We start from the raw sequence: 57,283 nt of genomic DNA, 5'->3' as shown, positions 1-57,283 counted from the left end.
CTTCGGCAAAGGACTGTACCGGTATACGTTTGAAAATAAATGCCTGGAAACGGAGTTGTCTTTAGGTGATGAGGTGCAGAAAATCTTTCTGAACACAAAAGGGATACATACGGAAGGCGTTTCAGAAGAGCTGATACATTTACTGAAGTACATAGAAAACAGCACGGATACATGCGCAGCAGAGGCAAAAAATGCAACCATTCAGAAGATTCACAGCAGAATCAAGGAAATGAAAAAGAATCGGAATCTGGGGGTAAGGTATATGCAGATGGAAGAACTGCTGAAAAAGAGGGAGCAGGAAGGTGAGAGACGCTTTGGCGAATTAGCGCTTAAATTATTCGAGACCGGCAGAGAGAAAGAAATCATAGAAGCAGCCTCAAATCCAAAATTACGGCAGGCCTTATATCGGGAATTTGGCCTCTGATCTGAGCAATTCCAAACAAATCAAAATGTCTGCAGGCGAATGTCAATCATTCGCCTGTCAAAAAATTCTATTTATGTTCTATTAAAATTCTAATTAAAATCCAAAAAATCATGAATATGTCATGGAACCTGTCTGTATCAATCCAAGGTATAGAATAAAACCTTATATTTGCAAACTATATTTATAATTATGCAGATTAATCTTTTATAAAACATTTCGTATGCACATAAACCAAAAACAAAAGAATAAGCAGCGCAATAAAAGCCGCAAAAGCAGCCAGATGCGTGAGAATATCAAAAGCCAGATAAATGGTAGCAGCACCTGCAAGCAATACGCACAACCCACCAAACGCAATAGAACCCCCATCCCTGTGTTCCCGTCCCCATGATGCGTTTTTTTCTTCTCTCTAGAATTTCTCCAGTTGACACTATTTTTTCCACTCCCCCGTCTAGAATTCATCCAGGAAACCTACAATTTCTCAACTATAATTTTCCCTTCCCCCAATGTATAGTAAATATATACAAAACAGAACGCCAAAACCCCCGGCCGGCAGGGATTTTGACGGGATGAGAGGGAGGTATTCAATTGAAACAGAAGAAGAAAAAAGAAAAGATAAGCTTCTTCACCCGTGTCAAAACCAACAAAGAACTGTTGTTGCTCAGCCTTCCGGGAACCGCGTGGTTTTTCCTGTTTGCATATTTGCCGCTGTTTGGTATCCTGGTAGCTTTCAAGAAATTCCGTCTGACCGGAAGCAACTTTTTTACAAGTCTCTTAAGCAGTGAATTTGTAGGATTTGATAATTTCAAGTTCCTGTTTTCCAGCGGTGACGCCTGGATCATTTTGAGAAACACGGTTTTATACAATGCTGCATTCATCATCCTTGGTGTCGTGCTCCCTGTTATCGTGGCATTGATGTTAAATGAACTCCGCAACAAGGGCATGGCTAAAATCTATCAAAGCTCCATGTTTCTGCCCTACTTCCTGTCCTGGGTAGTTGTCAGCTACTGTGTATTCGCATTTTTAAACCCGGAAAAAGGTTATTTTAACTCTGTACTTGCACATTTTGGAATTGATGGAATCTCCTGGTATACCGAGAAATCCATGTGGCCTTTTATCATTATCTTCATGAGCCAGTGGAAGGGCGTCGGTTATAATACCGTCGTATACCTGGCATCCATCTGCGGCATCAACAAGACATACTATGAGGCAGCGGTCCTTGACGGAGCCAGCAAATGGCAGCAGATCAAATACATTACCCTGCCGCTGCTGAAACCGGTTATCACCATTCTGCTGATCATGGCAGTGGGTGGGATCTTCAAGTCGGATTTCGGTCTGTTCTATCAGCTTCCGCAGGATTCCGGTCCTTTATACCCGGTTACCAATGTACTTGACACTTATATTTTCCGTGCCCTGAAGACAAACGGAGAGCTGGGCATGAGTTCTGCGGCAGCGTTATTCCAGTCAACTGTGGGATTTATACTTATCATGATCGCCAACAAGCTTGTATCCAAGGTTGACAGCGAAAACGCACTATTTTAGGAAGGAGGTAAGGAGAATGTCTTCAAAAAGAGAAGAACGTAAAAAGGCAAAAATGATAGAGAAGATGGAGGCAGAGACTTGTGAATACAACAAGGTAAAAAAACCGACCAACGTAGTGCTGAATGTTTTACTTGCAGTTATGTCACTGATCAGTATTCTGCCGTTCATCTTTGTTGTCATCATATCACTGACAGATGAGCAGACCCTGGCAATGAACGGTTACCAGTTTGTACCGGAAAAGCTCAGTCTCTATGCATACCACTATATTATAAGCGCCGGAGAGAATATCCTGCGCAGTTACGGTGTCACAATTCTGGTCACAATTGCCGGAACCGTGATCGGCCTGTTCCTTACCGGAACCTATGCCTATGCGCTGTCCAGAAAAACCTATGCGTTTAAGAAATTTTTTACCACGGTCATCACCATACCCATGCTGTTTTCCGGTGGTATGGTAGCCAACTATCTGATTGTTACAAAGGTGCTGATGCTGAAGGATAGCATATGGGCGCTTATCCTGCCCCTGTGTCTGAACACCTTCAATGTCATTGTACTGAGAACCTTCTTTAAGACCACCATACCGGATTCTGTAGTGGAATCTGCCAAGATTGACGGTGCTTCTGAGTGGAGGCTGTTTTTCAAGATCGTCATCCCCATGGCAATGCCGGGACTGGCGACCATCGGGCTTTTCCTTACATTGGGCTACTGGAATGACTGGTTTAATGCTATGATGTATATAGACAGCCAGAACCTGATACCCCTTCAGTATCTGCTGATCAAGATTGAAAGTTCCATTGACTGGCTGGCCAGCAATAAGGCCATGATGGGCATCAATGGAATTCAGATAGCGCAGAACATGCCGAAAGAGACCATTAAAATGGCAATCGTTGTTATTTCAACCCTGCCAATCATCTTTGCTTACCCCTTCTTCCAGAGGTATTTTGTAAATGGTCTGACGATCGGTGCGGTGAAAGAGTAAGAAACGATGAAAGTGAAACATTTGAGGAGGAGAATAGAATGAAATATAGAATCGTAAAACGTGCCCTGGCAGTTTCCCTGGCAGCAGCAATGACAGCAGGAATGCTGTCCGGCTGCGGCAAGAAGACAGAGACAAATGAAAAGGGAGAGGAAGTTGTTGAACTTGTCTGGTATCAGGTGGGGGACGCACAGAAAGACGCACCTGACGTAATAGAAAAAGTCAATGAGTACACAGAGGAGAAAATCGGAGTCAAGATCCAAGTAAACAATGTGGCATGGGGCGATTACAACCAGAAAATGCAGGTGGTCATCAACACAGGTGATGACTGGGATATGTGCTTTACCTGTTCCTGGGCAAATGACTATCTGCAGAACGCCCAGAAGGGCGCCTTTCTGGAACTGGATGACCTTCTGAAAGAAGAAGGAAAAGAAATTTATGACACCATTGATGAGCGCTTCTGGGAAGCAGCAAAAGTAGGGGGCAAAACATACGGTGTGCCCAGCGAAAAAGAGATCGGAAGCTGCCCCATGTGGGTATTTACAAAAGAATACGTGGACAAATACAACATCCCGTATGAGGAGATCGAGACACTGGAGGATCTGGAACCATGGCTGAAGGTGATCAAAGAGAATGAGCCGGATGTGGTTCCGTTCTATCTCACAAAAGATTACTCAGCGCCTACCTACATGGATAAGATCCAGGACCCTGTCGGCATTGAATACGGCGATGATACCCTGACGGTTAAAAATGTATTTGAGACAGACAGGATGAAATCCACTCTGAAAACCATGAGAAAATATTATGAGGCAGGTTATATCAACAAGGACGCCGCAACCGCGACCGATGATAAATCCATCAAACGTTTTGTGACAAAAGGTGACGGACAGCCTTACGCAGAACTGACATGGGGCAAGGTTTTAGGTTATGAGGTGGTCGCCAGTCCCATCATGGATACCCAGGTAACCAACGCGTCTGCCCGCGGTGCTCTGACAGCCATCAACAAAAACTCTGCGCATCCGGAAAAGGCTATGGAATTCCTGAACCTGGTCAACACAGATGAATACCTGAGGAATCTCTTGAACTATGGTATTGAAGGCGTCCACTGGACAAAGGCAGAGCCCACAGCAGAAGAAAAGGCAGCGGCAGAGGGAAAAGATTATATTTATGACACAAAAGTAAAACTGGAACCGGCTGCAAACAAAGACTACGCAGTGCCGTATTGGGTACAGGGCGGATTATTTAACACTTATGTACTGGAGAATGAGCCCCTTGACAAATGGAACACATTTAAAGAATTCAATGATGCCTCCCAGGAAGCCCCGTCCTTTGGATTTGACTTCGATCTGGAATCGGTGAGCACCCAGGTGGCAGGCTTCAGAAATGTGCTGGATGAGTTTGGAAAATCCCTGTACACAGGAAGCGTGGACCCTGACGAATATCTGCCGAAACTCCAGGAAAAACTGGAGGCAACAGGTATCCAGGAAGTCATTGACGAGATGCAGAAACAGATTGACGAGTGGAAAGCCACAAAGTAAACAGACAGTCAGATTACCGGGTTACCTGATCATGCGGAAAGCTGTCAGGTGCCCGGAATCAGAAAGGGACAAAGTAGAGCGATGAAAAGATCCGAGATTAACGCGGCTTTAAAAGAGATGGAAGCCATGATCCAGAAACACGGTTTTGCCCTCCCTCCGTTCTGCGGTTTTACTCCAAAGGACTGGGAGCAGAAGGGCCATGCATACGACGAGATCCGTGACAATATGCTGGGGTGGGATATTACAGATTATGGACTGGGAAGATTTGATGAAGTGGGATTTTCCCTGATCACACTGCGAAACGGCAACCTGAAGAACAACAAATATACAAAGACATATGCGGAAAAGCTTCTCTATATCAGGGAAGGTCAGATGGCGCCCATGCATTTTCACTGGGATAAGATGGAGGATATTATCAACAGGGGCGGAGGAAATGTGCTGATTCGCGTCTACAACTCCACAGAGGACGGGCAGTTTGCGGATACGGATGTGACGGTAAACTGCGATGGCAGAGAATTTACGGTTCCTGCAGGGACACAGGTGAGGCTGCAGCCCGGGGAGAGCATTACGGTCTATCCCTATATGTACCATGATTTTGAGCTGGAGCCGGGAACTGGCCCTGTACTTTTGGGCGAAGTCTCCATGTGCAATGATGATGAGAACGACAACCGTTTCTATGAGCCCATCGGCAGATTCCCCGAGATTGAGGAGGATGAACCGCCGTACCGCCTGCTCTGCACGGAATATCCCAGAGCAGAAGGATGATCTGCAGGTAAAAAAGGAAAATAAGCGCCCGCTTACATTGAGCAGGGCGCTTATTTTGAAGCAATGGAAAAGACATAGTATCATATAAGGAGCAGGTTATGGAAATACAACATTTAGATACCCGTAACAAAATGCAGGAACACAGCAGAGCTGCGGAGCAAATGCAGGAACACAGCAGAGCTGCGGAGCAAATGCAGGAACACAGCAGAGCTGCGGAGCAAATGCAGAAATACAGCAGAGCTGTGGCGAGGATACAGAGCCCCTGCAGTACATCCGAAGAGCCAGACACACAACTCTGCACAGTATGGCAGATGCGTGAGCTTGGCAGCACTACCTGGCTGGATGCTGTTGTCCCGGGTACGGTATATACAGATTTACTTAGAAACGGCCGGATGGACAATCCGTTCTGGAAAGACAATGAGGACAGGATCTGTGCCCTCATGGAAAAAGATTATGAATACCGGTGCCGGTTTACTTTACTTCCGGGAATACTGGAAAATCACAGGGTTGTCCTTCATTTTGACGGTCTGGACACACTTGCAGACATTTATGTAAACCAGATACATACCGGTAAAGCTTTCAACATGCACCGAACCTGGGAATTTGATGTGAAGGGTATCCTGCAGGAAGGAGAAAATGAGATACGGGTGATCTTTCATTCCCCGCTGCAATACATTGCCAAAGCCCATAAAAAATACGGAAATATAGGAAATGACGATACATTTGAAGGTTTTATGCACCTCAGAAAAGCCCACTATATGTTTGGCTGGGACTGGGGCGCCCATCTTCCGGACGCAGGTATATTCCGCCCCGTCTCCCTTCTCGGCATCCGTGAAGCCAGAATCGACAGTGTATACATACAGCAGAATCATACACAGGGAAAGGTCCGCCTCTCCTTTCAGGTAGAAACCGAATGGTCTGCCGGAGTGATCTCAGAAGAATCACCACGCCCCTGCAGTCCCGAACTTACCTATACAGTCCACATGACAGAACCGGGCGGCAGGACCTGGATTCTGGAGGATTCCCCCCAAGAGCTGACCATTGACAACCCAAAACTATGGTGGGTCAACAACCTGGGCAGCCAGCCTCTCTACCACGTCTGCGTTACACTCCTGTATCAGGGACGTACACTGGATATATGGGAACAAAAAATCGGCCTTCGGCAGGTCACCATGCTGCGAAAGAAAGACCAGTGGGGCGAGAGCTTCGCTCATCAGTTAAACGGCAGGGCCATATTTGCCATGGGAGCAGATTATATCCCGGAGGACCATCTTCTGGGCAGGACCTGCAGGGAAAAGACAAGAAAACTGCTGGAAGCCTGCCGGGAGGCCAACTTCAACGTCATTCGTGTCTGGGGCGGAGGCTGCTACCCGGAAGACTGGTTCTATGAACTGTGCGATGAGATGGGATTTTTGGTCTGGCAGGATTTTATGTTTGCCTGTTCGGTCTATGAGCTGACCCCTGAGTTTGAGGAAAACATCCGGCGGGAATTTGCAGACAATATAAAGAGAATCCGGCATCACGCTTCCCTGGGTCTGTGGTGCGGCAACAATGAGATGGAAATGTTCGTGGATGAGAGGTGCTGGGTGACAAAACCGTCGGAGGTGAGAGATTACCTGTTCATGTATGAACGCATTCTCCCCGAAGTCCTGGCAAAATACGATCCCCAGACCTTTTACTGGCCGGCCAGCCCATCCTCGGGAGGTTCCTTTGACAATCCCAATGACCCGAACAGAGGCGATGTGCATTACTGGAAGGTCTGGCATGGCGGCCGTCCTTTCTCTGAGTACCGAAAACATTTTTTCCGTTATGCTTCTGAATTCGGTTTTCAGGCATTTCCCTTTAAAAAGACTCTGGAGCAGATCACGGACGATCCGGATGACTTTAACATTTTTTCCTATGTGATGGAAAAGCACCAAAGAAATTACGGTGCAAACGGAAAAATCATGAATTATCTGCAGCAGACCTACCGCTACCCCACAGAATTTACCACCCTTCTCTATGCCTCCCAGCTTCTCCAGGCAGATGCCATCCGCTATGGGGTGGAGCATTTTCGCAGAAACAGGGGAAGATGTATGGGAGCCGTGTACTGGCAGTTAAATGACTGCTGGCCTGTGGTATCCTGGTCCTCTGTTGATTACTGTGGCAGGTGGAAGGCACTTCACTATTATGCCAGGCGCTTTTTTGCCCCGGTGATGATCTCCTGCCGGGAGGAGGGCTGGATGACCCGGGAGGCCAATATGAACCGGCAGCATTTTACATTTGAAAAATCCATCCGTCTGAATGTGGTGAACGAGACCTTAAAAGACAGGCAGATCAAAGTCTGCTGGCAGCTCCGTGACAGTAAGGCAGCGGTTCTTCGCCGGGAGGAGCAGGTGATCACAGTGCCGGCTCTCACGGCAGTCTGGATGGATAAGACAGAGCTTCCGGATGTGGATGTCTTTGAACAATATGTCAGCTTCCAGGCTTTTGAAGTAAACTGCGGGACGCCGGAAAAAGAGGACAGCGCCGGGGCCCAAGCTCTGTCAGAGGGCACGGTTATCTTTTCCTATCCGAAATATTTCCGGTATGAGAATCCCCGTCTTACCTGGGAAATAGAGGGAAATAAGATCAGAGTCTCTGCGTCCGCCTATGCCAAGAGTGTGGAGATCCTCAATGAGACGGAAGACCTTATCCTCTCTGACAATTATTTTGATCTGAACGGAGATACCAAAGAGGTGGAGATCCTGTCCGGAAATGCAGATGCGCTCAGACTTCGCAGCGTATATGATATCCGTTAAGGCTTCTGCTTCACAAAATCTGTACCCGGCAGAGCGCTTCGTGATGCAGTACCTGGCGGGACAGCGGTGCGTAAACAGTAAGAGTTTATAAGCCTTTTAGAAAAAGTTCAGCCCAGCTTTATTTATGGATCAGCCGGTTTATGTTATAGTAAAGGGAGCGGGCAGACAGGGGGATGGTCTGCCTATATAAGGAGGACGGAGTATGACTAATGAACAATATTACGATTTAATTGTTCCCTATCAGGATGCGCTTAACCTTTTTAAGGCCAGGCTGGATGTGCTGAACCATTCCATGTATGGCAGTGCGTCTCATCCGATTCACAATATCCAGTCCAGAATCAAGCAGAAACAGAGTATTGAGGAGAAACTGGAGCGCATGGAACTGAGCGCCAGCTTTACAAATGCCAAGGAAAACCTTCAGGACATTGCAGGTGCCAGGGTAATCTGCTATTTTGAGAGAGACGTGGAGCTGCTGGCAGAGCAGTTAAAAAAACAGAGCGATCTCATATTGGTCAAAGAAAAAGATTACATTGCCAATCCGAAACAGAATGGTTACCGGAGCTATCACATGGTTCTGGGCATTCAGGTCTGCACCATTGACAGTACGGAATACTATCCGGTTGAAGTACAGATCAGAACCATTGGCATGGATTTCTGGGCCAGCATGGAGCACCGGGTGTGCTATAAACAGGAGCGTGAAGACAAAGAGGAGATTCAGAAGGAACTCCTCAGATATGCAAAAATTTTAAAAGAAATCGAAGAGGGATTTGAGCAGTACAATGACAGGCGCTGACGATTCTTCTGCTGAGGCAGATCTTAATATAAGCGGATCTGCCTCTTTTTTTATAATTTTTTCCAGCACATATTTTTCCCGTAACATTCTCATACTATCAGAAAGCTTCCAAATCAGGAAGCAGGAAAAAGGATGGTGAAAGTTATGGCAACTGCGGCGGAGCAGGAAAAACAGAAAAAAGCCAAAGAATATGAAAAATATGTAAAACAGGTGACACCCACCCACAGCCTGTTTAAAAACATGTGCCGTGCCTTTCTCTGCGGCGGCGCGATCTGTGTACTGGGGCAGGGAATCATGAACTTCTGCATGAGTCAGGGACTGGACAAGGAAATCAGCGGCGGCTGGACTTCCCTGATCCTGGTGCTTTTAAGTGTACTCTGTACAGGATTTAATATTTATCCGAAAATAGCCAAATGGGGCGGTGCCGGTACGCTGGTACCTATCACCGGTTTTGCCAATTCTGTGGCAGCACCGGCTATTGAATACCAGAAAGAGGGACAGGTATTTGGAATCGGATGCAAGATTTTTATCATAGCAGGTCCGGTTATCCTTTACGGTATACTGACCTCCGCGGCTTTGGGGGCTATCTATTACGTTCTTAAATTATGGGGGATTGTGGGATGACAGAAGTAAGAAAACAGACCATCGGCAAACAGAGCATTCAGTTTGAACATGCAGTTCATATTCTAAGCGGAGCCTCCATAGTGGGGAAAAAGGAAGGGGACGGCCCTCTGGGAAAATGTTTTGACGTGATAGGCGGGGAGGACGGTATGTTCGGGTGCCAGTCCTGGGAGGAGGCAGAGAGTGTCCTTCAAAAAGAAGCCGTCAGCATGGCAATCGGAAAGGCAGAGCTGGAGAACTGGCAGATCCGCACCATTTACGTGGGCGATCTTCTGGCACAGACCATTGCCTCCTCTTTTGGCATCATAGGGTTTGACACGCCTGTGTATGGGCTGTACGGCGCCTGCGCCACCATGGGGGAAGCGCTCTCTCTGTCCTCCATGTCCGTTGCCGCGGGATACGGTGACTATGTGGTGGCAGTGACATCCAGCCATTTCGGCAGCGCGGAGAAAGAATTCCGTTTTCCTCTCGGATACGGAAACCAGCGGCCTCTGTCCGCCACCTGGACAGTGACGGGAAGCGGAGCCTGCGTACTTGGAACAAAAGGCGGTAAGGCACGGATCACAGGGATCACTACAGGCAAGATCATTGATTTCGGACTTAAGGATTCTCTGAATATGGGGGCATGTATGGCTCCGGCTGCCTGTGATACCATTTACCAGAATATGATGGACTTTAACCGCATGCCTGAGGACTACGACAGGATCATCACAGGCGACCTGGGCGAGGTTGGGCAGCATATTCTCTTTGATATGATGAAAGAAAAGGGGTTTGATATTGAGAAACAGCATATGGACTGCGGCATTGAGATCTATGACAAGGAGTCCCAGGACACACATGCCGGTGGCAGCGGCTGTGGCTGTTCCGCTGTGACCTTTGCCTCCTATATCCTTCCCAAGATTGAGAAGGGGGAGTGGAAACGTGTTCTTTTTGTTCCCACAGGGGCATTATTGTCAAAGGTCAGCTACAACGAGGGGAAAAGTGTGCCCGGAATTGCGCAGGCTGTTGTGGTGGAGCATTGCTAAAACAGGATAACAGGAGGCAGTAAATATGGATTATATCAATGCATTTTGGGTAGGAGGGCTGATCTGTGCCCTGGTTCAGATACTTTTAGACAAGACAAAGCTGCTGCCGGGCCGTGTTATGGTGCTGCTGGTATGTACCGGAGCCGTACTGGGGTCTGTGGGCATTTACAACAAGCTCATGGATTTTGCCGGTGCAGGTGCCAGCGTCCCCCTTTTGGGATTCGGCAACCTGCTCTGGAAAGGTGTAAAAAAAGCCATCGGTGAGCAGGGCTTCATCGGCATCTTCATGGGAGGCTTCACATCCAGCGCCGTGGGAATCTCCGCAGCCCTCATTTTCGCCTATTTGGCCAGCCTTATTTTTAAACCAAAGATGAAAAACTAGTTCTATACAATTGATAGATTTAATAGTATAATGAAGAATAACGGCGAGCCCGGGAAGTAAGCCCGGGAAGCGAGCCGTTATTCGATACGGCTTGACTACAGTCAGGGCAGTACATTGAGAACTTTTTACTTAGGAGGAACCGCAAGTATGCTGCATGCATTTTCCCGTTCAGAAGGATTAATAGGAAAAGAGGGGCTGGAGATTCTTGCCGATTCCAAGGTCGCGGTGTTTGGCCTGGGCGGTGTGGGGTCTTATGTGGTTGAGGCGCTGGCAAGAGCCGGTGTGGGAAACCTGATTCTGGTGGACCACGATGAGGTTGCAGTGACCAACCTGAACAGACAGCTGGTGGCGCTGCGCTCTACGATCGGAAGGAAAAAGGTACAGGTTGCCAAAGAACGCATTGCAGATATCAATGAGGATGCAGTGGTCCATACCTATGAGACTTTTTTCTCAGCTGAGACAGCCGGTTTATTTGATTTTTCCAGCTATGACTATATTGTGGACGCAGTGGACACTGTCTCTGCCAAGATCCTTCTCATTGAGAAGGCAAAAGCCTGCAATAAGCCGGTCATATCCTGTATGGGAACCGGAAACAAACTGGACCCGTCCTGTTTTCAGATTGCGGATATTGCGAAGACCAGTGTGTGCCCTCTGGCAAAGGTCATGCGCACGGAATTGAAAAAGAGAAAAATAAAGAAGGTTAAGGTGCTTTTCTCCACGGAAATCGCGCCAAAAGAAAAAAAACGCCGGATGGGCCTGAAAGAAGAAAAGGTACAGACGGAAGAGACCAGGCCGTCCACAGGAAGGCCGGTGCCCTCCAGTATATCCTTTGTTCCGGGAGTTGCCGGACTGATGATCGCCGGAGAGGTGATAAAAGATTTAATCGGGATGAGACAGAAGACAGACAGAAAATAAAATGTTACTGTTCACTGCGTGCCCAGCAACACGCTTCGCGATGCACAGATATGGAGCATTCTGCTCCATATCGCGCTGGCTGCCTCGGGATTTTCATGCCTTCGGCCTGAAAACACCTCGGGGGATAGTGGCGTGTGAACAGTAACAATAAAATTTCTGTCTGAAACTGTTTTAGCTGTGTCATATTGGATTTCCATAATATTATCAAGCAAGAGGTAAGAAAGTGAATAAAAAAATAGAGAATGAGTTTTGTCAGTGTCTGGGCAGTGACAATGTCAATGTCTGTGAACCAATGAAAAAGCATACAACATTTCGCATTGGAGGGCCTGCGGAATACTACCTGCGTCCTCACAGCGTGGATGAACTGCGGAAGATTTTACATATCTGTAAAAGGGAGAATCTGCCGTTTTTCATTTTGGGCAATGGAAGTAATCTGCTTGTAAGTGATAAAGGGTACAATGGTGTTGTCATTCAGCTCTGGAAGAATATGAGTGACATAGAAGTGAACCACGACGTCATCAGGGCAAAGGCCGGAGCACTTCTCTCAAAAATCGCAGTGGTGGCTCTGGAGCACAGCCTGGCCGGATTTGCGTTTGCCAGCGGCATTCCCGGAACTCTGGGAGGCGCTGTAGTGATGAACGCAGGCGCTTACGGCGGGGAGATGAAGGATGTACTGGAGGAAGTCACCGTTATGGATGCGGACGGCAATGTGATCCGCCTGAAACGTGAGGAACTGAATCTGGGGTACCGGACAAGTATCGTAAAAGAAAAAGGATATATTGTGCTGGAGGCTGTCATCAGGCTGAACAAAGGTGAGGCATCCCATATTAAGGAGCAGATGGATGACTTCAAAGAGCGCCGTACCAGCAAACAGCCGCTGGATATGCCCAGTGCCGGAAGTACCTTCAAGCGGCCGGAGGGATATTTTGCAGGAAAACTGATCATGGATACAGGTCTGCGCGGCTTTCAGGTGGGCGGAGCGCAGATTTCCGAGAAGCACTGCGGTTTTGTTGTCAATACCGGAGATGCCACAGCGGAGGATGTGAAGAACCTGATAGAGGAAGTACAGAAGAGAGTCAGGGAGAAATTCGGCGTCACACTTGAGCCGGAAGTAAAATTCCTGGGTGAGTTTTGACATTAGCGGAGAGGATTCTATATGCGTTTTGTAATTGTGACAGGAATGTCAGGTGCCGGCAAGAGTACGGCCCTGAAAATGCTGGAAGACATGGAGTATTTTTGTGTGGATAATCTTCCCATACTCCTGATTGAGAAATTTGCACAGCTTGTGAAGGACGGAAGTTCCGGGGAGATAGAGCGTGTAGCCGTGGGTGTTGATATCAGGAGCGGCAAAGCTTTAAGTGAACTGGAACATGTTCTGGAGCGGCTGCGGCTGCCGGGATTCCAGCCGGAGATCCTCTTTTTGGATGCGGATGACAAGACACTGGTAAAGCGTTATAAGGAGACACGGCGCTCCCATCCCCTTTCCGGCAACGGAAGGGTGGATGAAGGGATTCAACTGGAACGCAGCAGGCTGGCTTTTTTGCGGGAATTTTCGGACTACATTCTGGATACCAGCCAGCTTCTCACCAGGGAGCTGAAAGAAGAACTGGAAAAGATCTTTGTGGAGAACCAGAAGTTCAAGAATCTGATGATCACAGTTCTGTCCTTTGGGTTCAAGTACGGAATCCCCGGTGATTCTGATCTGGTGTTTGACGTGAGGTTTCTGCCGAACCCTTATTATATAGAAGGAATGCGTTTTTTGAGCGGCAATGACAAGCCGGTCAGCGACTACGTCATGGGATTTGAGCTGGCACAGGAGTTCTCCGATAAACTGGAGGATATGCTGCGCTTTCTGATTCCCAACTACATATCCGAAGGCAAATCCCAGCTTGTGATCTCCATCGGATGTACAGGCGGCAAGCACCGCAGTGTGACGCTGGCCAATGAACTATACAGACGGCTGAAAAAGTCAGAAGAATACGGAATACGGATTGAACATAGAGATATAGAAAAGGATGCGAAGAAATGTCATTCTCCGGAAGCGTAAAACAGGAGCTGGAGCGCTGCATCAGCCCTGCCAGGCATTGCCAGATCGCAGAGCTTTCAGCTATTTTCAGCTTTTGCGGTGAGATACAGAGGACAGAGGAAGGCCAGACATTTCTCTGTTTTTCTACAGAAAATGAAAGTGTTATAAGAAAGTGCTTTACTTTATTGCAAAAAACATTTAAAATAGATAGAGAAATTTCTATAGATAAACGTTTAATAAAAAGAAACAACAGATTTGTGATTGAAGTACGAGGTCAGGAAGATACCGTAAGAATTCTGCAGGCAGCAAAGTATCTGACCGCAGACAGGCAGCCAATGCCCTGTGCCGCTCTTGTGAATCCTCTGGTTATTCAAAAGAACTGCTGCAGGAGGGCTTTTCTGCGGGGAGCATTTTTATGTGCAGGTTCTATCAGTGACCCGGAGAAATTTTATCATTTTGAAATCGTATGTTCCACATTGTCAAAAGCTCAGCAGCTTCAGGAACTGGTGCAATCCTTTGAGGTGGATGCTAAAGTTGTAAGCCGCAAGAAGCACGAAGTTGTTTATGTAAAAGAAGGCGCGCAGATCGTAGAAATTTTAGGCCTCATGGGGGCCAATGTATCTTTGATGAATCTTGAGAATGTCAGGATTCTGAAGGAAATGCGCAATAGCGTAAACCGCAAGGTTAACTGCGAAACGGCGAATATTAACAAGACTGTAAATGCTGCAGTAAAACAAATGGAGGATATAGCCTATATCCGTGATACCATTGGATTGGAGCGGCTTCCGGATAATTTGGAGGAGATTGCACAGATAAGGCTGGAATATCCACAGGCTTCTTTGAAAGAACTTGGCATGTTACTAGCACCGCCAGTGGGAAAGTCAGGAGTCAATCACAGACTGCGGAAAATCGGCAGCATAGCAGAGGAGCTCAGAGGGAACAAGGAGGAACAGATATGATCAGGAAACCAATTACCATCGGTATTTCAAACGGCCTGGAAGCAAGACCGATCGCATTACTCGTGCAGGTAGCCAGCCAGTATGCCAGCAATATCTATCTGGAGAGTCAGGAAAAGAAGGTAAATGCAAAGAGCATCATGGGTATGATGAGTTTGGGATTAGACGCTGGTGAGAGCGTGACTGTATCAGTTGAAGGCGAAGACGAAGTCGAAGCGATGAAAAGCATCGAAGAGTATTTGAGCAACAAATAAATATTGAACTTTTAAGGAAAAAGAGAGCAGATATGAAAGAGTGAGGCCGTCCTGGATGAGGGGCGGCCTTTTTAACGGCGCGCAGATTGCAGGAGATATAAAAAGATGGAGAGAGAAAAAAGTACCGGTATTATGAGGGTAAGGATGTTAGGGGGGTTTTCCATTACTTATGAGGGAGCGGCAGTGGTCTTTGACAGGAGGAGCCCGGCAAAATTTATCCAGTTATTTCAGCTTCTCATGCTGCACTTAAGGGAGGGGATAGATAAGGCGGAGCTGATCGATGCTCTTTACGGCAAGGATGGGGTGGAAAACGGGAACAGCAGTCTGAACAATACAATCTTCAGGCTCCGCAGACAGTTGAAAAAGGCAGGCATGCCGGAGGATGCGTACATTATTGTAAAGAAGGGGAAATGCCGGTGGAGTGAGAATATTAAGGCAGTGGTGGATATCCATCAAATGGAGGCAGCCATCGAGGAGGCCTGCATGGAAAGCGGGGAGAAGAAGGAAGAGCTTTTAAAGGAAGCCTGCAGTCTGTATAAAGGGGAATTTCTGCCATCCTCCGCAGCGGAAGCCTGGTCTGTCATAGCAGGCGTGAAGTACAGAGACTTATACTTTGACTGTATGCGGGAGTTGTTTTCCATTCTGAAAAACCGCGGAGCCTATGAGGATATACTTTACATCAGCTCCCATGCGGCCTCTATCTATCCCTATGAGGAGTGGCAGCTTTGGCGGATTGACAGCCTCCTTGCCCTGAACCGGCATAAAGAGGCACTGAAGGTCTATGAGGAGACCGCATCCCTGTATTTTAATGAGTTTGGCTTAAATCCGTCCGGGAAAATGCTGGAGCGCTTTCATGCCATGAGCAGTCAGATACAGGGGGTTCCCTCAGATATGTCGGAGATCCGCAGGGACTTAAGGGAGAAGACAAAGGGAAAAGGCGCTTATTTCTGCTCTCTGCCCAGTTTTATTGATACCTACAGGATTATGACGCGTATGATGGAGAGGACCGGGATGTCTGTATTTCTCATGCTGTGCACACTGACGGACAGTTTTGGAGTTCCCATTGAAAAAGAAGAGAAGATCAGTAAAGCAGCAGAAAAATTCCAGACAGCGGTGAAGCTGTCCCTGCGCCGCGGAGACTTATATACCAGATACAGCTCCTGTCAGTTTCTGGTCATGCTTCCGGGCATTACCCAGGAAAACTGTTTCCGTGTGGCGGAGCGCATCAGCCGTCTTTTTAAGGAGGCAGGGGGCGGCAGCAACAGAATCCGATGTTATATCAGTTCCCTGATCGATGTGACCGAGGACTTCGGGGGGCTTAAGCACGGGATCACCTTTCCGGACGGCTGGATGCGGCCATAAACATACAACTGAAAAACTTGTACCCTTCCTGTGAATACAACTTGTAAAGATAACCGTACAAGTTTTAAGATAAAGGAAACAGAAAACCTAACAGGAGGGCGATTTTAATGAAGACAGGCAGAAATTACAAGTTTTGGTTTGCAACAGGTTCTCAGGATCTGTACGGAGATGAGTGCCTCAGAAAAGTGGCTGAGCATTCCAGAATTATCGTAGAGGAATTAAATAAATCAGGAGTGCTTCCTTACGAAGTGGTTCTGAAACCAACTCTGATCACAAATGAGGTTATCAGAAAGACATTCAATGAGGCAAATGACGATGAGGACTGCGCAGGTGTCATCACATGGATGCACACCTTCTCACCGGCTAAGTCCTGGATTCTGGGACTGCAGGAGTACAGAAAACCCCTGATGCATCTGCATACACAGTTCAACCAGGAAATCCCATATGATACCATTGATATGGATTTTATGAATGAAAACCAGTCTGCCCACGGTGACAGAGAATATGGTCACATTGTGTCCCGCATGGGGATTGAGCGCAAAGTGGTAGTGGGCCATTGGAGCGATGAAAAAGTACAGAAAAAGATTGCGTCCTGGATGCGCACTGCAGTAGGTATTATGGAGAGCAGCCATATCCGTGTTATGAGAATTGCGGACAACATGAGAAATGTAGCTGTGACAGAAGGTGACAAGGTAGAGGCACAGATCAAGTTCGGATGGGAAATTGACGCTTATCCGGTAAATGAGATCGCAGAGGCAGTGGAAGCTGTGTCAAAGGGTGATACGGACGCTTTGGTGGAAGAGTATTACGATAAATATGAGATTCTTCTGGAAGGCAGAGATCCGGAAGAGTTCAAGCGTCACGTGGCAGTGCAGGCACAGATCGAAATCGGATTTGAGAGATTCCTGGAGGAGAAAAATTACCAGGCGATCGTAACACATTTCGGTGATCTGGGTTCCCTGAAACAGCTTCCGGGACTGGCTATTCAGAGGCTGATGGAAAAAGGTTACGGTTTCGGCGGAGAGGGTGACTGGAAGACTGCAGCTATGGTGCGTCTGATGAAGATCATGACAGCAGGTATGGAAGGTGCAAAGGGTACTTCCTTTATGGAGGATTATACATATAATCTGGTTCCGGGTAAGGAAGGAATTCTGCAGGCGCATATGCTGGAAGTGTGCCCGACTATTTCTGACGGTCCGATCAGCATTAAGGTGAATCCGCTGAGCATGGGAGACAGGGAAGACCCGGCGCGTCTTGTATTCACAGCTAAGACCGGTCCGGCCATCGCTGCATCTTTGATCGATCTGGGGAACAGGTTCCGTCTGATCATTAATGAGGTGGATTGTAAGAAGACAGAGAAGGCCATGCCGAAGCTGCCGGTGGCTACAGCGTTCTGGACACCGAAGCCGGATCTGGCTACAGGTGCGGAAGCCTGGATTCTGGCAGGAGGGGCGCATCATACGGCGTTCTCTTATGATATTACGGCTGAGCAGATGGGTGACTGGGCTGCGGCTATGGGGATTGAAGCGGTTTATATTGATGGGGATACGAAGATTCGCGGGTTTAAGAGGGATCTGCAGTTGGGAGAATTGGTGTTTAGGTAGGAATTTTGGTTAAGGGGGGACGGTGGATCTCCCGGGCGCTCCACTGAGACATCGCTCCCCCCCGAACCGGTTCCCCGCCTTCCCATCCACTGCTCCGCCTGGCGCTTTAGGACGGAAGCTTCTGTATGGAAAGTGGAAGAACAATGGTGAGTGGTTTTTTAAAAAAGAGATATGGCATTCGTCGGGTGATGGAATGCTGTATCTCTTTTTGCATGGGAGGAGAGAGGCATCAGGCGCGGGGGGTGAGTATTTTATGGGCGGTGATGATGAGGCCCAGGGAGGCCTCAGTCGCGGGGCGTGAGTATTTTACGGGCGGTGATGATGAGGCCCAGGGAGGCCTCAGTCGCGGGGCGTGAGTATTTTGCGGGCGGTGATGATGAGGCCAGGGGAGGCATCAGGCGCGGGAGCGTGAACGTTTTACGGCAGTGGTGATGAGGCCCAGTAGTAGGAAGAAAGCGGCGGCTGAGAAGTAGAAGATGGGGTAGTGGTCGGAGAGGCGCCAGGAGTCATTGGAGCCGATGAAGGCATCGATCCGGTTGTTGGTGCAGCGCTCTGCGGCGTAGAAGGCAAGGATGAAGTAGCCGGTTGTCAGGAATCCGTTAGCGTGTGTCAGGGTTTTGAGAAGGGCAGTGACTGCAAGTGCGGCCAGCCAGGCCAGGCTTACGGGGATGCCGAGTCTTGTTGTCCAGTATATGGGTTGGGGGAGGTAGAGATTGGCTGTGTATTCTATGATATAGAGGAAGGGAATCAGAAGTATGGCCAGGACCAGGTATGTGAAAAGGATACGGTGTTTCCCGCCGAATATGAGGGTATACAACATCAGATAGGCGTAGAGACAACTGGCTGCTGTCAGGAGGGACCAGCTAAACTGCCGGTCCAGGGCAAAGTTTACGATGAAACAGGTCAGGACAGCCAGGATAAACGGGGATGCCAGCAGGATGTTCCATAAATTTCTTTTTTTAGTCATTTGAGACCTCTTTTCTTGGTGTTGGGTGAATGGGGGTCAGGATACAATCCAATACGGAAAATAGGAGGAATCTGGGTACCTCCGGTTTTTCGGAGGAGACCAGCAGGTTCTGAAAGGCCAGTCCGTCAATGGCTCCTGTGATGAATTTAGCCAGCTCGGAAACCGGCAGGCAGGTCTGGAACTCCCCGTTTCGGATGCCTTCTTCCAGAACTGCAGTGATGAGGGCATTGTATTTTTCATAGCCGTTTTTGATCAGTGTCTTGACCATGTGGCTTTCGGAGTAGGATTCCAGATAGAATTTGATGGGAAAGACACACATCAGGGCAGCCTGTATGGTGTCCTCCTCCCCGAGAACGATCCTGCGGAGTTTTTCACAGGAACTCAGAGGGCTGCCGCTGATTTTTTCTATGTATCCGATATAGGTATCGTAAATGCTCCGGGCTATTTCATCGACCAGGGCATTTTTGTTTGGGAAATACCAGTAGATGGCAGCCTTTGTCAGACCAACTTTTTTCGCCACATCGGTCAGGCTGAACTCGGTCATGCTCCTCTTTACCATGATCTCGATGGCTGCCTGTATGATTCCCTGTTTCATTTTCTCATAGTTCTCCGGTACTTTTTTCCTTGCCATAAAACTGCCTTTCTGTAATTAATTAACCGTACGTTTAATTAATTATGGCACAGAATTTCTCCGGAGTCAAGTTTAGAATCCAAGTTCTCTGTGAAGACGTATTGCCATGAAGACAGTGATCACAGCAGAGATGACGTCTGCGGCCGGCTGTGCGTACAGGATTCCGCTGACACCTGCAAAGAGGGGAAGGAGCAGAATGAACGGCACAAAGCAGATGCCCTGTCTGCAGGCCCCCAGGATAAAGCCCTCTTTCCCTTTGCCAAGAGCCAGAAACAGTGAGGAGTACACCGTGTAGAAACCGAACAGCAGGAAGGACAGGCCGTTTGCGCTCAGGGCCCTGGCGCCGATTCTGACCATTTCCAGATCCCCCTTTGTAAACTGAGAGATGATATTCGCGGAGAACAGAGATGCCAATACCCCATAGATCACGCAGAAAACAGTGGACCAGATAATGGAGAGCCGTATGGCCTCGTGGAGACGCTCATATTTTTTTGCCCCGTAGCTGTATCCCGCAATGGGCTGGAAACCTTTCATAAAGCCAAAGACCATGAGGCTCCCCACAGAGATGATCCTTGTCACAGGCCCCATACCTGCAATGACAGAGTCCCCGTATTCCTTAGCCTGAAAATTAATGAGGGAGATGGAGAGACTTGTCAGAAGCTGGAATACCATAGTGGGAATACCGATCTTCAATATTTCAGACATGATCTCTTTGGAGAAACAGCACGCACGGATACGGAAACTGAAGATACTTTTTTTCCTGAGAATATAACCCAGGTATACCAGAGAAGAGACAATCTGGGAGATAGCCGTAGCAGCCGCAGCACCGGCCACACCAAAATCCAGAACATAGATAAAGACAGGGTCCAGAACAATATTCAGCACAGCGCCGGCAAGCAGCGTAAACATAGTGGTTTTCGCAGCCCCCTCACTGGTCACAAGATTATTCATTGTCACATTAAACACATTAAAAATGGAGAACACCACATAGATACGCGTATACTCCTCCGCATAAGGCAGAATACTTTCCGTTGCCCCCAGCATCTTCAAAAGGGGATGCAGAAAGACAACCGTACACAGAATCAACAGGGCACCAACCGCAATACTGCTGTACAGGGCCGTACTTGCCGCCTGATCTGCCGTTTTCCTGTCTCCCCTTCCCAAAAGCCGGGAGATATAAGAGGCAGCCCCGTTACCAAACAACAGCCCGAGACCCACCACAACCTGCCCAATGGGAAACGCCACAGAGATTGCCCCCATCTGACTCGTCCCCAGTCCGCCCACAAAATAAGCATCCACCAGATTATACAAGGCATTGATCATCATCCCGATCATTGTGGGAAGCCCCATTGCCAAAAGCGCCCTCCATACAGGTGCGCTGCCCAGCAGTTCCATTTTTTTATTTCCTTCACTCATAATCATGATTTCTGTAACGGTACCGTTACAAACTCCTTTCTTTTTGCTTGACAACAGTTATAAAATATAATACTATAAATTATAGTAAAAGCAAGTTGAGCTAAATAATACTATAATTTATAGTAACTGTCAAGAAAAATATAAAAAAGGAAGGTAACCACATGGCAACCATAGATTTAATCGTACTGGGAATTGTAAAAAAAGAGCCGCTAAGCGCATACGACATTCAAAAACTGGTAGAGTACCGAAACATATCCCGCTGGGTAAAGATCAGCACCCCCTCCATCTACAAGAAGGTGATTCAGCTTGAGAAAAAAGGCTACATCAGGAGCACCATGGTAAAAGAGGGAAACATGGCGGAAAAAGCCGTCTATTCCCTGACCGAAGCCGGCGAGCAGGAATTCAAAACCCTGATGCTGGGAATCTCCACCCAGCCCATCAACATCTTCCTGGACTTCAACGCTGTCATGGTAAACCTGGACAATCTCCCCCCCGAGACCCAGAAAATCTGCCTTGAAAACATTGCATCCGGCATAAAAACCCTAAAAACCAACCTGGAACAAAACATAACCGAAAAAACCTCCAACCCCCAAATTTCCGAAACCGCCAAAGCCGTCCTGCACCAGCAATACCTCCTGGCCCAATCCATAGAAACCTGGCTCTCCTCCGTAAAAACCAACCTGATCACAACAACCGCCCCCAGCCAAAACGATTCCATATAAATATTTTGCAAAGTTAAGGGAAAAAAGATGAAGTACCAAGAAAAGTAAGAATCCTAACAAAGTACGCGGTAAAACGCACCGAAGAAATGCATAAAAGACCCTAATTACTATAATAAACCCACACCCGCCCTCGCTCCCACGGCACGCTTCTCCGTCCCCTTTGAATCCCCCTGTCCGCCCTAATACTCCTGCCGAAACCAATACGTATAAAAATACCCAAACCCCAACCCCTCATACAACTTCCGTGCCCCCTCATTCCCTTCCACCACCTGAAGATACCCCTCCGTAGCCCCTTCATCAATCGCCGAATTCAATATAGACCTGCAAATAGACTCCCCCAAATGCTGCCTCCGATACCTTTCATCCACATGAATTGCATAAATCCCCACATAATCCCTGTCCAAAATCCCCAGCCCGGTCCCGATGATCCTCCCCCCATCATAAATAGACGCAAAGATAGTATCCTTAGGAATCGCCCGGTACATAGACGGCACAATCCTTCTGTGCACCTCATTCACAGTCCCCTTCAGTGAAAAAAGCCCATTCAGCCAATCCGGAGAAATCTCCCGGCTGAGAAACACCGGTCTTGCCGGCTTCTGCACCTTATACTTTTCCAGATCCATTGTCATCACCTCTGTGGTATGGGCAGTATGGTACCCCCGTTCCATAAGCTTCTGGTCAAAAGAGCTGTCCATCAGAGGATTGATCTTAAAGATGGTGGGAGTCCCCCATTTGGCATAAACCTCCTCACAGTACGCAATCTTATCCCTTAGTGGAATGGAAGAGAGACCAATCTGCTCCACACAGTTCGTCCTGTGGGTATAAAAATAAGAAAATCTGAGAATCCATCCGTCATAAATCTGCATCTGATGTGAGGGCCATGCATTCAGGGAAAGGTCCTCAATAATTTTAATCTTACTGTTCATCTGCGTTTCCGCCTTATCATAAAAGTTTTCTGTAGACAGCAGCCTGTATATCACTTCATTTATTATATATAGAATACACCCCAAAAGTCAAATATCTCCACCTTGGCACGGAAGAAAACATACTGTAAAATGAAGAAGTATCTCATAATGGGAAAATATCCCTAAAATCCGTACGGACATAAAACCACACATAAAAGCCAAAGGAGGAGAAGAGACCTATTTTGAATAAAAGACTGCAGAGACTGGGGATTGGCAGGCGTATGCTTGTGCTTCTTTTAGGTGTTTCCCTGGTCCCTATCATATTCGTTCTGCTGATTTCCTACAGACAGAGTGCCTCAACCATAACCAGGCAGACCGGGGAACTGATCGAAGCCAATCTGGAACAGTCATCCGGAAATGTGCAGAACTTTCTGGATACCTTTGAGAATCTCATACAGGACATCTACACAGACCAGACCTATGTGGACAATTTAAAGCCCATCAACATTTGGGACAGCAGCGGATTTTACCTGGCAAAACATAAGATAGAGGAAAATCTGCAGAACATTGTATACATAAACAAAAACATACTGGGCATTGCAGTCACCGGCATTTACGGTGATGTATGCTTCTACGACAGCATGACCCTGTCCGGCGCGGAGAGCTTCTGCTTTGACCTGGACAACATCAGAAACAATGAGATGGTAAAACAGGCCTATGCGGAGAAGCAGACCGTCTATTCCAGAACCTACCACAAGCTGGACACCAGATACGGGGAGAAAGACTATTTCTATGTGGCGCATCAGCTCACAGACTTCAACGATTATAAGGAGGGGCCTGTTGGGTGCATTTTATTGTGTGTGGATGAAAAAGCACTGTGTGATGTATATAAACAGGGCAGCACAAAATCCAATATTACATTTGTGGTGAACCGGTATGGTGATATTATCTCTTATCCGGAAGGCAATTACGGGGAAAGAAACATATTTGCCGGGGAGGAGAAAAAAGAGAGAAGCAAAGAAGAGATAGAGCAGGCAGCCCAGAAATTTGTGGAGAACAACCGGTACCCTCAGGGCGCAAGCCTGTCCGCCCGCAGCAAAGGGGTCCAGAACCAGACCTTTTATGTGGTAAATGTGCGGGACTTGAATTACGTGCTGAAGGACCTGCATAACCTGACCTTCCTGATTGTGCTGGTGGGGCTTTTGGCAGGGGTTATCTGCGTGCTTATTGCCGTCTCCTTCTCGAAAGACATGGACCGCTCTGTAAAGCCCATCTTAAATGCCATGGACAAGGCCAATGAGGGGAACATGGAGGTGCGCGTCCCGGAGGAGGGTATGGACGAGTTTGCCAGGATCGGCAGACACTTTAACAGTATGCTCAGCCAGATACGCACATCCAATGAGCAGGAAAAGGAGGCCCTGGTACGGGAAAAATACGCGGAGATAAAATCCCTGGAAGCCCAGATAAACCCACATTTTCTGTACAATACCCTGGATGCCATCAACTGGGTCGCCATCGACAGAAAAGAGTACAGCATCAGCAAAATGCTCACCAGCCTGGCACTGATCTTAAGATACAGCATTCACAAAAGCAATGAGATCGTGGAGATCCGGGATGAACTGGAATATCTGAAGCGGTATGTATACCTCCAGCAGCAGAGATTTGAATATTCCTTTATCTGTACTGTGGAGGCCGATGAGAATCTGATGAAGTGCAGAATCCACAAGCTGCTCATACAGCCTCTTCTGGAAAATACGCTGGTCCATGGTTTTCCGGGAAATACAGGTATGGATGAGATCAATATCCGCCTGACAAAGGCAGGAGAGCATAAAATATCCATAGTGGTGAAAGACAACGGAAAAGGCATGGAGGAGGGGCAGGCAGAATATTTCAATCATTTTGATTATAAGAAAGAGCGCATAGAATCCAGCATCGGTGTGCGCAATGTGATAACAAGGATCAAGCTTTATTACGGGGAGCAGGGGAGCTTTCACGTGGAGTCGAGCCAGGAAGGGACTGTTATAACCATTCTGATTCCCTATGAGTAGGAGGAACAATATGAAGATAATCGTAGTAGAGGATGAACCGAAGTCAAGAGAAGGGATCTTAAACATACTCGCCCGGGATACAGAGTATGAGGTGGCAGCAGTCTGCGGAAACGGAAAAGAAGGGCTGGAGGCAGTGAGAAAATACAGGCCGGACCTGGTCATCTCAGACATAAAGATGCCGGTCATGGGAGGTCTTGAGATGCTGGAAAAGATTCTGGAGGAAGGGATCGCGGTACAGGCTGTCCTTTTGACCGGATATTCGGAGTTTGAATACGCCAGGAGAGCACTGAAGCTGCAGGTGGTGGAGTATGTGCTGAAACCTCTGGAGGTGGATGATTTTCTGGAAGTGCTGCACAAGGCGGAGGGAAACATTGAGAAAAACCGGGTGGAAAAGGTCTCTGCGGAACAGCTTCTGTGGACCTATTTTACCGGAACGGATATAGACAGGCAGCAGGCAGAACCGATTCTCAGGGAAACTCTGCAGGTGGATGACCGAACACAGATTTCACTTTTTCTGATCTATCCGTGCAGTCTGGCAAATGAGACGGGGAGTGAACTCCAGAAGCACACCACAGAGCTTTTGGATTCCTTCTGCATGGAAAACTATTATGTAATGCCTCTGCCGAGACAGCAGGGGTTTTTAGTGATGCTGACAGATACGGAGAGAAATAAAAACCTGTTCAAGATCTTTAAGACCAGAATCTATCATTCTCTCTGCCAGATCACGGAATGCCACTGCAGCTACGGGACCCTTTACGGGCTTACCGGACTGGATGAGAAGCTTGAGGAGCTGAAAGACATGATGCAGTACGCATTTTCCCTGCCGGATGAAACCATACTGAGCAGGGAACTGGTGGAGTCCGCTGTGTACAGGGAACTGGAATATCCGGATTATCTGGAGCAGAGCATTTACCGGGAGATCCGCAGCGGGCGGTATGACAAGGTGCGCATGATCGGGGAGCAGTTCGCCAGGTATGTAATTGACAGCGAGGGAAGGCCTGCCTGCATCCGGGAGTATGTCCTCAGGTTTGCAGCCGGAATCCTCAGGGTGGCAGGGGAGACCAGAGGCAGCCTGGAAGCAGTGGATGATACCTCCTATATCATGGAGAATATAGCCAGGAGCACTTCAAAAAGAGAGGTGAGATATCAGTTTGAGAAGATCATGAACGCGGTTGCCAGCAGCAGGGACACCCTTGATATTACAGAGAATGGCATGATACTCAATGTGATTGACTTTATCCGCAGCAATTACCAGAGGGATATTACACTGTCCGAGGCAGCGGAGGGATGCTGTGTCACACCGGAATATTTAAGCCGCATTTTCTGCAGGGAGACCGGGGTGAATTTCACCTCCTTTCTGCAGAATTTCAGGGTCAGCACAGCCAAGCGCCTGCTTCTGTCCGGCAACTATAAGGTTTATGAGGTGGCTGAGATGGTGGGATTCCATGACCAGAAATATTTCGTGAAAGTCTTTAAAAAGCTCTGCGGTGTCACGCCCTCGGAATACAAAAGGGAGAATGCAAAATGAAGAAAAAAGGGTATTTTGCTGCCTTCCTTCTGTGTGTGTTGGCTGTGTCCGCCTTTCTCTTTTGGCCGGAGAAGGGAGAAAAAGAGGAATCGGAGGCGGAAGAGGTGCAGAAAAAGCAGATTTACGTGCTCTGCGCCTATGAGACAAAACTGCACCAGCAGATTTTGAAGGAAGTGGCAGAAAATTATTCCAGCCGCTCCGGCTGTGCCAAGGTGAACATGGAGTTCATCCCAAAGGAGAACTTTAAGAAAGAAATCTGTCTCCGCATGGATAACGGCAGAACGGCGGACCTGATCATATGTGATAACGGGATGATGCCTGCTCTCATTGATATGGGAGTGTTTGCCGATATTTCCGCGTATGTGGAAACATGCTGCCAGGACAGTATGAACTTTCAGAAGCTGTGGAACACCACCATGGATGACGGAAAATATTATGGCATTCCCTTTACCTGTGATCCTTATGTACTTTTTTACAACAGCGATGTGTTCAGGGAGAACGGGCTGTCAGCCCCGGAAGACTGGGACGGGCTTCTGGATACCTGCAGTGCACTGCAGGACAGCGTTGGGGACAAGTTCGGATTCGCGGCAAAGCGTCCTGAGGAAATCTACGCTTTCTACAGAGCACTGCTTTATGCCTGCGGAGGCAGTTTAAACACCATAGACCAGGAAGGCGGGATCAGGGCGGCCGGTATTCTGGAGGAGCTGAAGAGGAGCCGGTATGTAGGAAAGCAGACCATTAATCTCACGGAGGCGGATGTAGCCCGCTCTTTCGCTGAGGGGAAGGTGCTGATGATGGCAAACAGGCTCAGCGCCTCCACGATTCTCAGAAGCTCACGAATGGAATTTACAGCGGGTATCATACCGCTGCCGGGAGACGTGAGGGAATCTTTGATGCTCTCAGGGGAAAATATAGGGGTGACGGGTTATGCGGACCGGGAGGCTTACTGTTTTCTCACCTATCTCTATCGAGATGAGATTCAGGAGAGAATCTGCAATGTCATGGATACTCTGCCCGTAAAGGCTGCGGTGCCGTACCAGGCAAAGCGCGTGGGGCCGGACGAGGGGACAGAGTTTCTGGACCGTTATATTAACGAAGGATGGTGTGCAGAGACCAACAATTCCTGGTTTGAGATCGCGCAGCAGGTGTCAGAGAGTCTCTATGAACTGATGGAGGTCAGAGGCACCCCGCCGGAGGACACAGCACGGGAACTGCAGAACGCTGTGAAACTCATTATTATTAAAAAACGTTAAGGGTGGTCAAAAATGACCCCCTTTTTTAAATAAGTGGAATATACTGTACCGGAAAAAAATGGTATTCTTGTTTCATCAAAAAAACACGGAAAAGGAGAGAACGAGTATGAAGATGAAAAAAGTGATGGGCCTGTCTTTGGCAGTCGTGATGGCAGCAGGGCTTGCCGCCTGCGGCGGAGGAAGTGACAAGGAAGCCTCCACCGGAGGAAATGAGAAGAAAGAGGCAGACAGCGGTAAGAAGACCATTACCTTCTGCTTCAGGGATGACGGCCAGGGTGAGGACGGCGCTCTCTGGAAATGGATACAGAACGGATATGACACCTGGGATAAAAAAGATACGGTGGAGTTAAATATAGCCCCTATCGTGGCACAGGAGGGAGATTACTTTACAAAAGTGGCTCTTCAGCTTGCAGATAAGAAAACCTGCCCGGACCTGGTTTGTGAGGACACCTTCCAGCTTCCCAATGATGTGAGTGCAGGCTACCTGACAAAATTAGATGATTACGTGAAAGATTATGAGGACTGGAATACCTCCTACTATGAATCCATGAAAAAAGGCGTGACCGGCGCGGACGGTTCTGTATACGGTATTCCGTACTGTACAGATACAAGAGGACTGTGGTACAACAGAGACATTCTGGCACAGGCCGGTGTGATTAGCGAAGGACAGGACTGGGAGCCAAAGAACTGGAACGATATCCTGGATGCCTGCAAAGCGGTGAAGGAAAAATGTCCCGATGTAGTGCCCTTCTGGTGCAACTCCGGTGTGGCAACCGGTGAGGCAACTTCCATGCAGACATATGAGATGCTGCTCTACGGAACCGGAGAGAGACTGCTCTCCGATGATGATAAATGGATCGTGAAGAGCCAGGGTATTCTGGATTCCCTGAACTTTCTGCAGGATATCTATACCAACGGATACGGACCGGACCTCTCCCTTGTACTAAACGGACAGGCTTCCAATACATCTGCAAGAGAGTACCTGCCGGAGGGCAAGCTGGCAATCTCCCTTGACGGAAGCTGGATCACAGGAAACTGGACTGACACAGGGGCAGCACCGTGGCCGGAGGCTAAGGATGTACTGGGATTCGCATCCATGCCCACATCTGAGGGACAGGACCCGAAAACCATTACACTGGCAGGCGGCTGGGCATTATCTATTCCGGAAAATGCAGATGCCAAGGATGAGACCTTTGAATTCATCAAACATCTTATGGACCCGGAGGTTTACACCGATGCTGTTATTGCACAGGGAAATATTGCCACCAGACAGGATGTAGCCGGTGACGAGACCTATTCCGCACAGCCCTTCAAACAGATTGCTACAGAGTTTCTGGAGAGCGCTGATTTCAGGCCGCAGAATGACAAATACTCCACTGTCACCACCAGCATCCAGACCATGGTGGAATCTGTGGTATCCGGTACCTCTCCGGAAGATGCCATGACACAGTACGCTACGGATGTGGCACGTGCCGTGGGCGATGACAATGTAACCGAGAAATAAAAGGCTGTCCGGAAAGATATTCCGGCAGGTTCAGCAACTGGGCGGCTTCGGCACCGTAAAGTGCCGCCGCCCATATTTTTTCACGATTGAAGGGAGGGCGCTTTATGGCAAGACCAAACCGTGCGGCTGTCATAAAAGATGAGGCGAAGAAATCTATCCTGCTGCTTCCGGCAGTGCTGCTGCTTTTATGCTTTTTTATCATACCGATCGTACTGACGGTATATTATTCCTTTACCAACCTGGCTCTCAGCGGAGCCAATGCAAAAAATGTGGAATTTATCGGATTTGAGAACTATAAGAGAATGCTCACAGACCCCAGCACCATGACCAGTATCAAAAACACACTGCTCTTTTTAGTGGGCAGCCTTCTGGGACAGAGTATCCTGGGATTTCTGATCGCATATTTCATGAAGGGAAAACCCAAGGGACTGCGAAGTGTTGTGGGACCCTGCATCCTGGCCGGATGGGTAATGCCGGAGATCGTGGTTGCCCTGTGCTGTATGGCATTTTTCAAGGACAACGGAACCATGAACATGATCCTGGGCGCTGTACACATACCGGCAGTATCCTGGCTGTTCAAGCATCCCATGATGACTGTTGTGATCGCCAATGTATGGCACGGCACCGCATTTTCCATGCTGAACTTCCAGTCAGCCCTTGACAATGTATCCGGAGATATTGAGGAGGCAGCCAGAGTGGACGGGGCCAACCGGTTCCAGACACTGATCCGCATTATTGTGCCCTGCATCAAGGATACCATTGCCACTAATACCATGCTGAATACCCTGTCTACCCTGGGCGTTTTCGGTCTGATCTATGCCATGACAGGAGGAGGTCCCGGTTCATCCACCACGACCCTTCCCATATTCATGTACAACCAGGGCTTAAAGGGGCTGCAGCTTGGATACGGTACCGCGATCGGTATGCTGATCTTGATCGTAGGCGCTGTGTGCAGTGTGATCTATACAAGAATTCTGAAGGACCAGTAAGGGAGGGAACGTAATGAGTGAAAAGATGGTAAAAACCCTGCATTGTGCATTTCTGGTGATCGTGGGGATTGTGTTTATCCTTCCGCTTCTGTGGGTAGTGATCGCGTCTCTGGATACCAATGCAGGTGAGGCTTTAAAATGGCCCGCGCAGTGGACTTTCAGCAATTACAGTGATGTGCTGACCAACTCGGATAACCTGCGGGGATTCGGCGTAGGTCTTGTTATTTCCTTTGCCCAGTCCCTGATCGTGGTGCTGATCTCAGGGCTTGCGGCTTATCCTTTATCCAGATATCATTTGAGCTACAAAAAAGGCTTTATGTATGTTATTCTGTTTATGACAGCACTTCCCATGATCGCGGTCACTGTGCCTGTATATAAAATTTTTCTGAGCGTAGGACTCCTGGACAGCATTCCGGGGCTGGTATTGTTTTTGTCAGCGTCATCTCTGCCCTACGGTATCTGGCTTATGAAGAATTTTATGGACGGAGTGCCGGTGGAGCTGGAGGAGGCTGCCTGGGTGGATGGTGCCACTACCATGAAGTCTATCCGTAAGATTGTGGCGCCTCTGATGTTTCCGGGAATCTGTGTGGTATTTATCTACACCTTCTCCGGAAGCTGGGGGAATTTCTTTATTCCCTACATATTGTTAAGTTCACCGGAGAAGATGCCGGCATCTGTTATGCTGTACCAGTTTTTCGGACAGCACGGTACCATCCAGTATGGTCCTCTTGCCGCATACTCCGCGATTTACGCACTGCCTTCCATCCTTCTGTACATTCTCTCACAGAACTATATGTCAAAAGGATTTACCATGGCGGGTGCAGCAAAAGGATAATGTGAAAACGGGAGGAATTTTTACATGGTGTTGATGAGAGAACGAATCGGCAAACTGCTGGAATACCTGCAGGAGCAGATCTATCCCAGATCCTGCGAGATTCAGGATTACAGAATGAAGAAGACAGAGGATACGTTCACGGATCTTGAGAACCTTGACACCTCCGACTGGGAGAGGCTTACAAGGGAGCAGCTCTGGGGAGGTCACAGGGAGTATTATTGGTTTGAGACAAAGGTGGTCATCCCTTCGGAGTTTGACGGGGAATGTGTGGTCTACGAACTGATGACAGGAAGAGAAGGGGAGTGGGATGCCACCAACCCGCAGTTTTCCATTTTCGTAGACGGAAAAAGGATCCAGGGTCTGGATGTGAACCACAGGGAGATCATCCTTACGGAAAATGCCTGTGCAGGACAGGAATACCGCATTATCCTGTCAGCCTTCACAGGTGACCAAAACTTTTCCCTCAGGCTCTGTTCAGCCATCAAGGTACTGGACAGAAAAACGGAGAAATATTTTTATGATTTATCTGTACCTTATGAGGTGGCAAGACTTCTGCCGGAGGATGACAGGGCATATCTGACCATCCTTAACTGCCTGAATGAATCCCTGAATCTGCTGGACTTCAGAAAAGAAGGCTCCGGGGAATACTATGAGAGTCTGGAAAAGGCACAGGAGTATATTACCAGGGAATTTTACGGCAAACACTGCGGGGACAGCGATGCTTATATCTACTGCGTGGGACATACCCACATAGACTGTGCATGGCTGTGGACACTTAAGGTGACAGAGGATAAAGCTGTGAGAAGCTTTTCCACGGTACTGGAGCTTATGCGCAGATATCCGGAATACATCTTCATGTCCAGCCAGCCCCAGCTCTACAAATATGTAAAGAAAAACGCGCCGGAAGTCTATGAGGAGATCAAGGAGCGGGTGAAGGAAGGCCGCTGGGAAGTGGAGGGCGGTATGTTCGTGGAAGCTGACTGCAACATTGCCTCCGGTGAGGCGCTGGTTCGTCAGTTCGTACACGGCAAACGCTTCTTCAGGGATGAGTTCGGAAAGGACAATGAGATCCTGTGGCTGCCTGATGTGTTCGGCTATTCCGCGGCTCTGCCTCAGATCATGGAAAAATGCGGTATCCGCTATTTCATGACCACAAAGATAAGCTGGAATGAATTCAATAAAATGCCCTGTGACACCTTTGAGTGGGAGGGCATTGACGGTACCAGGATACTGACGCATTTCGTGCCCACCAGGGACTACAACAAAGGCGCCGTGGAGGGCGGCTTTGAGACGGAGCACTTCACCACCTACAACGGATATATCAATCCGTCCCAGATGAAAGGGGCATGGAAGCGCTACAGCCAGAAATACTTAAACGACGAAGTTCTGTGCAGCTTCGGATACGGGGACGGAGGCGGCGGCCCCACAAAGGATATGCTGGAAAACCAGAGGCGTCTGGCAAAAGGGATCCCGGGCTGCCCGAAGACAGTCATGAGCACCTCACAGCAGTTCTTCCATGTGCTGGACAAAAAGGTGAGAGACCGAAAATATCTGCCCTCCTGGGTAGGGGAACTCTATCTGGAGTATCACAGAGGAACGTATACCTCTATGGCAAGGAATAAAAAATATAACCGCAGATCAGAATTTGCTTACCAGAATATGGAGCTGTACGGTATTTTGGGCGAGTACCTGCTGAAAGAAGCGTATCCGGACAAAGAGATCCATGAGGGCTGGGAGGTGATCCTGAGAAACCAGTTTCATGATATCCTTCCCGGATCTTCCATCAAAGAGGTTTACGATGACTCCAAAGAGGAGTACGAAGCAATTTTAAGCGCCAACCGGGAGTACACTGACAGAAGGCTGGGCAGTCTGGCAGAGCACGTGAATGCGCCGAAACACTCTGTCGTGGTTTACAACCCCAACAGCATGAACGCTGAGGAAGCGGTGTGCTTCCCGTGTCCGGAAGATATCTCATATCCTGCAGTGAAGACAGGGGAGGAATGCCTTCCCGTACAGAAGATGGCAGACGGCACCTGGATGTTTACCGCAAAGGATGTTCCAGCAAAAGGGTATAAAACCTTCCTGATAGAAGAGAAAGAGGAAGAATACGAATCAGAGATTCAGGTAACGGAAACCCATATGGAGAACGCGTTTTTCTCCATTGATCTGAACGAGAAGGGGCAGTTCATCAGCATCTATGACAAGAGAGCAGACCGGGAGCTTTTACCGGAAGGGAAAGCCGCCAATGTGCTCATGAGCTATGAGGACAGGCCCCACAATTATGACGCCTGGGATCTGAACAATTACTACACGGAAAAATCCTGGGAGATCGATGACGTGGCCGGGATAGAGGCAGCAGAGTGCGGCCCAGTTCGCGGGTGCCTGAAAATAACCAGGAATTATCTGGATTCCGTAATCAGTCAGTACATCTGCATTTATAAAGATACAGCCCGCATTGATATCAAAAATGAGATAGACTGGAGAGAACACCAGATTTTTGTGAAGGCTCTGTTCCCGGTGGATATCCACACCAGCGAGGCATCCTTTGAGATCCAGTACGGCAATGTGAAACGTCCTACCCATGCCAACACCTCATGGGATTTCGCAAAGTTCGAGGTTTGTGTACACAAGTGGATGGATGTGTCTGAGGACGGTTACGGCGTCAGCGTGTTAAATGACTGCAAGTACGGATGCAGCGTCCGGGACGGCGTGATCGGCATTTCCATGCTGAAGTCCGCCATATATCCCAATCCGGAGGCAGATAAAGAACACCATACCTTCACCTATTCCATCTACCCGCACCGGGGAAGCTGGAAGGAGGCGGGAACCGTAAACCAGGCATATCTGCTGAACAATCCTCTTGAGGCTGCCGTAAAGGCCAATGAGGGCGGCACACTGCCGGATGTCTATTCCTTTGTAACCTGCAGCCGTGAGAATGTGGTGGTTGAGGTTGTGAAAAAGGCGGAGGAAGAGGAGGCAGTCATTGTCAGACTCTACGAATGCTTTAACAGAAGGACAGAGGTTTCTCTGACCTTTGCGGAGGACATCAAGACAGTCTGCGAATGCGATATGCTGGAAGCGGATATGGAAGAACTGCAGCCTGACGGAAGAAAGGTATCCTTCAGGATGAAACCTTATGAGATCAAGACCCTGAAGCTTAAATTTTGATCCTATATAATAAGAAGAAATACACCCAGGCCGGAATCCTGGCAGACGGCGCCGCAGCAGGCGCCGCGCCGGATTTCCGGCCTGACTGCCTTTGGGTTACGGTTCACGCTTGCATTTCCATTCTCTGTGTAGTAAGCTTTAAAATAAGAAAAAGGCAGATGCCCGATAGGAAAGGTGGTTCATCAATTGACAGAAAATGCTTGGAAAAAATACGGAGACAAAAGTGAAATTTTTGCTTTCTGCGAAGCTTACAGGAAGTTTATATCTGACTGCAAGACAGAACGTGAATGTGTTGCGGAGATGGTAAAGAGAGCGAAGCAGGCCGGATTTCAGGATCTGAATGCTGTAGTGGATGCAGGAACAGAACTGAAGGCCGGGGATAAGGTCTATGCAGACAATATGGGAAAGGCACTGGCGCTCTTTGTAATAGGAGAGGAACCCATGGAAAAAGGAATGCGCATTCTGGGCGCCCACGTGGATTCCCCCAGACTTGACCTGAAACAGAATCCGCTCTATGAGGAGGGAGAACAGGCCCTCCTTGACACACATTATTACGGCGGTGTGAAGAAATACCAGTGGGTGACACTGCCCATGGCCCTGCACGGTGTGATCGTGAAAAAGGACGGCACAGTGCTCCCCATCGTCATCGGCGAGGATGCAGACGACCCGGTTGTGGGAATCTCAGACCTGCTGATCCACCTCTCAGGAAAACAGATGGAGAAGAACGCCAAGGAAGTGGTGGAAGGTGAGAACCTGAACGTGCTTGTAGGCAGCATTCCGCTGGAAGGCGCGGAGACAGAGGCAGTAAAAGCACAGATTCTTTCTATATTAAAGGAGAAGTATCAGGTGGAGGAAGAGGATTTCATCTCCGCTGAGCTGGAAGTGGTCCCTGCGGGAGCTGCCAGGGATTTTGGCCTGGACCGAAGTATGCTTATGGCATACGGTCATGATGACAGGGTGTGTGCATACCCCTCATTCGAGGCCATTGCCGCTGTGGATAAGGTGAAGTATACCTCCGTATGCCTCCTGGTAGATAAAGAGGAGATTGGCAGTGTGGGCGCCACGGGCATGCAGTCACGCTTTTTTGAGAATACCGTGGCAGAAGTGATGAATGCCTGCGGACAGTACAGCGAACTGCTGGTGCGCAGGGCTTTGAAAAACTCAAAAATGCTCTCCTCAGATGTAAGCGCGGCCTTTGATCCCAATTATCCGGAGGTGATGGAAAAGAAGAACTCCGCCTATCTGGGACATGGGATCACCTTCAACAAATATACCGGTTCCAGAGGAAAAAGCGGCTCCAACGATGCCAACCCTGAGTACATTGCTGAACTTCGCCGTGTTATGGATGAGAACAAGGTATCCTTCCAGACAGCGGAACTGGGCAAGGTGGACGCAGGCGGAGGCGGCACCATTGCCTACATTTTGGCCAATTATAATATGGAAGTCATTGACTGCGGTGTGCCTGTACTGAATATGCATTCTCCCTGGGAGATTGCCAGTAAAGTGGATATCTATGAGGCTTATCAGGGATATCTTGCGTTCCTCAGGAACTGCTGAGAAAATTTTTGCGATTTCCTATGTACATCTCTGCCGGAAAATGTTAATATAAAATATGCATGGACTTCAGCAAAAAATAAGCACGAGATTACGAAATGAGGAATACACACATGTCTAAGTTTTTGAAATTTATTGTGAATCTGGTTGTGATCTGCGCAATTCTTGTGGCAGCCGCCCTGCTCGTTCCTCCCTTTGCAGGGGTCAACACAGTCATGAATGACAACAGCAGTAAAGATACCAATCTCCCGGTGGGTTCTGTTGCCTACGGAAGAGAGATAGATGCCGCAAGCTTGAAAAAGGGCGATAAGATCATCTATACCAATAACAATAAGGCATATGTCTATAAAGTTACGGATATGGATTCCTCCGCAGGTTCATACAAGGTAAAAAGTGTGTATGACAAGAATGCGAAGGAGGAAACGGTCCAGTTAATCAATAATGCAGTAAAAGTCGTTGTGGTAGTTCCCTACATTGCGTATGCGGCCATTGCCCTGCAGAGCAAGGAAGGCCTGATCGTTGTGGGACTCGGTGTGATCTTTTTAATTATCCTTTTTATTCTGGCTGAGTTATGGCGTAAGGACGAGGCTGACGATGAGGACGACGAAGATGAGGATGAAGAGGCTTCGGATGAGGAGGACAGTGAGGACGACGAGGACGAAGATGACGACGAAGAAGAGAAGCTGAGCCGCAGGGAACGCAAGCGCCTCAAAAAAGAGGAGAAGCGCCGCAAAAAACTTGCCAAGAAGGGTCTTCTGGATGAGGAAGAAACAGAAGATGAGGAAGAGGAAGCTCCTGTTTTGGAAGCTGCCCCCGTACCGGAAAAGCAGCCTGATGAATATGACAGTGCTATGAAAGATGCCATGGCATCTATTGCAGAGAGTATTGCCAAGGTACAGAACGGAGAGATAGAAGCGCCTGATAAGGTACAGGAAACAATCGTGCCGCAGGAGACTGCAGAGATCATTCTCGGTATGGAGGATGCAGAGGAAACAGAGAGTTCCGATGCGTCTGCAGTGGAAATGGTTTCTGATGACAGCGCTGTTCAGGAGACAGCAGAGAAAGAAGCTGCGCAGCCACAGGAAGAGACGGCTGCACAGGAAGAGGTACAGCAGGAAGAGGAGATGGAATCTGAACCTGAGGAGGTGCCTGTAGTGGACAAGGAAGCTGTGCTGCCTGCTCCGTCTGTGACGGAACTGCTTTCTAAGGCGGAAGCGGCGGGGGAATCACCGGAAGTGATTGAGGATAAGGATAATGAGGTGACACTTCTGGATTATTCTAAGCTTATATAGGTGGAAAAAAGGGATGACGTTTTGGGGCGTTGTCCTTTTTTTTGTGTGTTGGCGGGAGGGGGACGGGATGGAGGGGGAGGGTGCAGTTTGCTTTTGGCAGCCAGCTTCGTTCCCCTTCAGCTAAGTACTTACAATAGAAAGTACGCTTCGCGAACTTCCTATTGTCATGAACTGCGACTAAGACGCTCCGGAAGAGCCGTCGCGCCTAAGTCTTAGTAGGTACTGGATCTTCAGGCTCTCTGCCGCAATGTCTGCCAAAAGCAAACTGCACCCTCCCCCTCCATCCCTGTTCTTCGCTCCGGGAGATAAAAAAACAGTGTCTCTTTCGCAGCATTCGTAACTCTACACCTAGCAGCCTTTATATTCCTCTACTCTGTTGAAATAAAGTGTTGAAAAAAGAGGTTGTCTGTATTATGATGGAAGTGTATTTTTGAAAAATTTGGGCGGAGAAAATATAGACGTGAAAAAAATAAAACGGAGAATAGGGACTGTTCTGAAGAGCCTTCTGGTTCTGGGGGTAGTTCTTTCGGGGGTTTTTGGGGCGTATGCAGAGACCGAAGGGCAGTGGGATAGCCGGGAGGGAAGTGCAGAGGTTTCTTTTGAACGTAGAAGCTTTCATTATAATAATGACTGTGTGATAAAAGAACGTTCCCAGGACAAGCTTCACAGGCAGGAAAAGAAAAGGGGACAGCTATTGTCCTGGGGGATTCCGGTGGGGGCAGTGTGTGCAGGGGAATGGCTGTGCACTAGGAAGGCAGGTATCTGCAGTGCGGCTGCGGAGGAACGTGAGAGGAGATATGATCGCTGGAAGAGGCGGGGGCCGCCGGTGTTTGTCTGAAATTGCAGGAGGATATAAAAACTTATATAGAAAATAATATTTCAGACAGGAGAATATAAATGAAAGAATCCCATAGAGACAAAATTGTAGTGATAGGTGCAGGTAATGTAGGAGAGGCGATTGCCTATACTTTGATGGTAAGGGTACAGGCAAATGATATTGTGTTGGTGGATTTAAATGAGGACAGGGCAGAAGGGGCAGCGCTGGATATTGCTCATGGCACAAGTTTTTTTAAACAGGTGTGGGTGAGAAAGGGCGGATATGAAGAGTGCGCCAATGCGCAGATCATAATCATTACGGCGGGGATTGCCAGAAAACCGGGACAGACACGGCTGGATCTTGCAAAGACAAATGTTTCCATTGTAAAAAGTATCACCCGGAATATTATGAAGTTTGCTGAAAATCCTCTGATCCTTGTGGTATCCAATCCTGCGGATGTGACAACTGCGGCAGTGTATAAAGAGTCGGGGCTGCCGTCAGGACGTGTTATCGGCAGCGGAACATCTCTGGATACAGCGCGTTTCCGATATATTTTGAGTGAGAAGCTGCATGTTAACGTGGAGGATATCAATGCCTATATTTTAGGAGAGCACGGTGACAGCCAGGTACCTATCTTCAGCTCCGCCAATATCGGGGGATTTCCGCTCTATGATTATGCACAGCAGGTGGGAATCACGCTGGATGAGGAGGAGATCGCACACAGGACAAAAGACGGCGGTGCAGAGGTGATCAAGCTGAAGGGAGCTACATTCTATGGAATTGCCATGGCGGTTTCCAATATCGTAGAGACAATCATGAAAGATGATGATGCCATACTTCCGGTGGCACATGTGCTGGATGAGAGCTTTGAGGAGTGGGCAGGCGTTGCGGTTTCCCTGCCCTGCAGAATCGGATGGGACGGAATCGAACAGACCCTGCGCATTCCTATGAATGAGAAAGAAAAGGCAGACATGGATAAATCCGTGGATATTCTGAGAGCGTTTACAGAACAGGTCATCGGATCGTAAGGACAGGTTGATAATCCCGCCTGCGGAGGCTGCCGGACAGTCAGGAGCAGCCGAGAAGCAACATATATCGGTAAGGATGGACAGCAGTATAGCGGCGCATCCCTTAAAAAAAGGCAGAGATGTGCCGCTGTTTTTGTGGTTTTTATCGGAAAAGTGCTGTGTACGGGAAAAAATGCAAACTTTTTTTAACAAAAAGAAAAAAATACCTTGCATTCTGGAAAAACATCCTGTATACTAACTAGTGCTGTGACATTGATAGCTGTGAAGCGTGAGGTTGCTGCCCAAGTGGCAGGTTTTCCGTGGAGCGAATGTCAAGTTAGGAAACTGACGACAAGTCACTGTACAAAATCTTGAAGACTTACCACGGGAATGTGGGAGTGTGTGAAACGTTAGATGACACACACGGGAATGTGTACAGTCGCCGCTTGTCGTACTACTTATAAGTGCGAAAAGGAGGAGACTTTTTTTATGGCAAGTCAGGTAATGAGAATCACATTAAAAGCTTACGATCATCAGTTAGTAGATGCATCCGCAAGCAAGATCATCGAGACTGTAAAGAAGAATGGAGCAACTGTTAGCGGACCGGTGCCGCTTCCCACTAAGAAGGAAGTAGTAACTATCCTGCGTGCGGTACACAAATACAAAGACTCCAGAGAGCAGTTCGAGCAGAGAACTCATAAGAGACTGATCGATATCATCACACCAACTCAGAAAACAGTTGATGCCCTGTCTCGTTTAGAGATGCCGGCCGGTGTTTACATTGATATCAAAATGAAACAGAAATAAGTCATGCTTAACGGGGCAGCCCGGTAAGATATGAGATTGTCCTTACAAGGTTGATATATAGTCTATATTGACTGTTTGTCTAGGATGATTGCACAACACAGTGTAATCCGCTGTAGATTCACAGGAGGTAAAGAAAAAATGAAGAAAGCGATTTTAGCTACCAAAGTCGGAATGACTCAAATCTTCAATGAAGACGGAGTTTTAACTCCCGTAACAGTGCTGCAGGCTGGTCCTTGTGTAGTAACACAGGTTAAGACACAGGATAATGACGGATACAGCGCAGTTCAGGTTGGTTTCGCAGACAAGAGAGAAAACCTTGTCAACAAACCGATGAAAGGACACTTTGACAAAGCTGGTGTTTCCTGCAAGAGATTTGTAAGAGAATTCAAATTAGACGGTGCTGAGGAGATGGCACTGGGCCAGGAAATCAAATGCGATGTTTTTGAAGCTGGCGATAAGATCGACGCTACTGCAATCAGCAAAGGTAAAGGATTCCAGGGCGCTATCAAGAGACACGGACAGTCCAGAGGACCTATGGCTCACGGTTCTAAATATCATCGTCATGCAGGTTCCAACGGTGCAGCATCAGATCCGAGTAAAGTATTCAAGGGCAAAAAGATGCCGGGCCAGATGGGAAATGTAAAAGTTACAGTTCAGAACCTGGAAGTTGTGAAAGTAGATACTGAGAACAACCTGCTTTTAGTTAAAGGAAGCGTTCCGGGACCGAAGAAATCCTTAGTAACAATCAAAGAATCTGTTAAAACCGTGAAATAAAGTTTTTCTGGGAAAGGAGGACCACACAGATGGCAAACGTATCTGTTTATAATATGGAAGGCAAAGAAGTTGGAACAATGGAATTAAACGATGCAGTGTTTGGCGTTGAGATCAACGACCATTTAGTGCATTTAGCTGTTGTTCGTCAGCTTGCAAATAAACGTCAGGGAACTCAGAAGGCGAAAACACGTTCTGAAGTGAGCGGCGGCGGAAGAAAACCGTGGAGACAGAAAGGAACCGGTCATGCTAGACAGGGTTCAACAAGATCTCCGCAGTGGACAGGCGGCGGTGTTGTATTCGCTCCGGTTCCGAGAGATTATGAAATCAAAATGAACAAGAAAGAAAGAAGAGCAGCTCTTAAATCCGCTCTGACAAGCAGAGTACAGGAGAACAAGCTCATCGTTCTTGATGACCTGAAATTAGATGAAGTAAAGACCAAGGCAATGCAGGCAGTTTTAAATAACCTGAATGTTTCCAAAGCAATGGTAGTACTGGCTGACAATGATCAGAACGTAGTATTATCCGCAAGAAACATCCCGGATGTGATCACAGCATTACCGAACACCATTAACGTATATGATGTTCTGAAATACAATACGGTAATCCTGACAAAATCTGCTGTAGCTTCAATTGAGGAGGTATACGCATAATGGCAAACGTACAGTATTATGATGTAATCCTGAAACCGGTTATTACCGAGAAGAGCATGGCTGCTATGGGCGAGAAGAAATATACTTTCTTAGTTCATCCGGAAGCAAACAAGACCATGATCAAAGAAGCTGTTGAGAAAATGTTCGAGGGAGCAAAAGTAAAAACTGTCAACACCATGAATTTAGATGGCAAGACAAAAAGACGCGGAATGACCTTCGGCAAAACAGCAAAAACCAAAAAAGCTGTTGTTACTTTAACAGAGGACAGCAAGGATATCGAAATCTTCGAGGGACTTTAATCAGCCCTTAACCAATAGTAACTAAGCGCAGTCAAGAAAAATTAATCCGATATTTGACTGCCGGCATGAAAACGCCAGGATGCGTTGTGAATAACAATGCTTGCGGCGTGGAGAATGAAAGGAGAGACAGAAATGGGAATTAAATCCTATAGTCCATATACACCTTCCAGAAGACACATGACAGGTTCTGATTTCTCTGAAATCACAACAGCAACACCTGAGAAGTCTCTGGTAGTGTCCTTAAATAAAAACGCTGGACGAAATAATCAAGGTAAAATTACAGTTAGGCACCGTGGTGGCGGCAGCAGAAGAAAATACAGAATCATCGACTTCAAGAGAAGAAAAGATGATATTCCCGGAACAGTAAAAACAATCGAGTACGATCCGAACAGAACTGCAAACATTGCATTAGTTGCATATGCAGATGGTGAGAAAGCATACATCCTTGCTCCGGAAGGATTAAAGGTTGGTATGAAGATCCAGAACGGTGCAAATGCCGAGGTTCGTGTAGGTAACTGCCTGCCTCTGTCTGAGATTCCGGTTGGTACTATGATCCACAACATTGAGCTGTATCCTGGAAAAGGCGGTCAGTTAGTTCGTTCCGCTGGAAACGGTGCACAGTTAATGGCAAAAGAAGGCAAATACGCAACCCTTCGTCTGCCGTCAGGTGAAATGAGAATGGTTCCGATTAACTGCCGCGCTTCTATCGGCGTAGTAGGTAACGGCGAGCACAGCCTTATCAATATTGGTAAAGCAGGACGTAAACGTCACATGGGTATCAGACCTACAGTTCGTGGTTCTGTTATGAACCCGAATGACCATCCGCACGGTGGTGGTGAAGGTAAGACCGGTATCGGCCGTCCGGGTCCGTGTACACCATGGGGCAAACCGGCTCTTGGCTTGAAGACAAGAAAGAAAAACAAACAGTCTAACAAGTATATCGTAAGAAGAAGAGATGGTAAAACATTAGCGAAATAAGGAGGTAAGGCTAAATGGCTCGTTCATTAAAAAAAGGACCGTTCGCAGATGAAAGCTTACTGAAAAAAGTAGACGCTCTGAATGCGGCTGGAAATAAAACAGTTATCAAAACCTGGTCACGTCGTTCTACAATCTTCCCGTCCTTCGTTGGACACACATTCGCTGTCCATGACGGAAGAAAACATGTGCCGGTATATGTAACAGAGGATATGGTTGGTCACAAACTCGGTGAGTTCGTTGCTACCAGAACCTACAGAGGACATGGCAAAGACGAGAAAAAATCAGGTGTTCGTTAATATTTTAGAAGGAGGCTTTTATCATGGCTAAAGGACATAGAAGTCAGATTAAAAGAGCAAGAAATGCTAATAAAGATACAAGACCGTCTGCGAAGATATCCTACGCTAGAATGTCCGTACAGAAAGCATGCTATGTACTGGATGTAATCCGTGGGAAAGACGTTCAGACTGCCCTTGGTATCCTGACATATAACCCAAGATACGCGTCAAGCGTAATCAAGAAATTACTGGAATCAGCAATCGCAAATGCTGAAAACAACAATGGTATGAACCCGGAAAACCTTTATATCGCTGAGTGCTACGCTAACAAAGCTCCGACTATGAAGAGAATCAAACCGAGAGCACAGGGCAGAGCTTACAGGATCGAAAAGAGAAACTGCCACGTTACCGTTGTGTTGGATGAGAGATAAGGAGGACAATCATGGGACAGAAAGTTAACCCACATGGACTGAGAGTCGGCGTTATCAAAGATTGGGATTCCAAATGGTACGCTGAAGGCGACTTCGCTGATAACTTAGTGGAAGATTATAACATCAGGACATTCCTGAAAAAGAAATTATACAGCGCAGGTGTTTCTAAGATTGAAATCGAGAGAGCATCTGACAGAGTAAAAGTGATCATCTATACTGCAAAACCGGGCGTTGTTATCGGTAAAGGCGGTTCTGAGATCGAAAAAGTGAAAGCTGAATTACAGAACTACACAAGCAAAAAACTGATCGTTGATATCAAAGAAGTAAAGAGACCGGACAAAGATGCTCAGTTAGTAGCTGAGAACATTGCATTACAGTTAGAGAACCGTATTTCCTTCCGTCGTGCCATGAAATCTACTATGCAGAGAACCATGAGAGCCGGAGCAAAAGGAATCAAGACTGCTGTATCAGGACGTCTTGGCGGTGCAGATATGGCACGTACAGAGTTCTACAGCGAGGGAAATATTCCGCTGCAGACACTTAGAGCAGATATCGATTACGGTTTCGCTGAAGCAGATACCACCTACGGCAAAGTTGGCGTTAAGGCATGGATCTACAATGGCGAGGTACTTCCAACTAAAGGAACTAAGGAAGGGAGCGATAAATAATTATGTTAATGCCTAAAAGAGTTAAACGTCGTAAACAATTCCGCGGATCCATGAAAGGAAAAGCATTAAGAGGAAATAAAATCAACTACGGTGAGTTCGGCTTAGTATCAACTGAGCCGTGCTGGATCAAATCCAACCAGATTGAGGCAGCCCGTGTTGCTATGACCCGTTACATCAAACGTGGTGGTAAAGTTTGGATCAAGATTTTCCCGGATAAACCAGTAACAGCAAAACCAGCAGAAACACGTATGGGTTCCGGTAAAGGTGCCTTAGAATACTGGGTAGCAGTTGTAAAGCCAGGCAGAGTAATGTTTGAAATCGCAGGTGTGCCGGAAGAGACAGCACGCGAAGCGCTGCGTCTTGCTATGCACAAGTTACCATGTAAATGTAAAATCGTTTCTCGTGCAGACTTAGAAGGCGGTGATAACAGTGAAAATTAAAAATTATGTAGAAGATTTAAAAACAAAATCAGCTGCAGAATTACAGGAAGAATTAGTAGCTGCTAAAAAGGAACTCTTCAATTTGAGATTTCAGAATGCAACCAATCAATTGGACAATACAAGCAGAATCAAAGAGGTTCGCAAAAATATTGCCAGAATTCAGACACTGATTGCCCAGAACAAGGCAAAAGCAGCAGAGTAATAAGGGAGGCATAACCGTGGAAAGAAATCTTAGAAAAACACGTGTTGGTAAAGTTACAAGCAATAAGATGGATAAAACCATCGTTGTAGCGATTGAAGACCACGTTAAACATCCTCTTTACAAAAAAATTGTGAAGAGAACATATAAATTAAAAGCGCATGATGAAGAAAACACATGCAATATCGGTGACACTGTAAAAGTTATGGAAACAAGACCTCTGTCCAAAGACAAGAGATGGAGACTTGTTGAAGTAGTTGAAAGAGCCAAATAATTCGTAAGGAGGAATCCAAGCATGATTCAACAGGAAAGTAGACTTAGAGTCGCTGACAATACAGGTGCAAAAGAAATCCTCTGCATCCGTGTTATGGGTGGTTCTACGAGAAGATATGCTAACATCGGTGATGTGATCGTTGCTACTGTCAAAGATGCAACACCAGGTGGTGTTGTTAAAAAAGGTGATGTTGTAAAAGCCGTTGTTGTTCGTACTAAAAAAGGCGCTCGTCGTAAAGACGGTTCCTACATCAAATTCGATGAGAACGCTGCAGTCATCATCAAGGATGACAAGACTCCGAGAGGAACCCGTATTTTTGGACCAGTAGCCAGAGAGCTTCGTGAGAAACAGTTTATGAAAATTGTTTCCTTAGCTCCCGAAGTATTATAGGAGGTAACCTGATGTCAACATTTAAGATTAAAAAAGGTGATACTGTTAAAGTGATCGCCGGTAAAGATAAAGACAAAGAAGGAAAAGTAATCTCTGTTAATCCGAAAAAAGGTGCTGTTCTGGTTGAAGGCGCAAACATGGTAACAAAGCACACAAAACCTTCCATGGCTAATCAGCAGGGCGGTATTGTTGAGAAGGAAGCTTGGCTGGATGTATCTAACGTTATGTTAGTACACGAAGGCAAAGCTACCAGAGTCGGCTTCAAGATGGAAGGCGACAAGAAAGTGCGTTTCGCCAAAGCTACAGGCAAAGTAATCGATTAATTAGAGAGGAGGCCATTTTAAAGTGAGCAGACTGAGAGAAGTATACAAAAATGAGATCGTAGACGCTATGGTCAAAAAGTTTGGTTATAAAAATATCATGGAAGTGCCGAAACTCGACAAAATCGTTGTGAACATGGGTGTAGGCGAAGCAAAGGAAAACGCAAAACTGTTAGATGCAGCTGTAGCTGACATGGAACTGATCACAGGTCAGAAAGCTGTAACAACAAAAGCAAAAAACTCCATTGCTAACTTCAAACTCCGTGAAGGCATGCCGATCGGTTGTAAAGTAACTCTGAGAGGCGAAAAAATGTATGAATTTGCTGATCGCCTTATCAACTTAGCACTGCCTCGAGTACGTGACTTCCGCGGCGTTAACCCTAACGCATTTGATGGAAGAGGTAACTATGCACTCGGTATCAAAGAGCAGTTAATTTTCCCGGAAGTGGAATACGATAAAGTCGATAAAGTAAGAGGTATGGACATCATTTTCGTTACAACTGCTAAAACAGACGAAGAAGCCCGCGAATTATTGACATTATTTAACATGCCATTTGCAAAGTAATTATAGGAGGGAAAATTCATGGCTAAAACAGCAATGAAATTAAAACAGCAGCGTAAACAGAAATTCTCTTCAAGAGAATACAATCGTTGCAGAATTTGTGGCCGTCCACATGCTTACTTGAGAAAATACGGAATCTGCAGAATCTGCTTCCGTGAATTAGCATACAAAGGCCAGATTCCGGGAGTGAAAAAAGCTTCCTGGTAGGCATTGAATATTTAGCGAGCGCAAGCCGCGGACTAAAAGTATCTAATCAGTTCATCCGCCTGGGCGGATATGGGATAAAGAATAGAAGGAGGAAACTCTAATGACAATGAGCGATCCAATTGCAGATATGCTTACAAGAATCCGTAATGCAAATACTGCAAAACATGATACAGTAGATGTTCCGGCATCTAAAATGAAACTTGCTATTGCCGATATCCTGGTAAAAGAGGGATATATCGCAAAATACGACGTTCTGGAAGACGGCGCATTCAAGACCATCCGTATCACCTTAAAATACGGTGCAGACAAGAATGAAAAGATCATTACAGGCCTGAAAAGAATTTCCAAACCGGGCTTACGTGTATACGCAGGCAGCCAGGAGATTCCGAGAGTTCTGGGCGGACTGGGTATTGCAATCCTGTCCACAAACCAGGGTGTTATCACAGATAAAGAAGCAAGAAAGCTGCACGTTGGCGGCGAGGTATTAGCATTCGTATGGTAGGCTGAAAGCAACTTAGTGAAGTCGAGCCGTAAGGCGAAAACTGAACTTAGTGCGAAGCCGTTCGCGAACCTTAACGAATCCGAGCCGCAGGCGACAGATGAGTTTAGTTGAGCGAACATACCCCTTCTTTACGGAACGGGGATACTGTGTAGATAGAGATACTGAAAACAGAAGGGAACCATAATAGGCCCTTCCGAAAATTTAAGTAAGGAGGATAACAGGTATGTCACGTATTGGAAGACAGCCAGTAGCTGTTCCGGCAGGCGTAGAAGTTAAAATTGCTGAGAACAATTTTGTGACCGTAAAAGGCGCAAAGGGAACACTTGAGAAAGCGTTACCGACAGAGATGTCAATCAAATTAGAGGATGGTCAGGTAGTCGTTACAAGACCAAATGATTTAAAGAAAATGAAATCTTTACACGGTTTAACAAGAACACTGATCCAGAACATGGTGATCGGTGTAAGCCAGGGATATGAAAAAACTCTGGAAGTTAACGGTGTAGGTTATAAAGCTGCAAAACAGGGTAAGAAACTGGTTCTCTCCTTAGGATACTCACATCCGGTAGAGATGGAAGACCCAGAAGGACTGGAATCTTCTGTAGATGGTAATAAAATCATCGTAAAAGGAATCGATAAAGAAAAAGTTGGCCAGTACGCTGCTGAAATCAGAGATAAGAGAAGACCGGAGCCATACAAAGGTAAAGGTATTAAGTATGCTGATGAAGTTATCAGACGTAAAGTTGGTAAAACTGGTAAGAAATAATTAAGGAGAGTGTAAAAATGGTTAGTAAAGTATCAAGAGCGAAAGTTCGCGCAAAAAAACATAGAAGATTACGTAATCATCTGAGCGGCACCGCTACAACTCCACGTTTAGCAGTTTTCCGCAGCAATAATCATATGTATGCTCAAATTATTGACGATACCGTTGGAAAAACTCTGGTTTCCGCTTCTACCACTCAGAAAGAGGTAAAAGCTGAATTGGAAAAAACCAATAACGTTGATGCTGCAGCATATTTAGGAACTGTGATCGGTAAGAAAGCTATCGAAGCAGGCATCAAAGAGGTTGTCTTTGACAGAGGCGGCTTTATATATCACGGAAAAATTCAGGCATTAGCAGACGCAGCACGTGAAGCTGGGTTAGAATTCTAATAAGGGAGGAAATGAACACATGAAACGTTCTATCATTGATGCTAGTCAGTTAGAATTAGAAGAAAAAGTAGTGTCAATCAAGCGTGTAACAAAGGTTGTTAAAGGTGGTCGTAACTTCCGTTTCACAGCTTTAGTTGTTGTAGGTGACGGCAATGGTCACGTAGGCGCTGGATTAGGAAAGGCAGCCGAGATTCCCGAAGCTATCCGCAAGGGAAAAGAGGATGCTATGAAGAAACTTGTTACAGTAGCAAGAGACGAAAACGGAAGTATTACCCATGACTTCATCGGAAAATTTGGAAGCGCTGAGATGCTGCTGAAGAAAGCTCCGGAAGGTACCGGTGTTATCGCCGGCGGCCCGGCCCGTGCGGTAATCGAGCTTGCAGGTATCAAAAACATCCGTACAAAATGTATGGGTTCCCGTAACAAACAGAACGTAGTTCTGGCTACCATCGCAGGTTTAAGTCAGTTAAAGACTCCGGAAGAAGTAGCAAAACTTCGTGGAAAATCTGTTGACGAGATTTTTGCGTAGGAGGATTGAAAAATGGCAGATAAATTAAGAATCACTCTGGTGAAATCTACAATCGGTGCTGTTCCGAAAAACAGAAAAACAGTAGAAGCTTTAGGTTTAAGAAAACTGAACAAGACAGTGGAAATGCCTGACAATGCAGCCGTTCGCGGTATGATCCAGCAGGTAAGACACTTAGTGAAAGTAGAAGAAATCTAATCATTGAAGAAGGAGGTGCAGTCATGGATTTATCAAATTTAAAACCAGCTGAAGGCTCCAGACAGAGCGATAACTTCAGAAGAGGCCGTGGCCACGGTTCAGGAAACGGTAAGACCGCAGGTAAAGGCCATAAAGGACAGAAAGCCCGTTCCGGAGCTAAGAGACCGGGATTTGAAGGTGGACAGATGCCTTTATACAGAAGACTTCCTAAGAGAGGCTTCAAATGCAGAAACTCTAAAGACATCGTAGCGATCAATGTCAGCGAGTTAAACAGATTCGAGGATGGAGCAGAGGTAACACCGGCAGCTTTACTGGCATCCGGAGCTATTTCCCGTCTTGGCGACGGCGTTAAAATCCTCGGAAGTGGTGAAATCACAAAGAAGGTTAACTTAAAGGTTAACGCTGTAAGCGAAACCGCTAAAACTAAAATCGAAGCTGCAGGTGGAACAGTCGAGGTGATTTAATGCTTGAGACTCTTAGGAACGCTTTTAAAATAAAAGATGTAAGACGTCGAATTTACTATGTATTGTTAATGCTGGTTGTTGTCCGGATTGGCTCTCAGCTGCCAATTCCGGGCGTAGACAGGGACTTTTTTAAGAACCTGTTTGCAAGCCAGTCTAATGATGCGTTCAATTTCTTCAATGCATTTACAGGCGGTTCATTTGAACAGATGTCTATCTTTGCGTTGAGTATTACGCCATATATCACATCATCTATCATCATTCAGCTTCTGACAATTGCAATTCCCAAATTGGAAGAAATGCAGCGTGACGGTGAGGAGGGCAGGAAGAAAATGACTGCCATCACCCGTTATCTGACTGTAGGTCTGGCTCTGTTCCAGTCTGTAGCCATGGTGATCGGCTTCGGTAACCGCGGCTGGCTGACAGAGATGAACTTCACCAGCATTGTTGTTGCAGTAGTGACCTTAACCGGCGGTTCTGCAATGCTGATGTGGATCGGTGAACAGATCACTGAAAAAGGTGTGGGAAATGGTATCTCTATCGTCCTGATGATCAACATTGTATCCAGGATTCCAAGCGACCTGGCTTCCCTGTTCGAGAAATTCGTAAAAGGGAAAACCATCGCAAGAGGCGGCCTGGCAGCTATCATTATCATGGCAATCATTATAGTGGTAGTGGTACTTGTACTTATCCTGAACGGTGGAGAGCGGAAGATTCCGGTCCAGTATTCCAAGAAGATGGTAGGAAGAAAAATGATGGGCGGACAGTCCAGTGCGATTCCTCTGAAGGTGAACACTGCAGGTGTTATTCCCATTATCTTCGCATCCTCCCTTATGTCTTTCCCGGTAGTCATCGCGAGCTTCCTGGGTAAAGGCGGCGGTACAGGAATCGGAAGCAAGATTTTAAAAGGTCTGACTTCAAGCAACTGGTTCAACCCGAATGAGCCTCTTTATTCCATTGGTCTGGTTGTTTACATCGTACTTGTTATTTTCTTTGCTTATTTCTATACATCCATCACCTTCAACCCGATGGAAGTTGCGGATAATATGAAAAAACAGGGCGGTTTCATTCCGGGTATCCGTCCGGGTAAACCGACACAGGAATATCTGGAAAAAATCTTAAGTTACATTATCTTCATCGGTGCCACAGGTCTGGTCATTGTTGCCGTTATCCCATTCTTCTTTAATGGTGTGTTCGGTGCAAATGTTTCTTTCGGCGGTACATCCATCATCATCGTGGTGGGCGTTGTCCTGGAGACGATCAAGCAGGTTGAGTCCCGTATGCTGGTTCGTAACTACAAGGGATTTTTAAGTGAATAAGCTTATATGATTTAAGTGTACCCACTTTTGTGGGTGCACTAAAATGCTATATAAGGACACACACCCTGATTGGGGTCTGGGCAGCGATCCGTGGGCTATGATTCCGCGCTTATACTTTAAGGCGGAATGCGGATTGAAATACGAAAGGGGAAGAGAAGTATGAAGATTATTATGTTAGGCGCACCGGGGGCAGGAAAAGGAACACAGGCGAAGAAAATTGCGGAGAAGTATCAGATTCCGCATATCTCCACAGGTGATATTTTCCGTGCCAACATCAAGAACGGAACAGAGCTGGGTAAAAAGGCTAAGACCTATATGGATCAGGGCCTGCTGGTTCCGGATGAATTAGTAGTGGACCTGGTAGTGGACAGAGTGGCACAGGATGACTGTGAAAATGGTTATGTGCTGGATGGATTCCCCAGAACAATTCCCCAGGCAGAGAGCCTGGACGCAGCGCTGGCTAAAATGGGTCAGAAGGTGGATTTTGCCATTGACGTGGATGTTCCGGATGAGAACATTGTAAACCGTATGTCCGGCAGAAGAGCGTGTGTAGGATGCGGCGCTACTTACCATATCAAGTACAATCCTCCGAAAACAGAGGATGTATGTGATATCTGCGGTGAGAAACTGATTCTGAGAGATGATGATCAGCCGGAGACTGTTTTAAAACGTCTCACAGTATATCATGACCAGACACAGCCCCTGATTGACTACTATACCAAGTCCGGTATATTAAAACAGGTTGACGGAACCGTCGATATGGAAGATGTGTTCCAGGCAATCGTCAAAATATTAGGAGCGTAAAAAATGTCAGTATCGATAAAAACTGCCAATGAAATTGAACTTATGAGGGAGGCCGGAAGGCTTCTGGAGAAGGTACACGACGAGCTGAGGGATTTTATCCGTCCGGGTATTTCTACCCTCGACATTGACCAGTATGGAGAAAAGCTTATCCGTCAGATGGGCTGTATACCGAATTTCCTGAACTATAATGGATATCCGGCATCTATCTGTGTCTCTGTCAACGATGAGGTGGTACACGGAATTCCGCGTAAGGACCACATTCTCCAGGATGGGGATATTGTGAGTCTGGACGCCGGGCTGATCTACAAAGGATATCATTCAGACGCGGCACGTACCCATGCGGTGGGTGAGATCGCGCCGGAGGCGCAGAAACTCATTGATGTGACCAGACAGAGTTTCTTTGAAGGAATCAAGTATGCCAGGGCAGGACAGCATTTATATGAAATCTCCGCAGCCATCGGTGCATATGCAGAGAAGTTCGGATACGGTGTAGTCAGGGATTTGGTCGGACATGGAATCGGCACAAGCCTGCACGAAGACCCGCAGATACCGAATTTCCGTCAGAAGCGCAGAGGGCTGAGACTTCAGGCAGGTATGACTCTTGCGATTGAACCGATGATTAATGAAGGCAGAGCCGATGTGGTTTGGCTGGATGATGACTGGACCGTGGTGACAGAAGATGGTTCTCTGTCAGCCCACTATGAAAATACCATTCTCATCACAGACGGCGATCCTGAAATACTGACCTTGAGTGAGTAGGTGGACCTATGAGCGAGGTGAGAGCAGGAATGGCAGCGGTTTCCATGGCTGGCCATGATACCGGCAGATATTATATCATCGTCAGAGCGGAGGACGGATATGTCTATCTGGCTGACGGAACGCTTAGGACTTGTGAGCATCCCAAGAAGAAGAAAATGAGGCATGTCCAGATCAACCGCAGGATTTCCCCGGAGATTGAGAGTATTCTCAGTGAAGGCGGGGAATGGAAGAATGAAACTATCAAGAGAGTTGTAAAAGAATATAGAAGGAAACAGGAGGTTTGATATATGTCAAAGGCAGATGTTATTGAAGTAGAAGGAACGGTACTGGAGAAGTTGCCGAACGCTATGTTTAAGGTGGAACTGGAGAATAAACATGTGATTCTGGCGCACATCAGCGGGAAACTGAGGATGAATTTCATCAGGATTCTTCCGGGAGATAAGGTGACGATTGAGATGTCACCGTATGATCTGAGTAAGGGCAGGATTATCTGGAGAGACAAATAAGAGTTTTGGTTGATATTGGTTGTTGGTTTTATGAAGGGGATGCGGGCTGCTTTGCGGAGTGGGAGGCATCTCCTTTTTTTGGTTTAAGGCGGGGATTTTAAAGGCGGACGTGAAACAGGGATGCGGCGGGGGCGGAGGTGGGAATGGGGTGAGCGGCGCACTGCGCCTGTCAGGGAGCTAACCTGCTCCCATACACTAAATTCGTCAGCAAGGGCTTCCTCATTAAGTGTCTGGGGCAGGTGGATCTCCCAGACGCTCCGTGAAACGCCGCTCACCCCATTCCCACCTCCGCCCCCGCCGCATCCCTGTTTCACTGGTGTTCTCTTTCCGCGGATATGTTTTTATCTATGGAGGTGCCTTATTGCTGTACAGACTGGTGGAAAAGGTTTTCTATCCGGTATGCCTATAGGATTCGATGAAACTTGCTATTTAGTAGGTAAATAGGTGAGGTAAAATCTGGTTTTGGCGGTAAAATACCTATAGGACTCAATGAAATTTGCCATTTAGTAGGTAAATAAGTGAGGTAAAATCTGGTTTTGGCGGTAAAATACCTATAGGATTCACTGAAACTTGCCTTTAAGTAGGTAAATGGGTGAGGTAAGACCTTGCTTTTGGTGCCAAAATATCTATAGGATTCATTGAATCTTGTATTTTAGTAGGTAAATGGGTGAGGGATGCCCCGGTTTTGGTGTTAAATTACCTATAGGTTTCAATGAATCATTGAATTTAGTAGGTAGTTGGGGGAGATACGCCTTTTTTCTCAAAGATATCCTATAATTTTTGGAGATATAGTTGAGGTTATTTCTATTATGGTGGATGTGCTCTGATAGGCAGCCTCAATACATTCTTCCCTGTTTTCATACAAATCTGCTATTGAGAATAAAAATGAGCATTCATTGAGCCTTTCGGTGTCTAAAAACAGCCGGAGGCGGTCCTGGGGTTCCCCGGGCGGGCGTTTAAGAGCGGGTAGAGAAGCTTACAAGATCCACACGTTAGCAAGCACTTAGTGAAGAGCCCTAAGGCGATGAACTTAGTGCGGGTTACGTGTTAGCTTGGAAGTTCTCTGCTCTCGTTCGCCCGGGGAACCCCAGGACCGCCTCCGGCGTCCGCTTTGCCTGCAAATATAGCATTTTAAAGATAAGCAGAATTTTTTTGAAAAAGTGCTTGCATTCTTGCAACGACAGTGTTATCATTAAAAACGTACTTTTGTGCTCGTACGTGGACTTTTTATGCCCATGTGCAGAGAAATTCAGAAAGGAGGGTTATCCGTGAAGGTAAGATCATCTGTAAAACCGATTTGCGAAAAATGCAAAGTTATCAAGAGAAAAGGCAGTATCAGAATTATCTGTGAAAACCCGAAACACAAACAGCGTCAGGGTTAAGCATGGAACTCTAAAAGAATGCTGTTTTTTGGCATGAAATTTGAGATGCGTGTTTAAACGATGTGATTTGTGTGAATTATTTTAGTGCGGCTGCAGTATGAAACGCGCGGTTGCGTTGTTCGTACTGATTAAATATAGTAATATATCACGTTTGTCGTCCTGCCGAGAGGGCGATTACAGAATATTGCTTAATACCGTCGCTCTGCCGTGACGGAAAGGCTGCGTAAAATTTTATTTTGCGGCTGGATGCATAGAGACCCGTCATTTTTATGTATCCCAATTAGGAACAATATTTTTTAAGAACAATGGAGGAACAAATACATGGCTCGTATAGCTGGTGTAGACTTACCAAGAGAAAAACGTGTTGAAATTGGTCTGACTTATATCTACGGAATTGGTAGAACAAGTGCTGACCGTATCTTAGTAGAGGCAGGAGTAAACCCTGACACTCGCTGCAGGGATTTAACTGACGAAGAAGTAGGAAAGATTCGTGATGCAATCGATGAACTGAATATCGCTGTAGAGGGTGATCTGAGAAGAGAAATCGCTCTGAACATCAAGAGATTACAGGAAATCGGATGCTACAGAGGAATCCGCCACAGAAAAGGACTTCCGGTTCGCGGACAGAAGACTAAGACAAATGCAAGAACCAGAAAAGGCCCGAAGAGAACTGTTGCTAACAAGAAGAAATAATTTATGACAAGAGAGAGTTCGCAGTGCGTACTTTCTGCAGTCAATATAAGAAACATGATAATTTTTGATTAAGTGAGAAAGTAGGTTAGTTTAAAAATGGCTAAAGTTACAAAAAAAGTGACAAAAAAGCGTATTAAGAAAAACGTTGAACGCGGACAGGCACATATCCAGTCATCTTTCAACAATACAATCGTAACATTGACAGATGCTGAAGGAAATGCTTTATCATGGGCAAGTGCCGGTGGTCTGGGATTTAAAGGTTCAAGGAAATCTACTCCGTATGCAGCACAGATGGCTGCAGAGACTGCTACAAAAGCAGCGTTAGTTCATGGTCTGAAGACTGTTGACGTTTTTGTAAAAGGACCGGGATCAGGAAGAGAAGCAGCAATCCGTGCGCTCTCAGCTTGTGGTCTGGAAGTTACAAGCATTCGCGACGTAACACCGGTTCCCCACAACGGATGCCGTCCACCAAAACGTAGAAGAGTCTAATTAGGAGGTTAAGAAATCATGGCAGTAAATAGAGTACCGGTTCTGAAAAGATGTAGATCCCTGGGTCTGGATCCTGTATATTTAGGAATTGACAAGAAATCCACCAGACAGTTAAGAAGAGCAAACAGAAAAATGTCTGAGTACGGACTTCAGTTAAGAGAAAAACAGAAAGCTAAATTCATCTACGGCGTTCTGGAGAAACCTTTCCGTAACTACTACGTAAAGGCTGACCAGAAACAGGGTCAGACAGGTGAAAACCTGATGATCATGCTGGAGACACGTCTGGACAATGTTATCTTCCGTATGGGATTCGCAAGAACCAGAAGAGAAGCAAGACAGATCGTTGACCATAAACATGTAATGGTAAACGGCAAACAGGTAAACATTCCGTCTTACCTGGTAAAAGCCGGAGACACAATCGAAATCAAAGAAAAATGCAAATCTTCTCAGAGATATAAAGACGTTCTGGAAGCAACAGGCGGACGTCTTGTACCGGCTTGGTTAGATGTTGACCAGGAAAATCTGAAAGGTGAAGTAAAAGCACTTCCGACAAGAGAGGAAATCGACGTTCCTGTTGACGAGATGTTAATCGTCGAGTTGTATTCTAAGTAATATGCACGTAGCAAGGAGGGCTTTGCATGTTCGATTTTAACAAACCCAAAATTCAAATCACAGAAATGTCTGATGATAAGAGATATGGGAAATTCGTGGTGGAACCACTGGAGCGAGGATATGGTATCACTCTCGGCAACTCTTTAAGAAGAATCATGCTTTCTTCTTTACCGGGTGCTGCAGTGAGCCAGGTCAAGATTGACGGTGTTCTGCACGAATTCAGTTCGATTCCGGGTGTGAAAGAGGATGTGACACAAATCATCATGAATCTGAAAAACCTGGCAATCAAGAACACAAGCGACAGCACAGAACCCAAGACAGCTTATATCGAGTTTGAAGGCGAAGGTGTTGTCACAGGCGCAGATATCCAGGTTGACCAGGATATCGAAGTCCTGAACCCAGAACAGGTAATTGCCACCTTAAACGGCGGCACAGGATGCAAATTCAATGCAGAACTGACAATTACCAAGGGTCGCGGATATGTCAGCGCTGACAAAGGAAAAACAGACGATATGCCGATTGGTGTGATTGCTGTTGATGCAATTTATACTCCGGTAGAGCGTGTGAACATGACTGTTGAAAATACCCGTGTCGGTCAGGTTACTGACTTTGACAAACTGACACTGGATATTTACACCAATGGTACCCTGGACGCCGATGAGGCAGTCAGCCTTGCGGCTAAAGTACTGAGCGAGCATTTAAGCCTCTTTATTGATCTTTCTGAAAGTGCAAAGACTGCAGAAGTCATGATTGAGAAGGAAGATGACGAGAAGGAAAAAGTTCTGGAGATGAACATCGATGAACTTGAGTTATCCGTTCGTTCCTACAACTGCTTAAAACGTGCTGGTATCAATACAGTAGAAGAACTTTGCAACCGTACTTCTGAAGATATGATGAAAGTCCGTAACCTGGGACGCAAATCTCTGGAAGAAGTGCTTGCGAAGCTGAAAGAATTGGGCTTACAGTTAAATCCCAGCGAGGAGTAAGCCTCTGATAAGAATTTATGGGCAAAAAGCTATATGTCAGTAAGACCGAAGAAGCATGGCATATGGTTCCACAAATGGAGGAAATATTGAGATGGCAAAATATAGAAAATTAGGCAGAACATCTGACCAGAGAAAAGCATTACTGAGAAGCCAGGTGACAAACCTGTTATATCACGGTAAAATCGTTACCACTGAGACCAGAGCAAAAGAAGTTCGCAAAATTGCTGACGGACTGATTGCTATGGCAGTGAAAGAAAAAGACAACTTTGAGACAGTTAAAGTTATGGCAAAAGTTCCGCGCAAAGATGCTGACGGAAAGAGAGTAAAAGAAGTTGTTGATGGTAAGAAAGTTACCGTATATGACGAAGTGGAAAAGGAGATCAAAAAAGATGCTCCTTCCAGATTACATGCAAGAAGACAGATGCTGAAGGTTTTCTATCCGATTAAGGAAGTTCCGGCTGCAGCTGCTGGTAAGAAGAAAAATACCAAAGAAGTGGACATGGTAGACAAAATGTTTACTGAGATCGCTCCGAAATATGTTGACCGTAATGGTGGTTATACTCGTATCATCAAGATCGGACCGCGTAAGGGCGATGCTGCTATGGAAGTGGTATTGGAGTTAGTTTAATATGAGTGTTGGGCCTCCGGGGGAACCTGGGGGCCTTTTTTTGTATGATGAAGGGGACGGGGAACCCGCGGCAGGGAGCAGCCCTGTGGTATCCTGTGAACGGTGCACTGCGCTTGCCAGGGAGCTAACCTGCTCTCAGTCGCTAAATTCGTCAGCAGAGGCTTCCTCATTAAGCGTCTGAGGCAGGTGGATCTCCCAGGCGCTCCGTGAACACCGTTCACAGGATACCACAGGGCTGCTCCCTGCCGCGGGTTCCCCTGAGAGCGTCATGCGGGAAAAAAAGGTTACTGTTCAGAGGTATGCATAAGTCATTGTAAAAAATGACGAAATTTATTTTTTTATTTTGTGGATAACCATTCGCGGCAGGAAAAACTGTGTTTATAGTTTTTCCTGCTGTTCTTT

The 57,283-nt window shown here is 46.9% G+C and carries 65 protein-coding genes (1 of these 65 cut by a window edge); 61 read left to right on the top strand and 4 right to left on the bottom strand.

Going from position 1 to position 57,283, the window contains the following annotated elements:
* The 17 genes from MUB35_RS15420 to araA form a co-directional block, all read left to right on the top strand.
* On the top strand, window positions 1-424 hold the 3' portion of the coding sequence (locus MUB35_RS15420) for an Rpn family recombination-promoting nuclease/putative transposase (RefSeq protein WP_244806447.1). It extends 368 nt beyond the left edge of the window; the window shows 424 of its 792 coding nt (coding positions 369-792); its start codon lies beyond the left edge, outside the window; its stop codon occupies window positions 422-424.
* Between the two features lie 585 nt (window positions 425-1,009).
* A complete protein-coding gene (locus tag MUB35_RS15415) occupies window positions 1,010-1,963 on the top strand; it encodes an ABC transporter permease (RefSeq protein ID WP_227242370.1) in 954 nt (317 codons plus the stop codon).
* A gap of 16 nt (window positions 1,964-1,979) precedes the next feature.
* Window positions 1,980-2,939 (top strand): carbohydrate ABC transporter permease, encoded by a 960-nt coding sequence (locus MUB35_RS15410; RefSeq protein WP_148392885.1) that lies wholly within the window; start codon window positions 1,980-1,982, stop codon window positions 2,937-2,939.
* A gap of 38 nt (window positions 2,940-2,977) precedes the next feature.
* Window positions 2,978-4,474, top strand: coding sequence for an ABC transporter substrate-binding protein (locus MUB35_RS15405; RefSeq protein ID WP_244806446.1), 1,497 nt, complete (start codon window positions 2,978-2,980; stop codon window positions 4,472-4,474).
* A gap of 81 nt (window positions 4,475-4,555) precedes the next feature.
* The gene (locus MUB35_RS15400) at window positions 4,556-5,239 is read left to right on the top strand and encodes a D-lyxose/D-mannose family sugar isomerase (RefSeq protein WP_033139254.1); all 684 of its coding nucleotides are present in this window, start codon (window positions 4,556-4,558) and stop codon (window positions 5,237-5,239) included.
* A 311-nt stretch (window positions 5,240-5,550) separates the two neighbouring features.
* Window positions 5,551-8,019, top strand: a complete 2,469-nt coding sequence (locus MUB35_RS15395; RefSeq protein WP_244806501.1) for a beta-mannosidase — start codon at window positions 5,551-5,553, stop codon at window positions 8,017-8,019.
* Between the two features lie 202 nt (window positions 8,020-8,221).
* Entirely contained in the window at window positions 8,222-8,812 is a 591-nt protein-coding gene (locus MUB35_RS15390; protein ID WP_244806445.1) for a GTP pyrophosphokinase, read from the top strand.
* 132 nt (window positions 8,813-8,944) lie between these two features.
* Window positions 8,945-9,436: a SpoVA/SpoVAEb family sporulation membrane protein gene (locus MUB35_RS15385; RefSeq protein WP_225305380.1), complete on the top strand. Its 492-nt coding sequence runs from the start codon at window positions 8,945-8,947 to the stop codon at window positions 9,434-9,436.
* Complete coding sequence (locus tag MUB35_RS15380; protein ID WP_033143954.1) at window positions 9,433-10,458, top strand: stage V sporulation protein AD; 1,026 nt, start codon at window positions 9,433-9,435, stop codon at window positions 10,456-10,458. Before MUB35_RS15385 ends, MUB35_RS15380 begins: the two co-directional genes overlap by 4 nt.
* A 25-nt stretch (window positions 10,459-10,483) precedes the next feature.
* Window positions 10,484-10,840 carry a stage V sporulation protein AE gene (spoVAE, locus tag MUB35_RS15375; RefSeq protein ID WP_033143953.1) on the top strand — a complete coding sequence of 119 codons (357 nt, stop codon included), beginning with the start codon at window positions 10,484-10,486 and terminating at the stop codon, window positions 10,838-10,840.
* 147 nt (window positions 10,841-10,987) lie between these two features.
* Window positions 10,988-11,755, top strand: a complete 768-nt coding sequence (locus MUB35_RS15370; protein WP_103732536.1) for a tRNA threonylcarbamoyladenosine dehydratase — start codon at window positions 10,988-10,990, stop codon at window positions 11,753-11,755.
* Between the two features lie 223 nt (window positions 11,756-11,978).
* Entirely contained in the window at window positions 11,979-12,890 is a 912-nt protein-coding gene (gene murB / locus MUB35_RS15365) for a UDP-N-acetylmuramate dehydrogenase (RefSeq protein ID WP_033143398.1), read from the top strand.
* Window positions 12,891-12,911: 21 nt separating this feature from the next.
* Window positions 12,912-13,802: an RNase adapter RapZ gene (gene rapZ / locus MUB35_RS15360; protein ID WP_033143397.1), complete on the top strand. Its 891-nt coding sequence runs from the start codon at window positions 12,912-12,914 to the stop codon at window positions 13,800-13,802.
* On the top strand, window positions 13,781-14,740 hold the full coding sequence (whiA, locus tag MUB35_RS15355; RefSeq protein ID WP_033143396.1) for a DNA-binding protein WhiA: 960 nt from the start codon (window positions 13,781-13,783) through the stop codon (window positions 14,738-14,740). The genes rapZ and whiA overlap by 22 nt, the downstream gene beginning before the upstream one ends.
* Window positions 14,737-14,991: an HPr family phosphocarrier protein gene (locus MUB35_RS15350; protein ID WP_054352075.1), complete on the top strand. Its 255-nt coding sequence runs from the start codon at window positions 14,737-14,739 to the stop codon at window positions 14,989-14,991. The genes whiA and MUB35_RS15350 overlap by 4 nt, the downstream gene beginning before the upstream one ends.
* Window positions 14,992-15,096: 105 nt before the next feature.
* Complete coding sequence (locus MUB35_RS15345; RefSeq protein ID WP_227242377.1) at window positions 15,097-16,353, top strand: BTAD domain-containing putative transcriptional regulator; 1,257 nt, start codon at window positions 15,097-15,099, stop codon at window positions 16,351-16,353.
* Window positions 16,354-16,460: 107 nt separating this feature from the next.
* Window positions 16,461-17,957, top strand: coding sequence for an L-arabinose isomerase (gene araA, locus MUB35_RS15340; protein WP_054352077.1), 1,497 nt, complete (start codon window positions 16,461-16,463; stop codon window positions 17,955-17,957).
* A gap of 394 nt (window positions 17,958-18,351) precedes the next feature.
* Here araA and MUB35_RS15335 read toward each other — a convergent pair whose 3' ends face one another.
* The 3 genes from MUB35_RS15335 to MUB35_RS15325 all read right to left on the bottom strand — a co-directional run bounded on the left by MUB35_RS15335 (window position 18,352) and on the right by MUB35_RS15325 (window position 20,971).
* Entirely contained in the window at window positions 18,352-18,924 is a 573-nt protein-coding gene (locus tag MUB35_RS15335) for a hypothetical protein (protein ID WP_244806444.1), read from the bottom strand.
* Window positions 18,917-19,555, bottom strand: coding sequence for a TetR/AcrR family transcriptional regulator (locus MUB35_RS15330; RefSeq protein ID WP_244806443.1), 639 nt, complete (start codon window positions 19,553-19,555; stop codon window positions 18,917-18,919). The genes MUB35_RS15335 and MUB35_RS15330 overlap by 8 nt, the downstream gene beginning before the upstream one ends.
* 72 nt (window positions 19,556-19,627) lie before the next feature.
* Window positions 19,628-20,971 (bottom strand): MATE family efflux transporter, encoded by a 1,344-nt coding sequence (locus tag MUB35_RS15325; protein ID WP_244806442.1) that lies wholly within the window; start codon window positions 20,969-20,971, stop codon window positions 19,628-19,630.
* Between the two features lie 161 nt (window positions 20,972-21,132).
* Here MUB35_RS15325 and MUB35_RS15320 point away from each other — a divergent pair, with 161 nt between their 5' ends.
* On the top strand, window positions 21,133-21,693 hold the full coding sequence (locus tag MUB35_RS15320) for a PadR family transcriptional regulator (protein ID WP_244806441.1): 561 nt from the start codon (window positions 21,133-21,135) through the stop codon (window positions 21,691-21,693).
* Between the two features lie 179 nt (window positions 21,694-21,872).
* Here MUB35_RS15320 and MUB35_RS15315 read toward each other — a convergent pair whose 3' ends face one another.
* Window positions 21,873-22,619 carry a GNAT family N-acetyltransferase gene (locus MUB35_RS15315; protein ID WP_033143900.1) on the bottom strand — a complete coding sequence of 249 codons (747 nt, stop codon included), beginning with the start codon at window positions 22,617-22,619 and terminating at the stop codon, window positions 21,873-21,875.
* A gap of 221 nt (window positions 22,620-22,840) precedes the next feature.
* On the opposite strand from MUB35_RS15315, the gene MUB35_RS15310 reads away from it, so the two are divergent.
* The 43 genes from MUB35_RS15310 to MUB35_RS15100 all read left to right on the top strand — a co-directional run bounded on the left by MUB35_RS15310 (window position 22,841) and on the right by MUB35_RS15100 (window position 56,881).
* Window positions 22,841-24,646: a cache domain-containing sensor histidine kinase gene (locus MUB35_RS15310; RefSeq protein WP_118593782.1), complete on the top strand. Its 1,806-nt coding sequence runs from the start codon at window positions 22,841-22,843 to the stop codon at window positions 24,644-24,646.
* Window positions 24,647-24,656: 10 nt separating this feature from the next.
* On the top strand, window positions 24,657-26,174 hold the full coding sequence (locus MUB35_RS15305) for a response regulator transcription factor (protein ID WP_244806440.1): 1,518 nt from the start codon (window positions 24,657-24,659) through the stop codon (window positions 26,172-26,174).
* On the top strand, window positions 26,171-27,427 hold the full coding sequence (locus tag MUB35_RS15300) for an ABC transporter substrate-binding protein (RefSeq protein WP_244806439.1): 1,257 nt from the start codon (window positions 26,171-26,173) through the stop codon (window positions 27,425-27,427). Before MUB35_RS15305 ends, MUB35_RS15300 begins: the two co-directional genes overlap by 4 nt.
* Before the next feature lie 106 nt (window positions 27,428-27,533).
* The gene (locus MUB35_RS15295; protein WP_033143890.1) at window positions 27,534-28,931 is read left to right on the top strand and encodes an extracellular solute-binding protein; all 1,398 of its coding nucleotides are present in this window, start codon (window positions 27,534-27,536) and stop codon (window positions 28,929-28,931) included.
* 104 nt (window positions 28,932-29,035) lie between these two features.
* The gene (locus MUB35_RS15290) at window positions 29,036-29,920 is read left to right on the top strand and encodes a carbohydrate ABC transporter permease (protein WP_052099734.1); all 885 of its coding nucleotides are present in this window, start codon (window positions 29,036-29,038) and stop codon (window positions 29,918-29,920) included.
* A 13-nt stretch (window positions 29,921-29,933) separates the two neighbouring features.
* Window positions 29,934-30,755, top strand: a complete 822-nt coding sequence (locus MUB35_RS15285) for a carbohydrate ABC transporter permease (RefSeq protein WP_052099733.1) — start codon at window positions 29,934-29,936, stop codon at window positions 30,753-30,755.
* Window positions 30,756-30,779: 24 nt separating this feature from the next.
* A complete protein-coding gene (locus tag MUB35_RS15280) occupies window positions 30,780-33,923 on the top strand; it encodes an alpha-mannosidase (protein ID WP_103731986.1) in 3,144 nt (1,047 codons plus the stop codon).
* Between the two features lie 186 nt (window positions 33,924-34,109).
* Complete coding sequence (locus MUB35_RS15275) at window positions 34,110-35,480, top strand: aminopeptidase (RefSeq protein ID WP_244806438.1); 1,371 nt, start codon at window positions 34,110-34,112, stop codon at window positions 35,478-35,480.
* Window positions 35,481-35,590: 110 nt separating this feature from the next.
* Window positions 35,591-36,769 carry a hypothetical protein gene (locus MUB35_RS15270; RefSeq protein WP_227211768.1) on the top strand — a complete coding sequence of 393 codons (1,179 nt, stop codon included), beginning with the start codon at window positions 35,591-35,593 and terminating at the stop codon, window positions 36,767-36,769.
* Between the two features lie 460 nt (window positions 36,770-37,229).
* On the top strand, window positions 37,230-37,607 hold the full coding sequence (locus MUB35_RS15265; RefSeq protein WP_244806437.1) for a hypothetical protein: 378 nt from the start codon (window positions 37,230-37,232) through the stop codon (window positions 37,605-37,607).
* A gap of 59 nt (window positions 37,608-37,666) precedes the next feature.
* Window positions 37,667-38,614 (top strand): L-lactate dehydrogenase, encoded by a 948-nt coding sequence (locus MUB35_RS15260; RefSeq protein ID WP_033143885.1) that lies wholly within the window; start codon window positions 37,667-37,669, stop codon window positions 38,612-38,614.
* A 468-nt stretch (window positions 38,615-39,082) separates the two neighbouring features.
* Entirely contained in the window at window positions 39,083-39,400 is a 318-nt protein-coding gene (gene rpsJ, locus MUB35_RS15255; RefSeq protein ID WP_018597892.1) for a 30S ribosomal protein S10, read from the top strand.
* 138 nt (window positions 39,401-39,538) lie between these two features.
* A complete protein-coding gene (gene rplC, locus MUB35_RS15250) occupies window positions 39,539-40,174 on the top strand; it encodes a 50S ribosomal protein L3 (RefSeq protein WP_033143884.1) in 636 nt (211 codons plus the stop codon).
* 29 nt (window positions 40,175-40,203) lie between these two features.
* A complete protein-coding gene (rplD, locus tag MUB35_RS15245; RefSeq protein WP_033143883.1) occupies window positions 40,204-40,824 on the top strand; it encodes a 50S ribosomal protein L4 in 621 nt (206 codons plus the stop codon).
* Entirely contained in the window at window positions 40,824-41,123 is a 300-nt protein-coding gene (gene rplW / locus MUB35_RS15240) for a 50S ribosomal protein L23 (protein WP_033143882.1), read from the top strand. The genes rplD and rplW overlap by 1 nt, the downstream gene beginning before the upstream one ends.
* A gap of 132 nt (window positions 41,124-41,255) precedes the next feature.
* Entirely contained in the window at window positions 41,256-42,101 is an 846-nt protein-coding gene (gene rplB / locus MUB35_RS15235; protein WP_033143881.1) for a 50S ribosomal protein L2, read from the top strand.
* Window positions 42,102-42,115: 14 nt separating this feature from the next.
* Window positions 42,116-42,397: a 30S ribosomal protein S19 gene (gene rpsS, locus MUB35_RS15230; RefSeq protein ID WP_018597897.1), complete on the top strand. Its 282-nt coding sequence runs from the start codon at window positions 42,116-42,118 to the stop codon at window positions 42,395-42,397.
* 23 nt (window positions 42,398-42,420) lie between these two features.
* Window positions 42,421-42,807, top strand: coding sequence for a 50S ribosomal protein L22 (gene rplV / locus MUB35_RS15225; protein WP_018597898.1), 387 nt, complete (start codon window positions 42,421-42,423; stop codon window positions 42,805-42,807).
* Window positions 42,808-42,818: 11 nt separating this feature from the next.
* Entirely contained in the window at window positions 42,819-43,475 is a 657-nt protein-coding gene (rpsC, locus tag MUB35_RS15220) for a 30S ribosomal protein S3 (RefSeq protein ID WP_033143880.1), read from the top strand.
* Between the two features lie 2 nt (window positions 43,476-43,477).
* Entirely contained in the window at window positions 43,478-43,915 is a 438-nt protein-coding gene (rplP, locus tag MUB35_RS15215) for a 50S ribosomal protein L16 (protein WP_103731980.1), read from the top strand.
* Complete coding sequence (rpmC, locus tag MUB35_RS15210) at window positions 43,905-44,117, top strand: 50S ribosomal protein L29 (protein WP_033143878.1); 213 nt, start codon at window positions 43,905-43,907, stop codon at window positions 44,115-44,117. The genes rplP and rpmC overlap by 11 nt, the downstream gene beginning before the upstream one ends.
* A 16-nt stretch (window positions 44,118-44,133) precedes the next feature.
* A complete protein-coding gene (gene rpsQ, locus MUB35_RS15205) occupies window positions 44,134-44,388 on the top strand; it encodes a 30S ribosomal protein S17 (protein WP_033143877.1) in 255 nt (84 codons plus the stop codon).
* A 21-nt stretch (window positions 44,389-44,409) separates the two neighbouring features.
* A complete protein-coding gene (gene rplN, locus MUB35_RS15200) occupies window positions 44,410-44,778 on the top strand; it encodes a 50S ribosomal protein L14 (protein ID WP_033143876.1) in 369 nt (122 codons plus the stop codon).
* 11 nt (window positions 44,779-44,789) lie between these two features.
* Entirely contained in the window at window positions 44,790-45,101 is a 312-nt protein-coding gene (gene rplX / locus MUB35_RS15195; RefSeq protein WP_018597904.1) for a 50S ribosomal protein L24, read from the top strand.
* A gap of 22 nt (window positions 45,102-45,123) precedes the next feature.
* Entirely contained in the window at window positions 45,124-45,663 is a 540-nt protein-coding gene (rplE, locus tag MUB35_RS15190; protein ID WP_033143875.1) for a 50S ribosomal protein L5, read from the top strand.
* 18 nt (window positions 45,664-45,681) lie between these two features.
* Complete coding sequence (locus MUB35_RS15185; protein ID WP_018597906.1) at window positions 45,682-45,867, top strand: type Z 30S ribosomal protein S14; 186 nt, start codon at window positions 45,682-45,684, stop codon at window positions 45,865-45,867.
* 100 nt (window positions 45,868-45,967) lie between these two features.
* Window positions 45,968-46,369 carry a 30S ribosomal protein S8 gene (gene rpsH / locus MUB35_RS15180; protein WP_033143874.1) on the top strand — a complete coding sequence of 134 codons (402 nt, stop codon included), beginning with the start codon at window positions 45,968-45,970 and terminating at the stop codon, window positions 46,367-46,369.
* Window positions 46,370-46,592: 223 nt separating this feature from the next.
* The gene (gene rplF, locus MUB35_RS15175; protein WP_033143873.1) at window positions 46,593-47,132 is read left to right on the top strand and encodes a 50S ribosomal protein L6; all 540 of its coding nucleotides are present in this window, start codon (window positions 46,593-46,595) and stop codon (window positions 47,130-47,132) included.
* A gap of 17 nt (window positions 47,133-47,149) precedes the next feature.
* A complete protein-coding gene (rplR, locus tag MUB35_RS15170) occupies window positions 47,150-47,518 on the top strand; it encodes a 50S ribosomal protein L18 (protein ID WP_033143872.1) in 369 nt (122 codons plus the stop codon).
* A 19-nt stretch (window positions 47,519-47,537) separates the two neighbouring features.
* Window positions 47,538-48,047: a 30S ribosomal protein S5 gene (gene rpsE, locus MUB35_RS15165; protein WP_033143871.1), complete on the top strand. Its 510-nt coding sequence runs from the start codon at window positions 47,538-47,540 to the stop codon at window positions 48,045-48,047.
* 12 nt (window positions 48,048-48,059) lie between these two features.
* On the top strand, window positions 48,060-48,242 hold the full coding sequence (gene rpmD, locus MUB35_RS15160; protein ID WP_033143870.1) for a 50S ribosomal protein L30: 183 nt from the start codon (window positions 48,060-48,062) through the stop codon (window positions 48,240-48,242).
* A gap of 23 nt (window positions 48,243-48,265) precedes the next feature.
* A complete protein-coding gene (gene rplO / locus MUB35_RS15155; RefSeq protein ID WP_033143869.1) occupies window positions 48,266-48,706 on the top strand; it encodes a 50S ribosomal protein L15 in 441 nt (146 codons plus the stop codon).
* Entirely contained in the window at window positions 48,706-50,022 is a 1,317-nt protein-coding gene (secY, locus tag MUB35_RS15150; protein WP_033143868.1) for a preprotein translocase subunit SecY, read from the top strand. Before rplO ends, secY begins: the two co-directional genes overlap by 1 nt.
* Window positions 50,023-50,181: 159 nt before the next feature.
* Entirely contained in the window at window positions 50,182-50,826 is a 645-nt protein-coding gene (locus tag MUB35_RS15145; protein ID WP_244806436.1) for an adenylate kinase, read from the top strand.
* A gap of 3 nt (window positions 50,827-50,829) precedes the next feature.
* Window positions 50,830-51,585, top strand: a complete 756-nt coding sequence (map, locus tag MUB35_RS15140; RefSeq protein ID WP_033143866.1) for a type I methionyl aminopeptidase — start codon at window positions 50,830-50,832, stop codon at window positions 51,583-51,585.
* An 8-nt stretch (window positions 51,586-51,593) separates the two neighbouring features.
* A complete protein-coding gene (locus tag MUB35_RS15135) occupies window positions 51,594-51,869 on the top strand; it encodes a KOW domain-containing RNA-binding protein (RefSeq protein ID WP_033143865.1) in 276 nt (91 codons plus the stop codon).
* 3 nt (window positions 51,870-51,872) lie between these two features.
* Window positions 51,873-52,091 carry a translation initiation factor IF-1 gene (infA, locus tag MUB35_RS15130; protein ID WP_003022750.1) on the top strand — a complete coding sequence of 73 codons (219 nt, stop codon included), beginning with the start codon at window positions 51,873-51,875 and terminating at the stop codon, window positions 52,089-52,091.
* A gap of 1,268 nt (window positions 52,092-53,359) precedes the next feature.
* Window positions 53,360-53,473, top strand: coding sequence for a 50S ribosomal protein L36 (gene rpmJ / locus MUB35_RS15125; RefSeq protein WP_003022746.1), 114 nt, complete (start codon window positions 53,360-53,362; stop codon window positions 53,471-53,473).
* A 321-nt stretch (window positions 53,474-53,794) separates the two neighbouring features.
* Window positions 53,795-54,166, top strand: a complete 372-nt coding sequence (gene rpsM, locus MUB35_RS15120; RefSeq protein WP_018595060.1) for a 30S ribosomal protein S13 — start codon at window positions 53,795-53,797, stop codon at window positions 54,164-54,166.
* Between the two features lie 96 nt (window positions 54,167-54,262).
* Window positions 54,263-54,655: a 30S ribosomal protein S11 gene (rpsK, locus tag MUB35_RS15115; RefSeq protein WP_018595061.1), complete on the top strand. Its 393-nt coding sequence runs from the start codon at window positions 54,263-54,265 to the stop codon at window positions 54,653-54,655.
* Between the two features lie 18 nt (window positions 54,656-54,673).
* Window positions 54,674-55,267 (top strand): 30S ribosomal protein S4, encoded by a 594-nt coding sequence (gene rpsD, locus MUB35_RS15110; protein ID WP_033143864.1) that lies wholly within the window; start codon window positions 54,674-54,676, stop codon window positions 55,265-55,267.
* A 26-nt stretch (window positions 55,268-55,293) separates the two neighbouring features.
* On the top strand, window positions 55,294-56,253 hold the full coding sequence (locus MUB35_RS15105) for a DNA-directed RNA polymerase subunit alpha (RefSeq protein ID WP_018595063.1): 960 nt from the start codon (window positions 55,294-55,296) through the stop codon (window positions 56,251-56,253).
* Window positions 56,254-56,344: 91 nt separating this feature from the next.
* Window positions 56,345-56,881, top strand: coding sequence for a bL17 family ribosomal protein (locus tag MUB35_RS15100; protein WP_033143863.1), 537 nt, complete (start codon window positions 56,345-56,347; stop codon window positions 56,879-56,881).
* The last annotated feature ends 402 nt before the right edge of the window (window positions 56,882-57,283 follow it).

The organism is Blautia sp. NSJ-175 (assembly GCF_022867815.1).
Lineage (GTDB): Bacteria > Bacillota > Clostridia > Lachnospirales > Lachnospiraceae > Blautia > Blautia celeris.
Note: the sequence above shows the minus strand (reverse complement) of the source record. Positions and strands in the feature narration are given on the sequence as shown.

Coding starts and splice junctions, on each gene's coding strand:
- rpsH (WP_033143874.1), top strand. CDS start 45,968: ATGACAATGAGCGATCCAATTGCAGATATGCTTACAAGAATCCGTAAT.
- MUB35_RS15290 (WP_052099734.1), top strand. CDS start 29,036: ATGGCAAGACCAAACCGTGCGGCTGTCATAAAAGATGAGGCGAAGAAA.
- MUB35_RS15405 (WP_244806446.1), top strand. CDS start 2,978: ATGAAATATAGAATCGTAAAACGTGCCCTGGCAGTTTCCCTGGCAGCA.
- rplV (WP_018597898.1), top strand. CDS start 42,421: ATGGCTAAAGGACATAGAAGTCAGATTAAAAGAGCAAGAAATGCTAAT.
- MUB35_RS15280 (WP_103731986.1), top strand. CDS start 30,780: ATGGTGTTGATGAGAGAACGAATCGGCAAACTGCTGGAATACCTGCAG.
- rplC (WP_033143884.1), top strand. CDS start 39,539: ATGAAGAAAGCGATTTTAGCTACCAAAGTCGGAATGACTCAAATCTTC.
- rpsJ (WP_018597892.1), top strand. CDS start 39,083: ATGGCAAGTCAGGTAATGAGAATCACATTAAAAGCTTACGATCATCAG.
- MUB35_RS15390 (WP_244806445.1), top strand. CDS start 8,222: ATGACTAATGAACAATATTACGATTTAATTGTTCCCTATCAGGATGCG.
- MUB35_RS15350 (WP_054352075.1), top strand. CDS start 14,737: ATGATCAGGAAACCAATTACCATCGGTATTTCAAACGGCCTGGAAGCA.
- MUB35_RS15370 (WP_103732536.1), top strand. CDS start 10,988: ATGCTGCATGCATTTTCCCGTTCAGAAGGATTAATAGGAAAAGAGGGG.
- rplP (WP_103731980.1), top strand. CDS start 43,478: ATGTTAATGCCTAAAAGAGTTAAACGTCGTAAACAATTCCGCGGATCC.
- spoVAE (WP_033143953.1), top strand. CDS start 10,484: ATGGATTATATCAATGCATTTTGGGTAGGAGGGCTGATCTGTGCCCTG.
- rpsD (WP_033143864.1), top strand. CDS start 54,674: ATGGCAGTAAATAGAGTACCGGTTCTGAAAAGATGTAGATCCCTGGGT.
- MUB35_RS15380 (WP_033143954.1), top strand. CDS start 9,433: ATGACAGAAGTAAGAAAACAGACCATCGGCAAACAGAGCATTCAGTTT.
- MUB35_RS15400 (WP_033139254.1), top strand. CDS start 4,556: ATGAAAAGATCCGAGATTAACGCGGCTTTAAAAGAGATGGAAGCCATG.
- whiA (WP_033143396.1), top strand. CDS start 13,781: ATGTCATTCTCCGGAAGCGTAAAACAGGAGCTGGAGCGCTGCATCAGC.
- MUB35_RS15270 (WP_227211768.1), top strand. CDS start 35,591: ATGTCTAAGTTTTTGAAATTTATTGTGAATCTGGTTGTGATCTGCGCA.
- MUB35_RS15385 (WP_225305380.1), top strand. CDS start 8,945: ATGGTGAAAGTTATGGCAACTGCGGCGGAGCAGGAAAAACAGAAAAAA.
- MUB35_RS15300 (WP_244806439.1), top strand. CDS start 26,171: ATGAAGAAAAAAGGGTATTTTGCTGCCTTCCTTCTGTGTGTGTTGGCT.
- MUB35_RS15345 (WP_227242377.1), top strand. CDS start 15,097: ATGGAGAGAGAAAAAAGTACCGGTATTATGAGGGTAAGGATGTTAGGG.
- MUB35_RS15285 (WP_052099733.1), top strand. CDS start 29,934: ATGAGTGAAAAGATGGTAAAAACCCTGCATTGTGCATTTCTGGTGATC.
- araA (WP_054352077.1), top strand. CDS start 16,461: ATGAAGACAGGCAGAAATTACAAGTTTTGGTTTGCAACAGGTTCTCAG.
- MUB35_RS15335 (WP_244806444.1), bottom strand. CDS start 18,924: ATGACTAAAAAAAGAAATTTATGGAACATCCTGCTGGCATCCCCGTTT.
- rpsC (WP_033143880.1), top strand. CDS start 42,819: ATGGGACAGAAAGTTAACCCACATGGACTGAGAGTCGGCGTTATCAAA.
- MUB35_RS15135 (WP_033143865.1), top strand. CDS start 51,594: ATGAGCGAGGTGAGAGCAGGAATGGCAGCGGTTTCCATGGCTGGCCAT.
- rapZ (WP_033143397.1), top strand. CDS start 12,912: ATGCGTTTTGTAATTGTGACAGGAATGTCAGGTGCCGGCAAGAGTACG.
- rplF (WP_033143873.1), top strand. CDS start 46,593: ATGTCACGTATTGGAAGACAGCCAGTAGCTGTTCCGGCAGGCGTAGAA.
- MUB35_RS15410 (WP_148392885.1), top strand. CDS start 1,980: ATGTCTTCAAAAAGAGAAGAACGTAAAAAGGCAAAAATGATAGAGAAG.
- MUB35_RS15145 (WP_244806436.1), top strand. CDS start 50,182: ATGAAGATTATTATGTTAGGCGCACCGGGGGCAGGAAAAGGAACACAG.
- infA (WP_003022750.1), top strand. CDS start 51,873: ATGTCAAAGGCAGATGTTATTGAAGTAGAAGGAACGGTACTGGAGAAG.
- map (WP_033143866.1), top strand. CDS start 50,830: ATGTCAGTATCGATAAAAACTGCCAATGAAATTGAACTTATGAGGGAG.
- rplX (WP_018597904.1), top strand. CDS start 44,790: ATGTCAACATTTAAGATTAAAAAAGGTGATACTGTTAAAGTGATCGCC.
- MUB35_RS15185 (WP_018597906.1), top strand. CDS start 45,682: ATGGCTAAAACAGCAATGAAATTAAAACAGCAGCGTAAACAGAAATTC.
- rpsE (WP_033143871.1), top strand. CDS start 47,538: ATGAAACGTTCTATCATTGATGCTAGTCAGTTAGAATTAGAAGAAAAA.
- rpsK (WP_018595061.1), top strand. CDS start 54,263: ATGGCTAAAGTTACAAAAAAAGTGACAAAAAAGCGTATTAAGAAAAAC.
- rplD (WP_033143883.1), top strand. CDS start 40,204: ATGGCAAACGTATCTGTTTATAATATGGAAGGCAAAGAAGTTGGAACA.
- rplO (WP_033143869.1), top strand. CDS start 48,266: ATGGATTTATCAAATTTAAAACCAGCTGAAGGCTCCAGACAGAGCGAT.
- MUB35_RS15105 (WP_018595063.1), top strand. CDS start 55,294: ATGTTCGATTTTAACAAACCCAAAATTCAAATCACAGAAATGTCTGAT.
- rplN (WP_033143876.1), top strand. CDS start 44,410: ATGATTCAACAGGAAAGTAGACTTAGAGTCGCTGACAATACAGGTGCA.
- rplW (WP_033143882.1), top strand. CDS start 40,824: ATGGCAAACGTACAGTATTATGATGTAATCCTGAAACCGGTTATTACC.
- rpmD (WP_033143870.1), top strand. CDS start 48,060: ATGGCAGATAAATTAAGAATCACTCTGGTGAAATCTACAATCGGTGCT.
- MUB35_RS15320 (WP_244806441.1), top strand. CDS start 21,133: ATGGCAACCATAGATTTAATCGTACTGGGAATTGTAAAAAAAGAGCCG.
- secY (WP_033143868.1), top strand. CDS start 48,706: ATGCTTGAGACTCTTAGGAACGCTTTTAAAATAAAAGATGTAAGACGT.
- rpsS (WP_018597897.1), top strand. CDS start 42,116: ATGGCTCGTTCATTAAAAAAAGGACCGTTCGCAGATGAAAGCTTACTG.
- MUB35_RS15315 (WP_033143900.1), bottom strand. CDS start 22,619: ATGAACAGTAAGATTAAAATTATTGAGGACCTTTCCCTGAATGCATGG.
- rpsM (WP_018595060.1), top strand. CDS start 53,795: ATGGCTCGTATAGCTGGTGTAGACTTACCAAGAGAAAAACGTGTTGAA.
- MUB35_RS15325 (WP_244806442.1), bottom strand. CDS start 20,971: ATGAGTGAAGGAAATAAAAAAATGGAACTGCTGGGCAGCGCACCTGTA.
- rplB (WP_033143881.1), top strand. CDS start 41,256: ATGGGAATTAAATCCTATAGTCCATATACACCTTCCAGAAGACACATG.
- MUB35_RS15100 (WP_033143863.1), top strand. CDS start 56,345: ATGGCAAAATATAGAAAATTAGGCAGAACATCTGACCAGAGAAAAGCA.
- rplR (WP_033143872.1), top strand. CDS start 47,150: ATGGTTAGTAAAGTATCAAGAGCGAAAGTTCGCGCAAAAAAACATAGA.
- MUB35_RS15260 (WP_033143885.1), top strand. CDS start 37,667: ATGAAAGAATCCCATAGAGACAAAATTGTAGTGATAGGTGCAGGTAAT.
- MUB35_RS15305 (WP_244806440.1), top strand. CDS start 24,657: ATGAAGATAATCGTAGTAGAGGATGAACCGAAGTCAAGAGAAGGGATC.
- MUB35_RS15395 (WP_244806501.1), top strand. CDS start 5,551: ATGCGTGAGCTTGGCAGCACTACCTGGCTGGATGCTGTTGTCCCGGGT.
- MUB35_RS15330 (WP_244806443.1), bottom strand. CDS start 19,555: ATGGCAAGGAAAAAAGTACCGGAGAACTATGAGAAAATGAAACAGGGA.
- MUB35_RS15295 (WP_033143890.1), top strand. CDS start 27,534: ATGAAGATGAAAAAAGTGATGGGCCTGTCTTTGGCAGTCGTGATGGCA.